At 72.1% G+C, this 56,139-nt stretch carries 54 protein-coding genes (2 of these 54 only partly in view); 22 read left to right on the top strand and 32 right to left on the bottom strand.

Features of this window, described 5'->3' with window-relative positions; genetic code table 11:
* Nucleotides 1-680 carry the 3' portion of an N-methyl-L-tryptophan oxidase gene (gene solA / locus miv_RS27150; protein ID WP_207179978.1) on the top strand. 505 nt of this gene lie to the left of the window's left edge, so 680 of the gene's 1,185 nt are visible here — the last part of the coding sequence; its start codon lies off the left edge, out of view; the stop codon is at nucleotides 678-680.
* 22 nt (nucleotides 681-702) lie between these two features.
* Here solA and miv_RS27145 read toward each other — a convergent pair whose 3' ends face one another.
* Complete coding sequence (locus tag miv_RS27145; RefSeq protein WP_048429464.1) at nucleotides 703-966, bottom strand: YARHG domain-containing protein; 264 nt, start codon at nucleotides 964-966, stop codon at nucleotides 703-705.
* Between miv_RS27145 and miv_RS27140 the strand changes: the two genes are divergently transcribed.
* Complete coding sequence (locus tag miv_RS27140) at nucleotides 904-1,752, top strand: GGDEF domain-containing protein (RefSeq protein WP_207179977.1); 849 nt, start codon at nucleotides 904-906, stop codon at nucleotides 1,750-1,752. The two genes, miv_RS27145 and miv_RS27140, sit on opposite strands and share 63 nt — an antisense overlap.
* Before the next feature lie 20 nt (nucleotides 1,753-1,772).
* Here the strand turns inward: miv_RS27140 and miv_RS27135 are convergent, their stop codons facing one another.
* Nucleotides 1,773-2,270 (bottom strand): RidA family protein, encoded by a 498-nt coding sequence (locus tag miv_RS27135; RefSeq protein ID WP_058616848.1) that lies wholly within the window; start codon nucleotides 2,268-2,270, stop codon nucleotides 1,773-1,775.
* Nucleotides 2,271-2,280: 10 nt separating this feature from the next.
* Nucleotides 2,281-3,417 carry an amidohydrolase/deacetylase family metallohydrolase gene (locus miv_RS27130; protein ID WP_207179976.1) on the bottom strand — a complete coding sequence of 379 codons (1,137 nt, stop codon included), beginning with the start codon at nucleotides 3,415-3,417 and terminating at the stop codon, nucleotides 2,281-2,283.
* A gap of 157 nt (nucleotides 3,418-3,574) precedes the next feature.
* Between miv_RS27130 and miv_RS27125 the strand changes: the two genes are divergently transcribed.
* From miv_RS27125 to miv_RS27100, 6 genes are all read left to right on the top strand, one after another.
* A complete protein-coding gene (locus miv_RS27125) occupies nucleotides 3,575-5,158 on the top strand; it encodes an ABC transporter substrate-binding protein (protein ID WP_244748730.1) in 1,584 nt (527 codons plus the stop codon).
* Nucleotides 5,159-5,434: 276 nt separating this feature from the next.
* Complete coding sequence (locus tag miv_RS27120) at nucleotides 5,435-6,376, top strand: ABC transporter permease (protein WP_207179975.1); 942 nt, start codon at nucleotides 5,435-5,437, stop codon at nucleotides 6,374-6,376.
* Nucleotides 6,373-7,242 (top strand): ABC transporter permease, encoded by an 870-nt coding sequence (locus miv_RS27115; RefSeq protein WP_425312945.1) that lies wholly within the window; start codon nucleotides 6,373-6,375, stop codon nucleotides 7,240-7,242. The genes miv_RS27120 and miv_RS27115 overlap by 4 nt, the downstream gene beginning before the upstream one ends.
* Nucleotide 7,243: 1 nt before the next feature.
* Complete coding sequence (locus miv_RS27110; protein ID WP_207179971.1) at nucleotides 7,244-8,245, top strand: ABC transporter ATP-binding protein; 1,002 nt, start codon at nucleotides 7,244-7,246, stop codon at nucleotides 8,243-8,245.
* Complete coding sequence (locus tag miv_RS27105) at nucleotides 8,242-9,234, top strand: ABC transporter ATP-binding protein (RefSeq protein WP_244748729.1); 993 nt, start codon at nucleotides 8,242-8,244, stop codon at nucleotides 9,232-9,234. Before miv_RS27110 ends, miv_RS27105 begins: the two co-directional genes overlap by 4 nt.
* Nucleotides 9,234-10,136 (top strand): MurR/RpiR family transcriptional regulator, encoded by a 903-nt coding sequence (locus miv_RS27100; protein WP_048429472.1) that lies wholly within the window; start codon nucleotides 9,234-9,236, stop codon nucleotides 10,134-10,136. Before miv_RS27105 ends, miv_RS27100 begins: the two co-directional genes overlap by 1 nt.
* Before the next feature lie 23 nt (nucleotides 10,137-10,159).
* Here the strand turns inward: miv_RS27100 and miv_RS27095 are convergent, their stop codons facing one another.
* The 13 genes from miv_RS27095 to miv_RS27035 all read right to left on the bottom strand — a co-directional run bounded on the left by miv_RS27095 (nucleotide 10,160) and on the right by miv_RS27035 (nucleotide 23,684).
* Nucleotides 10,160-10,453: a hypothetical protein gene (locus miv_RS27095; protein WP_207179967.1), complete on the bottom strand. Its 294-nt coding sequence runs from the start codon at nucleotides 10,451-10,453 to the stop codon at nucleotides 10,160-10,162.
* Entirely contained in the window at nucleotides 10,450-10,707 is a 258-nt protein-coding gene (locus miv_RS27090; RefSeq protein WP_048429474.1) for a hypothetical protein, read from the bottom strand. Before miv_RS27090 ends, miv_RS27095 begins: the two co-directional genes overlap by 4 nt.
* The gene (locus miv_RS27085; protein WP_244748728.1) at nucleotides 10,704-12,677 is read right to left on the bottom strand and encodes a DUF4139 domain-containing protein; all 1,974 of its coding nucleotides are present in this window, start codon (nucleotides 12,675-12,677) and stop codon (nucleotides 10,704-10,706) included. The genes miv_RS27090 and miv_RS27085 overlap by 4 nt, the downstream gene beginning before the upstream one ends.
* A gap of 87 nt (nucleotides 12,678-12,764) precedes the next feature.
* Nucleotides 12,765-13,463, bottom strand: a complete 699-nt coding sequence (locus tag miv_RS27080; RefSeq protein WP_207179966.1) for a lysozyme inhibitor LprI family protein — start codon at nucleotides 13,461-13,463, stop codon at nucleotides 12,765-12,767.
* A gap of 48 nt (nucleotides 13,464-13,511) precedes the next feature.
* Entirely contained in the window at nucleotides 13,512-13,718 is a 207-nt protein-coding gene (locus miv_RS27075) for a hypothetical protein (RefSeq protein WP_048429476.1), read from the bottom strand.
* 21 nt (nucleotides 13,719-13,739) lie between these two features.
* Nucleotides 13,740-14,498: a hypothetical protein gene (locus tag miv_RS27070; protein ID WP_207179965.1), complete on the bottom strand. Its 759-nt coding sequence runs from the start codon at nucleotides 14,496-14,498 to the stop codon at nucleotides 13,740-13,742.
* A 47-nt stretch (nucleotides 14,499-14,545) separates the two neighbouring features.
* Complete coding sequence (locus miv_RS27065; protein ID WP_207179964.1) at nucleotides 14,546-15,847, bottom strand: hypothetical protein; 1,302 nt, start codon at nucleotides 15,845-15,847, stop codon at nucleotides 14,546-14,548.
* Nucleotides 15,848-15,856: 9 nt separating this feature from the next.
* Nucleotides 15,857-17,284: a peptidoglycan-binding protein gene (locus miv_RS27060; RefSeq protein ID WP_207179963.1), complete on the bottom strand. Its 1,428-nt coding sequence runs from the start codon at nucleotides 17,282-17,284 to the stop codon at nucleotides 15,857-15,859.
* Complete coding sequence (locus tag miv_RS27055) at nucleotides 17,281-18,654, bottom strand: hypothetical protein (RefSeq protein WP_244748727.1); 1,374 nt, start codon at nucleotides 18,652-18,654, stop codon at nucleotides 17,281-17,283. Before miv_RS27055 ends, miv_RS27060 begins: the two co-directional genes overlap by 4 nt.
* Nucleotides 18,647-20,062, bottom strand: a complete 1,416-nt coding sequence (locus tag miv_RS27050; RefSeq protein ID WP_207179962.1) for an SEL1-like repeat protein — start codon at nucleotides 20,060-20,062, stop codon at nucleotides 18,647-18,649. Before miv_RS27050 ends, miv_RS27055 begins: the two co-directional genes overlap by 8 nt.
* A gap of 26 nt (nucleotides 20,063-20,088) precedes the next feature.
* Nucleotides 20,089-22,011, bottom strand: coding sequence for an AAA family ATPase (locus miv_RS27045; protein ID WP_058619377.1), 1,923 nt, complete (start codon nucleotides 22,009-22,011; stop codon nucleotides 20,089-20,091).
* Between the two features lie 89 nt (nucleotides 22,012-22,100).
* Entirely contained in the window at nucleotides 22,101-23,198 is a 1,098-nt protein-coding gene (locus tag miv_RS27040; protein WP_207179961.1) for an AAA family ATPase, read from the bottom strand.
* Between the two features lie 3 nt (nucleotides 23,199-23,201).
* Entirely contained in the window at nucleotides 23,202-23,684 is a 483-nt protein-coding gene (locus miv_RS27035; RefSeq protein ID WP_244748726.1) for a hypothetical protein, read from the bottom strand.
* Here miv_RS27035 and miv_RS27030 point away from each other — a divergent pair.
* From miv_RS27030 to miv_RS27010, 5 genes are all read left to right on the top strand, one after another.
* Entirely contained in the window at nucleotides 23,671-23,886 is a 216-nt protein-coding gene (locus tag miv_RS27030) for a hypothetical protein (protein ID WP_162234106.1), read from the top strand. The two genes, miv_RS27035 and miv_RS27030, sit on opposite strands and share 14 nt — an antisense overlap.
* A gap of 201 nt (nucleotides 23,887-24,087) precedes the next feature.
* Nucleotides 24,088-24,729, top strand: coding sequence for a response regulator (locus tag miv_RS27025; RefSeq protein ID WP_048429357.1), 642 nt, complete (start codon nucleotides 24,088-24,090; stop codon nucleotides 24,727-24,729).
* Nucleotides 24,730-24,878: 149 nt separating this feature from the next.
* Nucleotides 24,879-25,730, top strand: a complete 852-nt coding sequence (locus tag miv_RS27020) for a hypothetical protein (protein WP_244749092.1) — start codon at nucleotides 24,879-24,881, stop codon at nucleotides 25,728-25,730.
* Nucleotides 25,731-25,776: 46 nt separating this feature from the next.
* On the top strand, nucleotides 25,777-27,453 hold the full coding sequence (locus tag miv_RS27015) for a hybrid sensor histidine kinase/response regulator (protein WP_207179959.1): 1,677 nt from the start codon (nucleotides 25,777-25,779) through the stop codon (nucleotides 27,451-27,453).
* Between the two features lie 100 nt (nucleotides 27,454-27,553).
* Nucleotides 27,554-28,546 (top strand): OmpA family protein, encoded by a 993-nt coding sequence (locus miv_RS27010; protein ID WP_207179957.1) that lies wholly within the window; start codon nucleotides 27,554-27,556, stop codon nucleotides 28,544-28,546.
* Nucleotides 28,547-28,562: 16 nt separating this feature from the next.
* On the opposite strand, the gene miv_RS27005 is transcribed toward miv_RS27010, so the two are convergent.
* Nucleotides 28,563-29,540: a LysR family transcriptional regulator gene (locus miv_RS27005; RefSeq protein ID WP_082171823.1), complete on the bottom strand. Its 978-nt coding sequence runs from the start codon at nucleotides 29,538-29,540 to the stop codon at nucleotides 28,563-28,565.
* 125 nt (nucleotides 29,541-29,665) lie between these two features.
* Here miv_RS27005 and miv_RS27000 point away from each other — a divergent pair, with 125 nt between their 5' ends.
* The 8 genes from miv_RS27000 to miv_RS26965 all read left to right on the top strand — a co-directional run bounded on the left by miv_RS27000 (nucleotide 29,666) and on the right by miv_RS26965 (nucleotide 36,460).
* On the top strand, nucleotides 29,666-30,511 hold the full coding sequence (locus miv_RS27000; RefSeq protein WP_207179956.1) for a transporter substrate-binding domain-containing protein: 846 nt from the start codon (nucleotides 29,666-29,668) through the stop codon (nucleotides 30,509-30,511).
* 29 nt (nucleotides 30,512-30,540) lie between these two features.
* On the top strand, nucleotides 30,541-31,206 hold the full coding sequence (locus miv_RS26995; RefSeq protein ID WP_244748725.1) for an amino acid ABC transporter permease: 666 nt from the start codon (nucleotides 30,541-30,543) through the stop codon (nucleotides 31,204-31,206).
* Entirely contained in the window at nucleotides 31,203-31,856 is a 654-nt protein-coding gene (locus miv_RS26990; RefSeq protein ID WP_244748724.1) for an amino acid ABC transporter permease, read from the top strand. The genes miv_RS26995 and miv_RS26990 overlap by 4 nt, the downstream gene beginning before the upstream one ends.
* A complete protein-coding gene (locus miv_RS26985) occupies nucleotides 31,853-32,653 on the top strand; it encodes an amino acid ABC transporter ATP-binding protein (protein ID WP_207179953.1) in 801 nt (266 codons plus the stop codon). Before miv_RS26990 ends, miv_RS26985 begins: the two co-directional genes overlap by 4 nt.
* Nucleotides 32,654-32,836: 183 nt before the next feature.
* Nucleotides 32,837-33,784 (top strand): agmatinase, encoded by a 948-nt coding sequence (gene speB, locus miv_RS26980; protein WP_048429362.1) that lies wholly within the window; start codon nucleotides 32,837-32,839, stop codon nucleotides 33,782-33,784.
* 191 nt (nucleotides 33,785-33,975) lie between these two features.
* Entirely contained in the window at nucleotides 33,976-35,586 is a 1,611-nt protein-coding gene (gene garD / locus miv_RS26975) for a galactarate dehydratase (RefSeq protein WP_207179952.1), read from the top strand.
* 223 nt (nucleotides 35,587-35,809) lie between these two features.
* On the top strand, nucleotides 35,810-36,019 hold the full coding sequence (locus miv_RS26970; RefSeq protein WP_207179951.1) for a type II toxin-antitoxin system HicA family toxin: 210 nt from the start codon (nucleotides 35,810-35,812) through the stop codon (nucleotides 36,017-36,019).
* A gap of 36 nt (nucleotides 36,020-36,055) precedes the next feature.
* Nucleotides 36,056-36,460: a type II toxin-antitoxin system HicB family antitoxin gene (locus miv_RS26965; protein WP_207179950.1), complete on the top strand. Its 405-nt coding sequence runs from the start codon at nucleotides 36,056-36,058 to the stop codon at nucleotides 36,458-36,460.
* A gap of 33 nt (nucleotides 36,461-36,493) precedes the next feature.
* Here miv_RS26965 and miv_RS26960 read toward each other — a convergent pair whose 3' ends face one another.
* From miv_RS26960 to miv_RS26950, 3 genes are all read right to left on the bottom strand, one after another.
* Nucleotides 36,494-37,387 carry a hydroxymethylglutaryl-CoA lyase gene (locus miv_RS26960; protein ID WP_207179949.1) on the bottom strand — a complete coding sequence of 298 codons (894 nt, stop codon included), beginning with the start codon at nucleotides 37,385-37,387 and terminating at the stop codon, nucleotides 36,494-36,496.
* Nucleotides 37,384-38,604, bottom strand: coding sequence for an ABC transporter substrate-binding protein (locus tag miv_RS26955; RefSeq protein WP_207179948.1), 1,221 nt, complete (start codon nucleotides 38,602-38,604; stop codon nucleotides 37,384-37,386). Before miv_RS26955 ends, miv_RS26960 begins: the two co-directional genes overlap by 4 nt.
* A 262-nt stretch (nucleotides 38,605-38,866) precedes the next feature.
* Complete coding sequence (locus miv_RS26950) at nucleotides 38,867-40,150, bottom strand: hydroxymethylglutaryl-CoA reductase, degradative (RefSeq protein ID WP_207179947.1); 1,284 nt, start codon at nucleotides 40,148-40,150, stop codon at nucleotides 38,867-38,869.
* A 195-nt stretch (nucleotides 40,151-40,345) separates the two neighbouring features.
* On the opposite strand from miv_RS26950, the gene miv_RS26945 reads away from it, so the two are divergent.
* Entirely contained in the window at nucleotides 40,346-41,734 is a 1,389-nt protein-coding gene (locus miv_RS26945) for an aminotransferase-like domain-containing protein (RefSeq protein ID WP_207179945.1), read from the top strand.
* A gap of 23 nt (nucleotides 41,735-41,757) precedes the next feature.
* Here miv_RS26945 and xylB read toward each other — a convergent pair whose 3' ends face one another.
* The 12 genes from xylB to miv_RS26885 form a co-directional block, all read right to left on the bottom strand.
* Entirely contained in the window at nucleotides 41,758-43,212 is a 1,455-nt protein-coding gene (gene xylB, locus miv_RS26940) for a xylulokinase (RefSeq protein WP_207179944.1), read from the bottom strand.
* A gap of 13 nt (nucleotides 43,213-43,225) precedes the next feature.
* Nucleotides 43,226-44,182 carry a carbohydrate kinase family protein gene (locus tag miv_RS26935; protein WP_207179943.1) on the bottom strand — a complete coding sequence of 319 codons (957 nt, stop codon included), beginning with the start codon at nucleotides 44,180-44,182 and terminating at the stop codon, nucleotides 43,226-43,228.
* Nucleotides 44,183-44,192: 10 nt separating this feature from the next.
* Nucleotides 44,193-45,296 (bottom strand): ABC transporter ATP-binding protein, encoded by a 1,104-nt coding sequence (locus miv_RS26930; protein ID WP_207179941.1) that lies wholly within the window; start codon nucleotides 45,294-45,296, stop codon nucleotides 44,193-44,195.
* An 11-nt stretch (nucleotides 45,297-45,307) separates the two neighbouring features.
* Complete coding sequence (locus miv_RS26925; RefSeq protein ID WP_207179939.1) at nucleotides 45,308-46,126, bottom strand: carbohydrate ABC transporter permease; 819 nt, start codon at nucleotides 46,124-46,126, stop codon at nucleotides 45,308-45,310.
* Between the two features lies 1 nt (nucleotide 46,127).
* Nucleotides 46,128-47,027 carry a carbohydrate ABC transporter permease gene (locus tag miv_RS26920; protein ID WP_207179936.1) on the bottom strand — a complete coding sequence of 300 codons (900 nt, stop codon included), beginning with the start codon at nucleotides 47,025-47,027 and terminating at the stop codon, nucleotides 46,128-46,130.
* A gap of 400 nt (nucleotides 47,028-47,427) precedes the next feature.
* Nucleotides 47,428-48,729 carry an ABC transporter substrate-binding protein gene (locus tag miv_RS26915; RefSeq protein ID WP_207179934.1) on the bottom strand — a complete coding sequence of 434 codons (1,302 nt, stop codon included), beginning with the start codon at nucleotides 48,727-48,729 and terminating at the stop codon, nucleotides 47,428-47,430.
* A gap of 275 nt (nucleotides 48,730-49,004) precedes the next feature.
* Nucleotides 49,005-50,501 (bottom strand): mannitol dehydrogenase family protein, encoded by a 1,497-nt coding sequence (locus tag miv_RS26910; RefSeq protein ID WP_207179932.1) that lies wholly within the window; start codon nucleotides 50,499-50,501, stop codon nucleotides 49,005-49,007.
* 269 nt (nucleotides 50,502-50,770) lie between these two features.
* Nucleotides 50,771-51,664 carry an amidohydrolase family protein gene (locus miv_RS26905; protein WP_207179931.1) on the bottom strand — a complete coding sequence of 298 codons (894 nt, stop codon included), beginning with the start codon at nucleotides 51,662-51,664 and terminating at the stop codon, nucleotides 50,771-50,773.
* Nucleotides 51,665-51,789: 125 nt separating this feature from the next.
* Entirely contained in the window at nucleotides 51,790-52,797 is a 1,008-nt protein-coding gene (locus tag miv_RS26900; RefSeq protein ID WP_207179929.1) for a substrate-binding domain-containing protein, read from the bottom strand.
* Between the two features lie 42 nt (nucleotides 52,798-52,839).
* Nucleotides 52,840-53,847, bottom strand: a complete 1,008-nt coding sequence (locus miv_RS26895) for an ABC transporter permease (protein ID WP_207179927.1) — start codon at nucleotides 53,845-53,847, stop codon at nucleotides 52,840-52,842.
* Nucleotides 53,848-53,902: 55 nt separating this feature from the next.
* The gene (locus miv_RS26890) at nucleotides 53,903-55,357 is read right to left on the bottom strand and encodes a sugar ABC transporter ATP-binding protein (RefSeq protein WP_207179925.1); all 1,455 of its coding nucleotides are present in this window, start codon (nucleotides 55,355-55,357) and stop codon (nucleotides 53,903-53,905) included.
* A gap of 259 nt (nucleotides 55,358-55,616) precedes the next feature.
* A protein-coding gene (locus miv_RS26885) for a globin-coupled sensor protein (RefSeq protein WP_207179923.1) crosses the window boundary here: on the bottom strand, nucleotides 55,617-56,139 show its final stretch. The gene runs 818 nt beyond the window's last position; the window shows 523 of its 1,341 coding nt (coding positions 819-1,341); its start codon lies beyond the right edge, outside the window; its stop codon occupies nucleotides 55,617-55,619.

The raw sequence follows: 56,139 nt of genomic DNA, 5'->3' as shown, positions 1-56,139 counted from the left end.
CCGCGGCGCTCGGGGCCGGGATCCGCACCGGCGTCGAGGTGCTGTCGATGGCCCAGGAGGGCGACGGCGTGCGCGTCGAGACCTCGGCCGGCACTTTCGCGGCCGGCCAGGCGATGGTGTCGGCCGGGGCCTGGACGGCGCCGCTCCTCGGCGCGCCCTTCACCGATCTCCTGAGCGTCAAGCGCCAGCTCCTGCACTGGTACGCCCTCGACGACGCCCGCGCCTACCGGGCCGATTCGCCGGTCTACATCTGGATGTACGGCTCGTCCGACACCGAATACTTCTACGGCTTCCCGCCGCAGCCCGGCGAGGGCAGCGTCAAGGTCGCGACCGAGCAATACGCCGCCGCCACGACCGCGGATTCGGCCGACCGGACGGTCGCCCCGGCGGAATCGGCCGAGATGTACCGGCGCCACATCGCCGGGCGCCTGGCCGGCGCGACCCCGCGCGTCGTCGCGGCCGCGGCCTGCCTCTATACCGTCACCCCCGACCGCGGCTTCATCATCGACCGGCACCCGGAGCAGGACCGCATCCTCGTGGTGTCGGCCTGCTCGGGGCATGGATTCAAGCACTCGGCCGGGATCGGCCTCGTCGCGGCCGAACTCCTGACCGAGGGGCGGAGCCGGATCGACGTCGCGCCCTTCGGGCTCGGCCGGTTCGGGACGGCCGAGCCCGCCTGACGCGACCGCCCGGAGCGGACCGTTACGGGGCGCACCGCATGGAGCGCTCCATCGACCGGATGCTGTCGACCTCGGCACGGTCGCGGGCGGAGAGCGGCACGTCGGCCTGGTTGTCGAACCGGCAGCCGGCATTGCCGAAGCTGCGGATGGCGTTCGCCGTCTTGAAGCAGTAGCCGGCTTCCTTGTAGATCAGGTTCCGCTGATACCACAGTTCGTCGCACGATTGTGCCAGGGCCGGAAGCGTTCCGGCCAGGACGATCGACGCGGCGGCAGCCATTCTCTTCATCACGACACCCATCGTTGCGCGAGACGATGCGACCCGAGCCGGCATGGCGCATCGGGCACGCGGCGCAGGTCTCGCATCCCGCCCGCGCGATGGCAAACCGCCGCGCCGGCCCGGCCTGCCGGGGGCGTCGGTCACCCTCCCGGCGCCGACGAAAGGGAGGCGCCGGGTGATGGCGCGTATCACCGTGCTCTGTCGTCACAAAGGCGTGGTCCTCCTCCCGCCTGGACCCGCCGCCTCGTCCAGGTCGCGCTCACCGATATCGGCGACAACAAGCGGGAGGAGGTCCGCCTCGAGGCCCTGTGCCTCACCGATCCCCTCACCGGCCTCCTCAACCGCACCGGCTACGAGGCCGAGCTCGACCGGCTCGAGACCGACCGGGCCGTGCCGGTCTCGGTGATCGTGGCCGACCTCAACGGGCTGAAGACCACCAACGACCGCTGGGGCCACGAGGCCGGCGACGCCCTGATCCGGCGGTTCGGCGATCTCCTGGCCGAATGCGCTCCGGGCGGCGCCATCGCGCGGATCGGCGGCGACGAGTTCGTCGTCCTCCTGCCGCTGACCGGCCCGGAGGCGGCGGACGCCCTGATGCGCCGGATCCTGGCGGCGCTCGACGCCGCGGCGGGTTCCGGCTCCACCGCCCCCAGCGCGTCCCTGGGTTTCGCCACCTGGACCGGCGACGGCCCGCCCCGCGCGGTCTTCGCCCGGGCGGACGCGCAGATGTACGCGGCCAAGCGCCGGCACTGCGCGGCCTGCGCCCACGTCCCGGAGCCGCCGCGCCCGCATTGAGGCGGCGACGGAACGGGCGGTCAGGGCGCGATCGGGGGGATCGGCGCGATCTGGAGGATCGGCGCGATCTGGAGGATCGCCTCGACCTCGACCGTCATGGCGTTGGGCAGCGAGCCCATGCCGACCGCCGAACGGGCGTGGCGGCCGGCCTCGCCGAGCACGTCGACCAGGAGGTCCGAGCAGCCGTTGATCACCTTCGGGTGGTCGGCGAAATCGGGCTCGGCGTTGACCATGCCCAGAAGCTTCACCACCGCCGTGATGCGCGACAAATCGCCGAGCGCCGCCTTGGCGACGGCGAGGAGCTGGAGACCGGCGAGCTGCGCGTCGGCGTAGCCCTCCTCGATCGTGGCGTCGCGGCCGAGCCGCCCGGGGCGGTAGGTGCCATCGGGACGCTTCGGCCCCTGGCCCGAGAGGTAGAGGAGGTCGCCCACGATGCGGAACGGCACGTAGTTGGCGACCGGCACCGGTACCTGCGGCAGGGTCAGGCCGAGCTCGGCGAGCTTCTGTTCGGGGGTCATCGTCGATCCTTCAGTGGGCGTGGAAGACGGCACCGTCGATGATCGTCGCGGCGGCCGACAGGCGCTGCTCGCCCATCAGATGCGCGCCCGTCGAATCGACGTAGTCGAAGCGGCCCTCGTCGAGGGAGAGGACCGAGGCGTCGCCGGCCGCACCCGTCCGGAAGGTGCCGAGATCGGAGCGCGAGAGGGCGCGGGCCGGGTTGTCGGTCGCGGCGCGGATCACCTCGTCGAGCGGCATGCCGAGGCAGAGGAACTTCGACATCGTGGTGAGGAGGTCGAAGGCCGGGCCCTCGATGCAGAGGGCGTGCACGTCCGACGAGATGCAGTCCGGCGGGAAGCCGTTGTCCAGCATGGCCCGGCCGACCGAGAAGGCGAAGGACCCCATGCCGTGGCCGATATCGAAGATCACGCCGCGGGCGCGGGCCTCCAGCACCTCGGGGCGGACGCGGCCGTCGGCCGTGACCGGGGTGTTGGGGAACGGCCGGAAGGCGTGGGTGAGGATGTCGCCGGGGCGCAGCCGCTCCAGCACCTCGGCCAGCGTCGGCGGCGGCTCGTCGATATGGACCATCAGCATCATGCCGGCCGCGTCCGCGACCTGCCGGGCGATGTCGAGGGGCACGATGCCCGACGTGCCGCCGGCATTGCGCCCGACCCGGACCTTGAGGCCGCCGAGCACGTCGCGATGGGCCAGCGCGACCTCGAGGGCGGCGGGCGCCGAGAGGAGCCGCTGGTCGCCGCTCTCGCCGACATTCACCCGCTTCGAGAAGGCGTAGATGCCGGCGAAGGACACGCTCATCAGCGGGATGATGCGCACCGGCGAGGGCTCGATGACGTGGCGGCGAAAGCCCGGAAAGTTGCCGGGGCCGGCGCTGCCGGTATCCACGAAGGTCGTGACCGCGCCCGAGCGGGCGAGCGCCGGCGCGTCGACCCCGAGCGAGGTGCCGCCCCAGTAGACGTGGGTGTGCAGGTCGATGAGGCCCGGGGTGACGAGGCGCCCGGCGCAGTCGTGCACCGTCCGGGCCGAGGCGGAGAGGCCCTCCCCGAGGGCCGCCACCTTGCCGTCCGCGAAGGCGACGTCGGCGACGCGGTCGATGGACTGGGACGGGTCGACGACGCGGCCGCCCGCGAGCACGAGATCGAAGGTCATGAGTTCCGCTGGCTGGCGAGGTTGCGAAAAAAATTTACACAGCGATCGTGAAGGGTGCAACGCGAAAACGACGGTGTACGCGAAATCCAGCCATTGACGCTTGACGATGCGTTCGAACGTGAAATAATTTTACAAAAGCGCAGTCCAGGAGACGTCCATGGCCCCCACCGACCGCCCGCGCCCCGGCCTGACCCGCCGCGCCCTCGCGACCGGCCTCGCGCTCGGCCCCCTGGTGCCGGTGCGGTCCTTCGCGCAAGGAGGCGGCACCGCGGCCGGCGGCATGACCGGCGGCATGGGCAGCGTCAACCTGGCGATGGTGGGCGAGCCGCAATCGCTCGACCCGATGGCCTCGACCGCCGACCTCGTCGCGACGATCATGCAGCACGTCTTCGAGCCGCTCTACACGTTCGACGCGAGCTGGGCGGTGCAGCCGATGCTGGCCGCCGCCCTTCCGACGATCAGCCCGGACGGGAAGACCTACACCATCGCCTTGCGCGAGGGCGTACCGCTCCATAACGGCCGGGCACTCGATTCCGAGGACGTCGTCGCCTCGCTCAAGCGCTGGATGGAGATGACGCCGCGCGGCAAGGGCATCGCGGCCGGGCTGACGAGCCTCTCCGCGAAGGGCCCGCACGCGGTCGAGATCGTCCTCAAGGCGGTCAATCCGGCCTTGCTCGCCCATCTCGCCCTGCCCTCGGGCTTCGCCGCCATCATGGCCCGCGAGGCGATCGCCAACCCGCTCACCGAGTTCGTCGGCACCGGTCCCTACCGGTTCAAGGAGCGCCGGCCCGACCAGTTCGTGGTCCTGACCCGCCACGATTCTTATGCGGCCCGCAGCGAGGCCCCGAGCGGCTATGCCGGGCGCCGCACCGCCGCGATCCCCGAGCTGCGCTTCATCCCGGTGCCGAACGCCAACACCCGGGTCGAGGGCGTCGTCGCCGGCCAGTACCACTTCGCCGACCAGCTTCCCGTCGAGAGCAACGGGCGCATCGCCAAGGCGTCGGGCGCAAAGCCGGTGCTGACGATGCCGTTCGGCTTTCCCTACCTCGTGCTCAACACCAGGCAGGGCCCCTGCGCCGACCTCAAGGTGCGCCAGGCGCTCCAGATGGCGCTCAGCGACACCGAGCTCCTGATGGCGGCCTTCGGCGAGGAGAAGTTCTTCGAGGCGACGGGCAGCCACTTCCCGAAGGGCTCGCCCTTCCACTCGACGGCCGGCACCCAGGCCTACGACCGGGGCGACGACAAGGGCGCCAAGGCGCTGCTGGCGGAGGCCCGCTACGACGGCACGCCGATCCGCATCCTCAACTCGAAGCAGTACGACTTCCACAACCGCATCGCGCTCGTCATGGCCGAGGAGCTGCGCGCCGCCGGCTTCAAGGTGACCCTCGACGTGGTCGACTGGGCGACGCTCGTCTCCCGCCGCGGCGACCCGGGGCTCTGGGACGTCTACGTCACCCACTCGGCCTTCCTGCCGGAACCCATGCTGACGCCGCCGCAACTCGGCGACGGCGCCCCGGGCTGGTGGGACACGCCGGCGAAGAAGGCGGCCTTGTCGGCCTTCAACGCCGAGACCGATCCGGGGAAGCGCGGCGCCCTGTGGGGACCGGTGCAGGAGGTGATCTATCGGGAGGTGCCCTACATCCGCGTCGGGAACTTCGCGGCCCTGTCCGGCCTCTCCGGCAAGCTGAAGGGTTTCGCGCCGATGCCGTGGCCGGCCTTCTGGAACGTCGAGGCGGCGTGAGGCGGAACGGGGCAGCGCGACGGACCGGCCTATGCGTCGTCGTGAGCCCCACCCTATCCCGGGCGACTGAAGCGACAGCGGAAGGAGATCCGGGATCCAGCAGAGGAAGTGCCGCGAAGCGGCTCCGCTGATTGCATCGTTGCGGACGAACGGACGCTTCGCGACGTCTTGCGCTGGTTCCCGGATCTCCTTCCACTTCGTTTCAGTCGTCCGGGACAGGGGAGCGTTTTGGCGGACGGCTGCGATCCGCAGAAATATGTTTTGGAAGGCAGCCCGATGTGGATCTCTCTCGCCCGCCGGCTCGGCGGCCTCCTGGTGGTGCTGTTCCTGGTCGCCACGATGGTGTTCTTCCTCACCCGGCTCGCCCCCGGCGATCCGGCGGCGATCATGCTGGGCGACCAGGCGACGCCCGAGGACGTCGCGCGGCTGCGCGCCACCTTCGGGCTCGACCGGCCGCTCCTCGTGCAGTTCGCCCTGTGGCTGAAGGAGATCGCCACCGGCAATTTCGGCCGCTCGATCTTCCTGCAGCAGCCGGTCACCACCGTGCTGTGGGACCGGGCCGAGCCGACCTTCTTCCTCGCCCTGTTCTCGGTCACCATCGCGGCCCTCGTCGGCGTCCCGGCCGGCATCGTCTCGGCGGTCTGGCGGGGGCGGATCGTCGATCAGGTGGTGAGCGGGCTGGCGCTGCTCGCCGCCAACGTGCCGAGCTTCTGGCTCGGCCTGATCCTGATCCAGCTCTTCGCCGTGCGCCTCGGCTGGTTCCCGGTCGCGGGCTACGGCGCGCCCGGCGCGGGCCTGCCCGAGCGCCTCGAGCACCTGGTGCTGCCCTCCCTCGTCCTCGGCATCGTCAACTCGGCGCTGATCACCCGCTTCACCCGCGCCTCGATGCTCGACGTGCTGTCGAACGACTACGTGCGCACCGCCCGCTCCAAGGGCCTGCCGGAGAGCCGGGTGGTCCTGCGCCACGCCTTCGGGACGGCGCTGGTGCCGATCGTCACCGTGCTCGGCCTCACCGTCGCGCTGCTCATCGGCGGGGCCATCGTCACCGAGACGGTGTTCGGGCTGCCGGGCATCGGCAACCTCGTGGTCTCGGCGGTGCTGCGGCGCGACTACCCCGTCATCCAGGGCGCACTCGTGACGGTGGCGGGCCTCTACGTCCTCATCAACCTCGCGGTCGACCTCCTCTACCGCCTCGTCGATCCGAGGGTGACCGCGTGACCGGCGCCGCGACCAGCCCCATGAACGCCCCCGCCCTCCTGTTCCTGCGCCGCCTCTTCCGGCGCAAGCTCGTCCTCGTCGCGGCCCTGGTGCTGCTCGCGATCGTCGTGGTGGCGCTCGCCGCCCCGTGGGTCTCCCCCTTCGATCCCGGCGCGATGCGGGTGGTGCGCCGCCTGCGCCCGCCCTCGCCCGAGCACTGGTTCGGCACCGACGAGCTCGGCCGCGACGTGTTCTCGCGGGTCGTCTACGGCGCCCGGGCCTCGCTCGGCATCGGGTTCTCCGTGGTGCTCGCCTCCTGCCTCGTCGGGACCGTGTTCGGGATCCTGGCCGGCTACGAGCGGCGGCTCGACGGGCCGATCATGCGGGTGGTCGACGCCCTGATGGCGCTCCCCGACATCCTGCTCGCCATCTTCCTCGTCGCGGTGCTCGGCGCCTCCGCCGGCAACGTCGTGCTGGCGCTCGCCATCGTCTACACGCCCCGGGTGGTGCGGGTGGTGCGCGCCTCGACGCTGGTGGTGCGCGAACTGCCCTTCGTCGAGGCCGCCCGGGCGCTCGGGGTCGGCACGCCGCGGATCCTCGCCGTGCACATCCTCCTGAACGTCGCCTCGCCGATCCTCATCCAGGCGACCTTCATCTTCGCCTACGCGGTCCTGGCCGAGGCCGGTCTGTCGTTCCTCGGTGCCGGCGTCCCGCCGGAGATCCCGACCTGGGGCACGATGATCGCGTCGGGCCAGCAATATGCCGACCGGGCCTTCTGGACCGTGCTCTATCCGGGGCTGGCCATCGTGCTCTCGGCCCTCTCGCTCCAGATCCTCGGCGACGGCCTGCGCGACATGCTCGACCCGAAGCTGCGCAAGGCGGTGTGAGATGACGCAGGCTCTTCTCGCGATCGAGGACCTGGAGGTCCGCTTCGGTACGGAGGACGGCGAGGTCGCCCCCGTCACCGGCGTCGACCTCTGCGTCGCCCCCGGCGAGACCGTCGCGCTCGTCGGCGAATCCGGTTCCGGCAAGTCGGTGTCGAGCCTCGCCGTGATGGGGCTGCTGCCGCGCCCGGCCGGCCGCGTCGCGAAGGGCCGCATCCTCTACCGGACCAAGGCCGGCGAGACGATCGACCTCGCCGCGGCCCCGCCCGACCGGGTGCGGCGGTTGCGCGGCGCCGAGATCGCGATGATCTTCCAGGAGCCGATGACGAGCCTCAACCCGGTGCTGACCGCCGGCGAGCAGATCGCCGAATCGGTGCGGCTCCACCTGCGGCTCGACCGGCGGGCGGCGTTGCGCCGGGCGCAGGAGATGCTGGACCTCGTCGAGATCCCGGCCGCGGCCAAGCGCCTGCACGACTATCCGCACCAGATGTCGGGCGGCATGCGCCAGCGGGTGATGATCGCGCTCGCCATGGCGTGCCACCCGCGCCTCCTCATCGCCGACGAGCCGACGACCGCCCTCGACGTGACGATCCAGGCCCAGATCCTGGCGCTGATCGACCGGCTGCGGCGCGAGACCGGGATGGGCGTGCTGTTCATCACCCACAATCTCGGCGTGGTGGCGGAGGTCGCCGACCGGGTGGCGGTGATGTATGCCGGCCGCATCGTCGAGACCGGGCCGGTCGGCGACCTGTTCCGCCATCCGCGCCACCCCTACACGGCGGGCCTGCTCGATTCGCTGCCGGCGCGGGCGACCCGCGGCCCGGACGGGCGCCGGCACGTCCGCGCGATTCCCGGCTCCCTCGGGCGGGCCGCCGCGATCCGCGACGCTTGCGCCTTCTCGCCCCGCTGCGAGCGGGTGCGGGAGGAATGCCGCACCACCCCGCCGCCGCTCGAGGCGATTACCCCCGGGCGCGCCGCCCGCTGCCTGTTCTGGAGGGAGATGTGAGCGCGGAACGTCTCGGGCCCGCCTCGGGCGATCCCATCCTGGCCGTCGAGGGCCTGACCAAGCGCTTCGGCCGCCCACCGGCCGAGGTACGGGCGGTGGAGCAGGTGAGCTTCACGGTCGCCCCCGGCGAGGTGGTCGGGCTGGTGGGCGAATCGGGCTCCGGCAAGTCGACGATCGGGCGGCTTTGCCTGCGCCTCGTCGACCCGACCGGCGGCACGATCCGCTTCGAGGGCGAGGACGTCTCGGGCCTGCCGGAGCGCCGCCTGAAGCCCCTGCGGCGGCGGGCGCAGATGATCTTCCAGGACCCCTATGCCAGCCTCAACCCGCGGCTGCGGGTCTCCGGCATCCTGGGCGAGGCGCTCGACGCCCACGGCCTCGCCCGGGGCCGGCGCCGGGAGCGCATGGCCGAGCTCCTCGACCTCGTCGGCCTGCCCCCCGAGCATCTCGACCGCTTCCCGCACGAATTCTCCGGCGGCCAGCGCCAGCGCATCGGCATCGCCCGGGCGCTCGCCGTCGAGCCGAGGCTGATCGTCGCCGACGAGCCGGTCTCGGCCCTCGACGTCTCGGTGCAGGCCCAAGTGCTCAACCTGCTCCAGGACCTGCGGGCGCGGCTGAACCTCGCGATGCTGTTCATCTCGCACGACCTCGACGTGGTCGAGCTGCTCTGCGACCGGGTGGTGGTGCTCTATCTCGGCCGCGTCATGGAGATCGGGCCGACCGCCGAGGTGGTCGCGCGCCCGCGCCACCCCTATACCCGGGCGCTGCTCGCGGCCTCGCCGAAGGCCGATCCCGATGCGCCGCGCATCGCGCGGCTCCTCAAGGGCGACATCCCGAGCCCGATCGCGCCGCCGTCGGGCTGCGTCTTCCGCACCCGCTGCCCGCTCGCCGTCGAGGCCTGCGCGCACGCCGTGCCGCCGATGCGCGAGGCCGGGGACGGTCACCGGTTCGCCTGCCTGCGCGACGCCTCCGAGATGCGGGAGGCGGCCTGATGGCGGACGGCACGGAGGCCGGCTCCTCCTCCGACCTGCTGCGCAACCTGCGCGAGACGCTGGAGAGCCTGCCCGAGACGCAGGCCCGGATCGCCCGGATGATCGTCGCCGATCCCGAATGGGTGGTCCAGACCGGGGTCGAGCTCCTGGCCGAGCGGGCCGGGGTGAGCGCGCCGACCATCGTGCGCTTCGCCCGCGCGGTCGGCTGCGAGGGCGTGCGCGACATGAAGCTCAAGCTCGCCGGCTCGCTGGCGCTGGGCACCCCCTACGTCCACCGCAGCGTCCGGCCGACCGACGCCCCCGGCGAGGTGGTGCGCAACGTCGTCGGCAGCGTGACCTCGATGCTGGCCGAGTGGCAGTCGAGCATCGATCCCGAGCGGATCGAGGCGGCGGTGGCGGCGATCCGCGCGGCCGGGCGCGTCGACACCGCCGGCACCGGCGCGACCTCGCATTTCCTCGCCCACGACCTCCACGCCCGGCTCTTCCGGCTCGGCATCCCGTCGAACTCGTTCTCCGACGCCCATCTCCAGCTCACCGCGGCGTCCTGCCTCGGCGAAGGCGACGTCCTGGTGGCGATCTCCTTCGTCGGGCGGATGCCGGCGCTCCTGCGCACCGTCGCGGTGGCCCGCCGGGCCGGGGCCACGGTGGTGGCCATCACCCGCACCGGCACGCCGCTCGCCCGTGCCGCCGACATCCTGCTCGCGGTCGACGTGCCGGGGGACGCGACGATGCGGGTCGGGACCGACGCGACCATCGCGCAGACCATCGTGATCGAGATCCTGAGCGTGCGGCTCGGCCTCGTCCTCGGCGACGGCGCGGCGCGCCGCCTCGCTGCCGTCCACGACCTCCTCCAGAGCGCGCAGCTCGACAGCGACGATGCGCCGGAGCCCGGCTGGGAGTGAGGCGCCGGCGCCCCGGCGCGCCCTCACGGATGGCGGCGCCAGCCCGGATCCTCGCGCTTCCTGCGCGCGATCGTCATCAGCTCGCCGCGCACCCGCTCCGTCGCCGTGAACGGGATGTCGAAGTTCGTGCCGACCTCGATCAGGCCGTGCACGTACGGGTAGTCCGGGTCGTCGACGCCGCTGTCGATGAAATCGAGCACCCAGGCGTAGATCGCGTCATGGTCGGCGGGATCGGGATCGTCCTGGACGACGAACCTGCCGAGGTCCCTCCACTCGCGGCGCAGGAAGGCCCTGTCCTGGTCGGTGATCGGCGTCATCGACGGGGCGCTCCGGCGGTCGAACGCGCGTCTTCCTCCAGCATCGCCCGCAGCAGGTCCCCCCGGGCGAGGCCGCGCTCGACCGCGATCCGGTCGACGAGGCGCAGGGCCCGCAGGGCCGGGGACCGGTCCGCCGGCAGGAAGACGTCGAGGTCCCGGCCCAGGCGATAACCGACGGCGCCGCTGCCGAGGGCGACGGCGACCAGGATCCCGAGCTTGAGGCCGATCGAGCCCATCGCGAGAAGCGCCGTCATGGCCGGGCCTCGCGTCCCGACAGCTCCGCGATCAGCGCGCGGACACGGGCCTCCCGGGTCCTCAGGCGCTCCCGCGCCTCGCCTTGCGTCGTGCCGAGCCTCGCAAGCTCGTCCTCCTGGGCGCCCATCTGGGCGAGGTAGCGCCGGGCGAGTTCGCTGTCCTTCGGGACGACGCCGAGATTGCCGCGGATACGCTCCTGCTCGGCCGCGATCGTCGCGATGCGCTCGGCGATCTCGGCGATCTCGCGGGTCGCCGCCTGGCTGTCGGCGCGGGCCTGGGACAGGGCCTTGAGGCCGCCCGCCAGGGCCGGGTCGTCGGCGAGCGCGCTCCAGCTCACCAGCATCCCGGAATCGGCCTCGGCGAGGGCGTAGGTGTCGGTCTGGACGCGCTCCAGCACCGCCCGCGCCTCGGCCGTGCCTGCGGCGGCCACATCGAGCGTCAGCCGGTAGGCGGTCGGGGTCTCGCCGTCGCGGGCCGGGGACGAGAAGGTCCAGCCGTCGCGGCGCGGATGCTCGATGACGACGGTGCGCGGCGCGTCGGGCGCGCCCTTCACGGTGTAGACCGTCTCCTCGCGCGAGCGCGCGGTCGCCCGGACCGCGCCGTCGACGACCGTGATCCGGGTCAGCACCTCGGCGGGCTTCGTCTCGGCCCGCACGCCGACCTTCCGGTCGGCCGCGAAGGCGGCGAAGCGCTGCTCGCCGGCCGGGGTCGCGGGCAGCCGCGCGTCGCCGACATAGCCGAGCGCGCGATCGTAGACGGTGAGGATGCCCGGCGGCAGCGTCGTGCCGGTCCCGTTGCGGAGCATCAGGGCGGCGATCGGGTGGAGGCCCTGCCCGGGTTTCCACAGCGCGATCCGGGACGCCTCGATCTCGGTGTCGAGGATCGGCACCGAGAGCGTGCGGCCGACCCCGAGATCGACCGGGTGGGGCAGCCGGAAGGTCGCCGCCACGTCGCCCTCCGCCGGCTGCGCCGCCACCGCGGCCGGCGCGGCCTCGTAGCGCGCGTCGACGGCGCGCCGGCTGCGGTCCATGCGCTCCATCGGGGCCGGCAGCGGCGGCGCGGCCGCCCGCGCGGCGAGGGGGCCGGCATCGAGGTCGGGCAGGCCGAGATTCTCGACCGGCAGCGGCGCCTCGGGGCGGCGGTGCCAGTACCGCCGGTGCAGGCGCTGCTGCAGCGTCACCGGCGCGCCGGACGACAGGGTGACGTCCACCCCCTTCCAGTCCTCGCCGAGGGCGTTCTCGATGATCGCCCAGGCCTGCAGGTTCGCCCGGCCGTCGCCGTGATCGACGACCCGGTAGCTCGTCTTCCAGACCGGGGCGGCGACCACGTAGGTCAGGCGCACCTCGCGCGCGCCGGTGCCCGACAGGGCGATCTCCACCCGGCGCGCCCCGCTCGCCTTGGCCCGGCCGGCCACGTCGACGACCTCGGCGATCCGCGCGACCATCGCGGGGTCGCGGATCGTCACCGTCAGGCCGTCGTCGACCCGCACCGAGTCGAGGGCGCCGGACGCGGTCATCACGGAGAGAACCCGCACCGTCCCGGTCTCGGAGCCGGCCTCGCGCTCGGACAGGCCGAGCACCCGGCCCTCGAGCACTCGCCCGCCGCTCTCGATCCGGACCTCGACGCCCTGGAGCTTGCCGGCGAGCTGGGCGGAGGACGACAGGTCGTCCGCCGTGAAGGGAAGGGTGCGCAGGATCTCCTCGACCTGGTCCTCGCCGTCGAGCCGCATGGCGCCGACCGCGCCCTTGGGATCGCGCACCACCAGGCTCTTGAGGATGTCGTCGATCTGGTCGGCCCTGACGTCGATGGCGATCGTCGCGTCGCCCTCGACCGAGCCGGCGAGCGTGACCTCGGCGAGGCCCCCGCTCGAGAGCGTGACCTCGCGGATGACGCCCGTGGCCGCCATCAGGGGCGGCGCCGCGGCGATCATGAGCAGGAGCGTGCCGGCGAGCAGCAGCTGATGTGTCACGAGGAATCCTCCTGGTCGGGGCGGGCCGCCTCTCCCCCGCGAGGATGGCGGCGCGATCGGGGCATCCATCGGGCGGACAGGCGATCCTCAGCGGGCCGCCGCCGCGGGCGTGACGAAGAAGTAGGTGCCGTCGACCGAGCCGTTGAGCCCGCAGTAATCCGCGGTCCCCTCCGCCTCGCCCTTCCCCGGAACGGCGCCGAGCGTCAGCGTCTCGCCCTCCCGGGCGAGCGTGAGGGTGGACCCGTCCTCGCCGAGGGACACGGTGAGGAGGTCGCCGGCGAGCCGTCCCTTGCCCTCCGCGCCGCAGGTCCAGCGGGCGGTGATCGGCTCGTTGGCGTCGACCTTGACGGCGAGGCCGCCATCGGTCCCCGGCGTCACCGTCACGGTGCCGAAGAGGTTGCTCCAGGTCCCGGCGAGGCGTCCCGGCGGCGGGACGCGCAGGCTGCGCAGGAAGGCGATGCGGTCCTCGATCTCGCCGAGCAGCAGGGCCGCCGGATCCTTGTCGCCGGTGGAAAAGACGCGCTCGCGCGCGGCGAGGAAGCGCTTCTCGTCCACGAGGAGGAGCGCCCCCGCCTCGGGGGCGAGGGTCCGGCGGGCCTCCTGATAGGCGGCCGACAGCGCGGCGTCGGCCTTGGCCAGCGGGGCGCTGGCGCAGATCGTCCGCTCGATCCGCGAGGCGGCCTTCGCGCAGTCGAAGGACGGCTGGGCCGCCAGGGCCGGGGATGCGCCGAGGATCGTCCCGGCGAGAAGGAGCCTCGGGATGATCGTCCTGTCCAGCGCCTGCATGGTCGTCCGGTCTCCGTCAGGGTGAGGGGGATGAGGCGGTCGGACCCGTCACAGCCAGCGGGCGGCCGCCCAGACGCACACGGCCAGGATCAGGCCGTACTTCGCCGTCTCGAGCGCGATCGCGATCAGCAGCGCCCCGGCGGGCATGTGCGACCGGTCGGTGAGGACGAGATGCGCCATGAAGCCGATCCAGGTGGCGACCAGGACGACGCAGATGGCGGTGAGCACGATCGTCTTGGTGTCCCAGGCATTCATCGGACGAGGCTCCGGCACGGATCAGAGCTGGCGCTGGGCCGGGGGACGCGGGGGACGGGCGGGCGCCACCTCCTGCGGAACCTCGGGGCGGGTCGCAGGCGCGGGTTCGGGCGTGGAGGAGGCCGCCTTCGGGAGCGGGGCGGCGGGTACCGGCCGGCTCGCGGGTGCCGCGGTGCGGGCCGCCTCGCGCAGGAAGTCCTCGGCGGTCGCGGCCCGTCCCTGCGGAATGGGGGCCGCCCGCGTCGTCGCGGCGTCCTGCCCGGCCTCGCGCCGCGCCGGGGCCTGCGACACCGCCGGGACCTCGCGCGGGACCTCGCGCGGGACCTCGCGGCGCGCGGGTGCGGGCACCGTGATCCGGAACAGGTAGGGGACCGTCGTCCCGTCGCCGAAGGTCACGTCGACCGACAGGGTGTCGAGGCCGGAGAAATCCGGGCGCGGCGTGTAGTAGAGGCTCATCGCGTCCTTCCTCACGGCCTCGCAGCCGTCGGCGCTGCGTGCCGAGCGGCCGTCGTCGCCGACGATCGAGCCGAGGATCCGGGTTTCCCGCCGCTGCTCCAGGCGACCGCCGCGCGGGGGGGTGACGAGCTCGACCAGGGCGGCCTGCGAGCGGCAGCCCTGCGTCGCGAAGTAGTGGCTGAAGGCATCGAGGAAGGTCCGCTCGCCCGGGCGCGCGGTCTTGTTCTGTGTCTCGGCGAGCGCCGGGAGCCCGGCCCCCCAGAGGCCGAGGGCGGCGAGCGCCGCGAGCGCGCGAGAGCGATGCGTCCGGGTGCGATGTTGCATGATGACCTCCGCCGATCGGAACGGGACGAGATTGCGCGAGCGGGTCCTCAGCCGGGGCTCGATCGCGTCAGGGCCGGACGGCTGCCGTCGGTGCGAAAGCGCGCCGCGTAGGGCGTGTTGGCGCTCTGGGCGGTGCAGGTGATGACGACGGGACCGCCCATCGGGTTCGGCATCTCGCAGACGCCCTTCGCCTTCACGAGGTGGCTGCGGCCGGCCTCCTCGTAGCGCAGCTGGTCGATCGGCTGGTGCAGGGTGCCGTTCTCGACCCAGCCCTTGGCCGAGGCCAGGAACATGAGGGTGCGGGCATCCCCCGTGCCGAAGCTGAACACGGCCTGGGCCGAGCCGGCGGTGGATTCGTTGCTCGCCGTCGGCGCGCAGGCCGCGCCCATATCCTCGCCGTCGATCACCAGCGCCTCGCACCGGCCCCGGAAGGTCAGCGTCAGCACCGTGCCGGGCGGGGGCGCCTCCGTCCCGGCGGCATCGCGGGCGGCGGGCGGCGAGGCGGGCGGCGCCGCGACCCCGGCGCTCCGCTTCCAGTCGCCGCGCGACTGCCCCGCCTGCCAGACGCAGAACCGCGTCTGGGCATTCTCCCAGCACGGGCCGTTCCGGGTGGCCTGGCCGAGGGCGAAGATCGGCTCCATGTCGGCGTATTGCTCGTTCCAGAACACCCAGGCCCGACCCGGCTCCTGCCCCTTGCGGTCGAGCCGCGCGAGGATGTCGGGCTTGCCGCTCGCCCGCGCCCGCACCACGAACCCGCCCTGGCCGCCATCCGGGACGAACATGCAGAACCCGTCGAGGCGGACCTTGCCCTCGACCTCGAGGTAGCAATCGGCCGGGCGCAGGCCGGCGGGCTGTGCGCCGGCCGGCTGCGGCGCGGCGGGCTGCGGCGCAGCCGCCGGGCCGGTGAAGCCGGGGCGGCCCTCGCCGATCTTCCAGGCGCAGGCCCGGATCCGCTCGCCGCGCCAGCAGGCGCCCTGGGAGGTGACGACGTCGGAGGGCCCGTTCTCCGGGTCGCCGCCCGGAGACTGGTTCCAGGTCGCCATGCCGCCGCCGGGCCCCGACACCGTGACGACGGCCCCGTAGCGCGCGGATGCGACGCTGGGGCTGCCGAGGCGAAAGCCCCCTGCCCCGTAGCGAATCGGGTCGGTGATGAACTCGCAGAGGCCGTCGGCCAGAACCTTGCCGTCGGCCTCGACGTAGCAGTCGACCTTGCGGCTCTTCGTCGGCGTCTGCGCCTGCGCGGCCGGCGGCGCCAGGAATCCGGAGAGGAAGACGGCGAGCAGGGCGCCCGCGAGAAGGCCGAGGCGGCGCCGGGTCCGCACCCGGCCGGATCGAGGATCGAGAACCACTCCGGTCTCCTATGGGTTGCCGAGGAGGTCGCCGGCCGCCTGGAGGGTGCGGTCGTTGCGCTGGTCGACGATGCGGCCGCGATAGAGCTTGCGGGCGGCCAGGCGCTGCTGCAGGGCGGCCCAGTAGCCGGCGCCCCACTTGTCGTTCTCCAGGTTCGGCAGGATGTCCTTGGCCTTGAGCTCGAGGGCGCGGACGGTCATGTCCGCCGCCTTATCGGGGTCGCGGGGGAGGTCGGCGCCGCCGATGTCGTACAGGAAGGCCGCCGAGACCGCGGCCGGTCCGAACTCCTTGTCCCGGGCCAGGCGCTCCAGGTACCGGCTGGCCAGGCGCCCGTCGGGGGCGACCTGTCCCCGCTCCTTGTTCGTCGGCGAGACGAGCATCGCGTAGAGGTACTGGGCGACTGCGAACCCCTTCTCGGCGAAGTCGCGCAGCTTCGCGGCGTCGGCGGCGTTCGCGGGCGCGCTCTTGTACAGGGCCGTCAGCGCATCGACGCTCGGGGCGGGCTCCGAGGCGGGCGGCGCCGGGTTCTTGCCCTCGCCCCCGGTGGCTCCGCCCGGGGGAGCCGCGCCGCCCGCCGGGGCGCTGCCGCCCGCCGGGGCGGCCTTGCCGGAGAGGGCCCGCACCGCCGCGATCGTCTGCGGCGAGGCCGTGCCGTCGATCGGCCCGGCATAGAAGCCGCGGCGCGTCAGGTTGCGCTGGATCGCCGAGACGAGATCGGGCGGCCGGCGGCCGAGCCCGTCGGTGAGGTCGGTCGCGGCCGTCCGCACCCCGGCCGCCACCGTCTCCATGTAGATGTCGGCGGCCTTCTGGGGATCGCGCGGGACGCCGCTCTCGGGCGTGACGTAGCAGCCGGCGAGCCGGTAGAAGGCCGGCCAGAACCCGGCGTAGCCGGCCCGGGCCACGGCCGGGTTGGCCTGGAGCGCGAGCCCGTAGCGGCAGCCGCGCTTCGCGTCGTAATGCCCGTGGGCCGGGTCGAGCAGCAATTCGGTCATGCCGCGCTGGGCGCCCGGATAGCCGAGATCCGCCGTCCGCTGGTAGTAGCCCAGCGCCTTGTCGACGTCGGGCTTGACCGGGCTCTTGGGGTAGACCGGCGCCATGTCGGGATCGTGGAGCACGCCCATGAAGGAGCGGGCGGAGATCTGTCCCGCCTCGGCCGCCGTCTTCAGCTTGTCGAACGCCGCCTTGTCGCCGTCCTTCCCGGCCTTCTCGAGGAGATCGGCGTAGAGCTTCTCGCTCTCCTTGCTGTCGGCCGGCTTGCCCCATTCGGCACCGGTCCCCACCAGGGCGAGCGCGAGGCCGGCCATCAGCGCCACCGCGGCCTGCGGCAGGACGAGCCAGGCGAGGCGATAACGCGCCTGCCCGTACCACAGCGCCGCGTGGGCGCCGAGCCGGTCGACGCCGCTCACGGCGACGGCTCTGGCTGAGGCTTGGGTCATGACTTGGCTTTCATGTAGGCGAGCAGGGCCGTGACGACGCTGGAATTGCGCTTGTTCTCGACCGGCAGGGTGTAGAAGCCGCGGGCCGTCAGCTCGGCCTGGATCGCCCCCCAGAACGGGCCGCTGAAATTGCCCGCCTCGGGATAGAGCAGCCAGAACGTGGTCTGGCTGTCCTTGAGGTCGATCGCCCGCATGGCGAGCGCGGCGGCCTTCTTGGGATCCTTGGCGACGTTGCCCCAGCCCGCATCGTAGATCGCCGCGGCCTCGCCCGCCGCCCTGCCATGTCCGGCCGCCGCCGCCCGCTCGTAGTAGGAGACGGCGAGCCGCGCATCCGGCGCGAAGGTCTGTCCCTTGTTCAGGACCGGGTTGAAGAGCTGCCCGTAGGCCGCGAGCGCGTCGACGTCGCCGGCATCGGCCCGGCCCTTGAGGCGCGACCGCGCCGCGGCGTCGGACCAGGCCGCCCGGATCAGCGCGGTCATCTCCGGGGTGGGCTCGTTCGCCTCGGCCTTGCGCGGCTCGGGCCGCGGGGTCGCCACCGTGTTGGCGATCCCCGCCGAGACCTGGAGGGCGGTCACGAGGGCGGGGTTCGCCTTGCCGTCCACCGGGCCGATGTAGCGCCCGGTCTTGGCGTAGTGCCGCTGCAGGCCGGTGATCAGGGCCGGGTCCTGCAGGCCGAGATTGCTGATGAAGGCGGTCATCGTCGGGGCGTGCTTGCGCCACAGCACGCCGGTGACGAGCTCGCCGGCCCGGACCGGATCCTGCTTCAGGCCGCTCTCGGGCCGGACGTAGCAATGGGCGAGCTTGACCGCGAGCGCCTCCTCGCCGGTGATCGTCTTGTCCAGGGTCTCGGGGGCGTCGATCCAGGCCTGGGCGAGGCGGCAGCCGCGCCGGAGGTCGCCGTTCGGGTTGCCCGGGTCGAGGAGCACGTCGGCGAGCCGGGTCATCGCCAGGAGGTCGCCCGCGGCGGCCCCGGGCCCGTAGAGCGCGGCGGCGCGGGAAAAATCGTTGGGCGTGGTCTTCTTCGGGAGAAGCCCGGCGACCAGGGGATCGTAGAGCGTGCCGAGCCGGGTCGAAGCGTCGATCTGGCCGCTCGTCGCGAGCGCGGTCAACGCGTCGAGGGCCTTGCGGTCGCCCTGCTCGCCGGCCCGGTCGCGCAGGGCCGAGAACTCGGCGATCCGCGCCTTCGAGGCGGTGGCCGGCTGCCCCCATTCGCCGCCCGCGGCGATGGCCAGGCACAGGCCCGCCACCGCCACAGTCGCGGTCTGCGGCAGGGCGAACCAGGCCGCCCGGTAGCCGGGCTCGCCGTACCAGAGCCGGCCATGCGCCCGCAGGAGCGCGTGGCCCCGCCCCGTCATTCCCCGCTCAATCATGGCGCTGCCCTCCCGGGCGGGCGCCCGCCGCTGCGCCTTGTTGAGCGCGGAGGAACTGCCGGATCGCCAGGACGAGGGCGTCGTTGCGCCGGTCCTCGATCGGGTTGGCGTAGAAGCCGCGCTCCTTGAGTTCGCGCTGGACGCTGCCCCAGAAGGCCGGGCTCCAGCCGGCGCTCATGTCGGGATCGGTGAGCAGGTTCCCGAGCCAGGGATCGGCGGCGATCGCGCGGATCGCCAGGGCGGCGGCCTTGGCCGGGTCCCTGGCGAGGTTGCCGGGGCCCTTGTCGTAGAGGCTGGCGACCTCGATCCCGGTCCCGGGCGATCCGGACGCGGCGGCCCGCTCCATGAGCTGCGCCGCCCGGCGGGCATCGGGGGCGAAGAACTCGCCCCTGTTGTAGACCGGGCTGTAGAGGCCGCCGAGATCGGCCATCGCCTTGGCGTCGCCCCGGTCCGCCATGGCCTGGAGCCGCGCCCGGGCGCCGGCATCGCGCCGCGCCGCCTCGACGAGGCTCCGGAACGCCTGCTCCGCGTCCGTCTGCGTCGCCGGAATCGATCGCGGCTGCGGCGGGAACGGGCGCAGCTCCGCCTCCCGCTCCAGGGCCAGCACCGTCTCGCCGGAAGCCCGCCCGTCGATCGGGCCCGTATAGCCGTTGGGCCTGCGCGCCGCGAGTTCCCGCTGCATCCCGCGGATCAGCTCGGGCTTCTGCAGGCCGAGGCCGTAGATGTACTGGCGGATCGACCGGTCGTACTTGAGCCGCAGCGTGTCGACCACGAGGGCGCCGGCCCGGTCGGGATCCTGCGCGACGCCGCTCTGCGGATCGACGAGGCAGCGGGCGATTTTCTCGGCCAGGCGCTCCTCGCCGCGCAGCATGTCGCGGTTCACCCGCGGGTGGTCGAGCCAGGTCAGGCCGAGGCGGCAGCCCTGCCGGCGCTCGCGCTCGCCCGCCGCGTCCTCCATCAGGAGGTCGGCGAGGCGCGCGATCGCCACGATGTCGCCGGAGGCGGCGCCGGGGCGGTAGAGCGCGGCCGCCCGCCCGCCATCCCGCGGCGCCGGGCTGCGCGGCGTGGCCTTGGCGGCGAGGGGGTCGACCAGGCTCGCCAGCCGGGTCGCGGCGTCGATCTCCCCCGCCTTGGCGGCGGCCGTCAGCTCCTTCAAGGCGGCGACGTCGCCCTCCCGCCCGGCGCGCTGGCGCAGCGCCTCCAGGGCGGCGACGCGCTGCGGCGAGCCGGTGGCCGGCCGGCCCCACTCGCCCCGGCTGGCGACGGCCAGGAGCAGGCCGGCCGCCACCACGGCGCCGGCCTGCGGCAGGGCGAGCCAGGCCAGCCGGTAGCCGGCCTCGCCGTACCAGAGCCGGCCATGCGCGGCGGCGAGCGACCGCCTGCGTCCCGACCCCGTCCGGTCCGACATTCGATCCGAGATTCCACCCATGTGTGTCAGGCCGCGGCACCGAGGGCGCGCTCGACGTCGGCGAGCTCGAACTGGCCGTGATCGCCGAGCGGATCGGCGGCGAGCCGCAGGGCCTGGGCCTCGCGCAGCCGTTCGAGCAGGGTCCGCATCTCGCGGGCATTGGCCCAGTCGCGGCGGCGGGCGCGGGCCTCGATCCACGGCATCAGCAGCGTCTCGAAGCGCGGCGGCAGCCGGAAGGACTGGCGCGACGCCATCAGGCGCAGGATCTCGACGAGGTCGTAGGGGTCGTAGGGAGGGAATTCGACGGTCCGGGTGAAGCGGCCGGCGAGCCCCGGATTGGTGTCGATGAACCGGGCCATGTCGTCGGTATAGCCGGCGACGATCACGACGATCCGGTCGCGGTTGTCCTCCATGAACTTCAGCAGCGTGTCGATCGCCTCCTTGCCGAAGTCGTTGGCCCCGCCGCCGGCGAGCGTGTAGGCCTCGTCGATGAACAGGATGCCGTCGAGCGCCTCCTTGCAGCGCTCGAGCGTCCGCGCCGCGGTCTGGCCGACATAGCCCGCCACCAGCCCGGCCCGGTCGACCTCGACGACGTGGCCCTTGCGCAGCACCCCGAGGGTCCGGAAGATGTCGCCCATGATCCGGGCGACCTCGGTCTTGCCGACGCCGGGCGGCCCGGTGAACACCATGTGCTGGCTCACCGCGCCGACCTCGACGCCCTCGGCGCGCCGCTTGGCGTCGACCATCACCCGCGCCACCACGGTCTTCACCTGCTGCTTGACCGGGGCGAGGCCGATCATCGCGTCGAGGCGGGCGATGACCGCGCGGGCCTCGTCGAGGTCGATGGCGCCGCCGGTCGGCCGGCCGAGCGCCGCGGCGATGTCGGAGGGCTCGAGCCGTCCGAGATCGCCGCCCGGCTGCGCGGCGAGCCGCAGGGCTTGCGCCTGGCGGGCCTTCTCCAGGACGGTGCGCATCTCGCGGGCATTGGCCCAGTCCTCGGCGCGGGAGCGGGCGGCGACGTAAGAGGCCAGATCGCGCTCGAACCCGTCGGGCAGGACGAAACCCTGGGCCTTCGCCATCCGGCGGAGGATCTCGGCGAGGTCCGGGGCGCCGTAGCTCGGGAACTCGATCGTCTTGGTGAAGCGGCTGGCAAGCCCCGGATTGGTGTCGACGAACCGCCGCATGTCGTTGGTGTAGCCGGCGACGATCACGATGATCCGGTCGCGGTTGTCCTCCATGAACTTCAGCAGCGTGTCGATCGCCTCCTTGCCGAAGTCGCTGCCCCCGCCCGAGGCCAGCGTGTAGGCCTCGTCGATGAACAGGATGCCGTCGAGGGCTTCCCGGCAGCGCTCCAGGGTCTTGATCGCGGTCTGCCCGGCATAGCCCGCGACCAGCCCGGCCCGGTCGACCTCGACGACATGGCCCTTGCGCAGCACCCGCAACGCCTTGAACACGCTGCCGAGGATGCGGGCGACCTCAGTCTTGCCGACGCCGGGCGGTCCGGTGAACACCATGTGCTGGCTCATCGCGGCGACCGGCAGGTTCTGGGCGCGGCGCTGCTGCTCGACCTGCATCCGGGCGATGACGCCCTTCACCTCGAGCTTGACGGGTTCGAGGCCGACCATGCCCTCCAGTGTCGCCAGCGCGGTGGCGAGCGTGTCGCGCTTCTCCGCGGTGGCGCCGTCGTCCTCGAAGCGGATCGGCCGGATCCGGCGGGCGGCGCGGGCCTCGGCCATGGCGCGCCGCATCCCCTCGATCCGCGCCGGGATGTAGCTCGCCGCCAGCAGGCCCAGGACCAGGCCGCCGAGGATCAGGCCGTGGCGCAGGCTCGCCCCGGGCGAGGCGGTCAGCCCGCCGAGGAGGTCCGGCCGCAGGGCGAGGAGCCCGCCCGTCGCGCCCAGCACGATGACGAGGAAGATGGCCGCAGGATGCTTGTCGAGGCGTTCCATGGGATCACGGACCTTCGAAGGGGGCGGGCCGGATGCCCGCACGGCTCCGCCCTCACGGGGCGGCGCGCGGATGCCGGCCGGTCGGGGTGTCAGGCGTCCTCGCCGGTCGCCCGGAGCAGGTCGACGATCTCGATGCGGCGGTGGTCGCCGCCCTCACGGGCGACCCGGGCGGCCTGCGCCTCGCGCGCCTTCTCCAGAAGGGTGCGCATCTCGCGGGCGTTCGACCAGTCCTCGGCCCGGGCGCGCTGGGCGAGCCAGGGCGTGAGGCGCGCCTCGAACCCATCCGGCAGGGTGAATTGCTGGCGCGCCGCCATCCGGCGCAGGATCTCGCAGAGATCCTTCGGGCTGTAGGGCGGGAACTCGATCGTCTTGGTGAAGCGGCCCGCGAGCCCCGGATTGGTGTCGATGAACCGGCGCATGTCGTTGGTGTAGCCGGCGACGATCACGATGATCCGGTCGCGGTTGTCCTCCATGAACTTCAGCAGCGTGTCGATCGCCTCCTTGCCGAAGTCGTTGCCCCCGCTGCCGCCGGCGAGCGTGTAGGCCTCGTCGATGAACAGGATGCCGTCGAGCGCCTCGCGGCAACGCTCCAGGGTCTTGGCGGCGGTCTGGCCGACATAGCCCGCGACCAGCCCCGCCCGGTCGACCTCGACGAGGTGTCCCCGGCGCAGGACCTCGAGCGAACGGAAGATCTCGCCGATCGCCCTCGCGACCTCGGTCTTGCCGACGCCGGGGGGGCCGGTGAAGATCATGTGCTGGCTGATCGCAGAGACCGGCAGCCCTTCGGCGCGCCGCCGCTGCTCCAGTTCGAGCCGGGCGATCAGCGCGTTCACCTCGCGCTTGACCGGCACGAGCCCGACCATGTCCTCCAGCGTGGCGATCACGGCGTCGGGGGAGCGGGCCTCGACGACCCGTCGCGGGGCGAGGATCAGGCGCGGCAGGCCGAGGAGGCCGGCCCGTGGCTGGCCGAGCGCGGCCTCGGCGCGGCGCGCCGCCAGCGCGGTGACGAAGAGCCCGAGGGCGGCCATGACGGCGACCGCGACGCCGATGGCGGCGCGCCAGCGCATCTCGGTCGAGGCCGCGTTCCACCACGCGGCGGGGCCGTACTCGGTGCTGAGCAGGAGCGGCGTCAGGACCGCAACGACGAGCCCGGAGACGACGAACGGAACGATGGCCGATTTCGACACCGGTCAGGCTCCGCAGGGCTTGCTGGTGTCCCAGATCACCGGGATGCGCTTGACCCCCTCGGTGGTGTCGACGGTGAGGCCCGGATTGAGCTGGACGAACACGTCCTTGGCCGCGCCCTCGATCACGATCTCGCCCTTGCCGGCCTCGTAGGGACCGGGGAACGGCACCGCGACGACGATCGGCCCGTCCGCGACGGTGAAGGCCGGCGACAGGTAGTTGCCGGCCCGGATGCGCACCACGCCGCCGCCCTTCGCCGTCGTCTTCGACAGACGCATGCTGGCGAGCGGCGCCCGGCAGGCCTTCGCCTCCTCGACGACCTTGTCCTTCTCCTCCGGCGCGACCGTCCCGCTCGCCTTGTCGATGTCGCCCGCCTTCACGAGGGACAGGGCCGGCCGCTCGACGGTGCCGGTCTTCTCGGACCCGCCGAGGAGCAGCGTCCCGGCGACGACGCCCGCCGCCACCACGCCGCCGATGGCCGCGATCACGCCGGGCGAGACGGCCGATCTGGGCGGAGCGGCGGCCGGCGGCGGCATCGTCGCGCCGGGATTTCCGGCGCGCGCCTCTGTTTGGCGCTCAAGAATTGCGCGCTCGTTATCCGACATTCGCCGCACTCCCGAAAACCGTCATCGTAATTGCGACGTTGCGTCGGCGTTCGTGGCCGATCGGGCAACGACGATCAGATTGTAATTGTTCGAAAGGCGGGTCCGATGTCCTATCGTGACCCTGTGTGAGGTTTCTAGACAGGCCCCAAAAACCGGTCTACTAGTGCACATGTCCTATAAGGCGTCGGCCGTCTCCTGCGGTACGGCGCTGGCCGCGCGCATGAGGGCTCGTACCGCGGAGGGCGGGCCTCACGAGGGTTTCGGGCATGAGGGTTTCGGGGCTGGAATGACCGTCCGCACGATCGAGACCGTCATCGTCGCCGACGACCACCCGCTGTTCCGTCAGGGGATGCGGCACATCGCGGAACGGCTCTACCCGCAGACGCGGGTGCGGGAGGCCGACACGATGGAGGAGGTCCTGGACCTCGCCCGGGCCGCCCCGCCGCAGGCCGTCTTCCTCGACCTCCTGTTTCCCGGCCTCGACCCGCAGCGGTCGATCCGCGCCCTGCGCGAGGAATTCCAGAAGACCTCGATCATCGTCGTGTCGATGATCGAGGACGACGCCCTGATCCGCACCGTCATGGCCGAGGGGGCCGACGGATTCATCGCCAAGTCGCTGCCCGCCGCGGAGATCGCCCGGGCGATCACGGCGGTGCGCGAGGGCGAGTTCGTCATCCGGCGCAACCCGCGCACGGAGCTCGCGGTGAGCCAGGCCGGCCTGCCGCCGCTGACGCAGCGCCAGCGGGACGTCCTGCGCCTCGTCGCGCAGGGGCGGACCAACAAGGAGATCGCCCGCGCCCTCGACATCTCGCCCTTCACCGTCCGCATCCACGTCTCGGCGCTCCTGCGCGCCCTCGACGTCACCTCGCGCGCCGCCGCCGCCGCCAAGGCAGCCCATGCCGGGCTCGGGGGGATGATCGGTGCCTGACCCCGGCGGGCCGGAAACCCGCCGGCCGCCCGGGCGTCGGATCGTACAGGTGTCCTAATGTCGGCCCGGCGGAGCCTGTGGCAGAGATCTCGCCCGGGATACGACACCGACACGACATTCAGAGACGACGCGACGATCTGGTGAGAACCATGATGGAATCGGGCGAGACCTGCCGGCCTTCTCTTCTTTCGCGGATCACGACGCTGCTGACCCTGTCGGCGGCGCTCACGCTGCAGGGAGGGGATGCGAAGGCCGATCCCGACGTGGTCCTGCCGTCGGTCGCCACGGTGATGGGGGCGATCTGCGGGCGTCCGGTCGGCCCCGACGCCCGGACCTGCCGGATGAAGGACGGGCGCACCGCCGAGTACTGGTACGGGGCGATGTTCGCCACCGACCAGGGCTGGGCCGTCGGGTTCGCGACCCTGCCGGCCCCGGGCCAGGATCCGCAGGCGCCCGACGCCCGCGCGCTCGTCGCAGCGACCTTCGCCCAGACGCAGACGGCGAGCCGCACGGGCTGGGTCCTCCGGGACGTCCAGGCGCTGCCCGGACGGATCGGGACCGGCAACCGCAACGGCGACGCTCCCGAGGTGGACGACAGCCTCGGGCCGGTCTTCAAGCCGCTGCCCGGAGGGCGGCTGGTGATGGGGCTGCGCACCACCGCCTTCGGGATGGAGGGCGCGCAGACCTTCTCGTTCCTCGTCCTGCGATTCACCCCCGCGCCCCTGCGCTGGCGCCTGTCGGGCGATTTGCCGGCGGGCTCCGACGAGACCGCCGGCTGCGGCGCACCGGAGGACGGACCGTGCAATCTCGGCGCGAGCGAGGGCCGCCTCGAGATCCTGGCCGAAGCGGCGGACCGGGCGTCCGGCACGCCGCCCGCCTGGCCGCCGCTGCGGGTGACGCTGACCGGGACGGTGCCGGGCCCCGCCGGCAAGGTGCGGCCCGCGGACGCCCGGGACGCCCGCACCTTCCGCTTCGACGAGGCGGCGGGCCTCTATCGATGAGGGCGCGGCCCAGGGGTGCCCACGCCCGGCGCCGCGCGAGCGGGCGATGACGGGGCTCGGACGCGAGCCGGGCGAGAAGGCCGGCAACGAGAAGGCGCAGACCCTCACGCGCCTCGTCATCATCGGCTGCATGTGCCTCTACGTGCTGCCGCAGGCGCTCGCCGGGATCGGACCGCCGGACCTGCGGATCGTCGCCGCCCTGGTCTCGGCGCACTGGCTCGTGACGCTCGTGCTCTATGTCTGGATCTCGCGGCATCCGAGCGACAGCGTCGCGCGGCGCAGCCTGGCTTTCGCCCTCGACATCGCCGGGATCACCTACACGATGGCGATCGGCGGGGCGCCGTTCCTGCCGCTCTACGCCATCGTGCTCAGGATGATCGTCGGCAACGGGCTGCGCTACGGCGCGACCTCGCTCAAGGTCTCGACGCTCGCCGCCCTCGCCTCCATCGCCGTCACGACCGCCTTCAGCGACTACTGGCGCGACAACCCCTTCCTGGTCCTGACGCTCGTCCTGACCACGCTGCTCGTGCCGACCTACATCTACGGCCTGCTCGAGCGCCTGCGCGAGGCCTATGCCCGCGAGCAGGAGGCGAGCCTGTCGAAGTCGCGCTTCCTCGCCCAGGCGAGCCACGACCTGCGCCAGCCGATCCACGCCATCAGCCTGTTCACCGCCTGCCTGCGCGACGGGCGGCTCGGGCCCGACGAGGTGCGGATGGTCGACAACATCGACCGCTCGCTCCAGAGCGTGTCGCGGCTGTTCAAGTCGCTCCTCGACATCTCGACCCTCGACAGCGGCAAGGTCCGGCCCCGGTTCGAGCCGGTGGCGATCGCCGAGATCATCGAGGACGTGCGCCGGCAGAACTCGGAGGCCGCCCAGCTCGCCGGCACCGCGCTCCGCAGCCGGCCCTGCCGGGTCGTCGTGCATACCGACCGGGCCCTGTTCACGACGATGCTGCAGAACATCGTCAACAATGCCATCAAGTACGCGCCGGGCCGGCCGATCCTGATCGCCTGCCGGCGGCGGCGCGGCGGCCGCCTCGACGTCCAGGTCCTCGACCGCGGCCCCGGCATCCCGGACGAGCACCAGGCCCGGATCTTCGACGAGTTCTACCAGGTCCGCCAGCGCGGCGACCGCGACCTCGAAGGGGTCGGCCTCGGCCTGCCGATCGTGCGCCGCCTCGGCGAGATCCTCGACGTCGAGGTCGCGCTCCGCTCGGTCCCGGGGCGCGGCACCGGCGTCACCCTCGGCAACCTTCCGATCGTGCGCGCGCCGGTCCTCGACGGCGAGTGGCGCGGGCTCGACCCGCCGGCGGCGATCCGCGGCCTCCGGGTGCTGCTGATCGAGGACGACGAGGCGGTGCTGAGCGCCACCGCGAGCCTGCTGCGGAAGTGGGGATGCGAGGTCCAGGCCGAATCCGGGATCCCGGACGCGATCGCCGCCCCGGACCTCCTCGTCACCGATTTCGATCTCGGCAACGGCGTGACCGGGGCCGAATGCATCGCGGCGGTGCGCCGGCTCGCCGGGCGCGACGTGCCGACCGTCGTGATCAGCGGCCACGACGAGGCGCGGGTGCGCGAGGAGCTCGGCACCGCCGACATGCCGATCCTGGCAAAGCCGGTCCGGCCGGCGGAGCTGCGCTCCGTCGTCGTCGCCAAGAGCATGGTCGCCCGGAGCATGGTCGCCCGGCGGTCCGCGCCCCGGACGGACCCCCGGCCGGCCTGACGCTCGCGGACGCGCTCGTCATCCGGTCTGCGACCCATCGCGATGCGGCAACCCGGCTTCACCCCCTCCCCTCTCGCCCTCACCCTGAAGGAGTGCGGCCTTGCCTCTGCGCCGAACCGGATGTGCGATTCTCCTCCTCGCCGCCCTCGCGGGACCGGCCCGCGCCGCCGAGGCGCCGACGAAGGACGTCAAGGGCGCCAGGGACAGCCCGATCGTCTCGCGCTTTTCCGGTGCGGTGATCATCGGCTACCGGCAGCAGGACTACGCGGCGCTGACCCTGCCGCTCGGGCCCTACGATGGCGCCCAAAAGAGCCGGTTCTCCCGCAGCCTGACGGCGGAGGGCCGCGTGACGAGCATCGCCTACGCCATTCCGCAGGGAAAATCCGCGCTCGAGGTCTACCGCACCTACGAGCGCACCCTGACCGCCGCGGGCTTCCGGATCACCTATGCCTGCGGCGTCGACACCTGCGGCGGCTACAACTTCGCCGCCGCGCTCGCCGATCCGGTCAACAACGCGATGGGAGGGGATCTGTTCGGCCTGCGGATCGATCTCCTCGACGCGACCAACGGCGACGTGCGGTCCCTGACGGCCCGCCTCGACCGGCCCGAGGGCAGCGTCGACGTCTCCGTGCTGGTGAGCCAGGACGGCAGCCACCAGCCCGGCGTGCTGCTGCAGGTCGTCGAGGGCCGGCCGATGCAGACCGGCCAGGTCGTCGTCGACGCCAAGGCGATGGGCGAGGGGCTGGCGAGCGCCGGCCACGTCGCCCTCGACGGCATCCAGTTCGAGACCGACAGCGCCACCCTGAAGCCGGAATCCGACGCGACGCTGGCCCAGATGGCCGCCTTCCTGACGCGGGACCCCAAGCGCCAGGTCTTCATCGTCGGCCATACCGACAATGCGGGCACGCTCGATCGCAACCTCGCGCTGTCGCAGGCCCGCGCCGCCGCCGTGGCGACGGCCCTGACGACCCGGTTCGGCATCGCCGCCGCCCGGCTCCAGGCCAGGGGCCTCGGCCCCTACGCGCCGGTCGCCGGCAATGCCACCGAGGCCGGACGGGCGAGGAACCGCCGGGTCGAGCTGGTCGAGCGGTAGGCGCGGGGCGCGGCCGTCATCGCCGCGCGGGGCCGGCCGAGACGCGCCCCTCGCGATCCGGATCGGCGTGGGCCGCCTCGTCGGCCAGGCTGCGCAGATGGGCGCGTTCGCTGGCAAGGCCGATCAGCTCGGTCATGAAGAGGTCTCGCAGCGCGGTCGGCCGGTCGGCGGCGCGGGCCGCGATGAAGAACGGTGACGCGATCGATGCCGTGTCGGCCATGATCGGGCGCATCTCGCCGCGGCCGACCCACAGCTTGGCGTAATGATCGGGCAGATAGCCGATATAGCGGCCGCTCATGATGAACAGAGCCTGCGCTTCCATGTTCGACACCTTGATGCCGGCGACGGCATTCGGGAAATGGTGAAGCTCGCGGCTGTTGGCATAGGGTCGAACGACGAAGGCGTGCTTCTCGATGTCCTCGGTCGTTGCCTCCGGTCGATGGTAGAGCGGATGGCTGGCCGCGCAGTAGAGCGAGTGTCGTTCGTCACGCAGCGGCGAAAATTTCAGTCCGCGGTAGTTCTGCGTTTCCGGCAGGATCGCGATATCGATGCCGCCATTGCCGAGAGCGGCCAGCAGCGCCTCCGGGGCATCGATGGAGAGAGTCAGGACGGCGTCCGGCGCCTTGCGCCCGAACACCGCGATGAGCCGGTGGATGGGAAGATCCGGGTCGGTGATCGTGTTGTCGACCAGGCCGAGACGGAGGGTGCCGGTGATGCGCCGCTTCAACCCCCCGACCCGGCTCTCGAAGGTATCGAGGGCGAGGAAGAGCAGGTTGGACTGCTCGTAGACGATCGCGCCGCGGTCGGTCAGCTCGAAGCCGCCACGCCCCCGGCGGCACAGCGCGAGCCCGAGCCGCTCCTCGAGGGCCTTGATGTGGAAGCTGACGGCGGACTGGCTCAACCCCAGCGCCACCTGCGCGCCCAGGAAGCCACGATGCTCGACGACGGCCCGGAACACGGCGAGCGAGCGGAGATCGGTGCTGGCGACCTGCATGACGGCCCGCTTACATCAGTTTCATGAATTTGAATATCGAAAGGATCCTATTTTTTCGATGTGAGCGGTGTGGTCCTCTGCGGTACCGCGCGGCTCGGCGGCCCGCAGACCGGAAGGATGACACGATGCCGACACGCCCCTTCGCGGCCTCCGCTCTCGCGGTACTCCTCCTGGCGTCGTCGGGATCCCGGACGCGGGCCGAGGATCTGCTGTCCCGGGTCGAGGCCAAGAAGGTGCTGACCGTCGGCACCGAGGCGCGCTTCCCGCCCTTCGAGTTCGTGCAGGACGGCAAGATCGTCGGCTACTCGGCCGACATCATGGCCGAGATCATGAAGGCGCTGCCCGGCGTCGCCCTGGACCGGCTCGATCTTCCGTTCCAGGGCATCCTGCCGGGCTTGGCGGCCAAGCGCTTCGACTACGTCGTCACCTCCGTGACGGTGACCAGGGAGCGGTACGACGCCTATCGCCTCTCCCTGCCGATCGCCGATGCCACGATGGCGGTCCTGAAGCGCAAGGGCGACGCCACGCTGGCCAAGCCCGAGGACATCGCCGGCAAGGTCGTGGGGTCCCAGACCGGTTCGGCGCAGTACGCGGCGCTCGAGCGCTTGGCGGGCACGCTCGCCGCCGAGAAGAAGCCCGTGCGCGGCCTCAAGTCCTACGTCGATTTCGGCGACGCCTATGCCGACCTCGCCGCCGGCCGGATCCAGGCGGTCGTCAATTCCCTGCCCAACCTGCTCGAAGCCGCGCGCCAGCGCCCGGACGTCTTCGAGGTCGTCCTGCCGACCTTCGGCCCGAAGACCTATTTCGCCTGGGCCGGCCGCAAGGACCCGGACAGCGAGCGGTTCGAGGCCCTCGTCGATGCCGAGCTCGCCAAGCTGAATCGCTCCGGCAAGCTCGCCGAACTCCAGCGCAAATGGTTCGGCGCCGCCATGGATCTCCCCGCCGACGCGCTGCCCGTTCCCGAGAAGTAGGGCGCGACGGTCCAAGCGGAGGGTCGCCGGTGGCGGACGGGTTCCTTTCCATCCTGACGGCGCTTCTCGACGGCGCCCGGACGACGCTGCTGCTGACCGCAGCGGCCTTCCTCATCGGCGCTCCGCTCGGCCTCCTGGTCGCGTTCGGCCTGGTCTCGACCGCGCGGATCCCGCGCTGGAGCGCCGCCCTCTACCGCAGCGTCTGGCGCGGCACCCCGATCCTCGTCCAGCTCCTCCTGATCTTCTACCTGCTGCCGACCGTCGGGGTGGTGATCCCGTCGAGCGTGGCGGCGGTCCTGGCGCTCGGCCTCAACACCGCGGCGTTCCAGGCCGAGATCTACCGGGCCGGGCTCCTGGCCGTCCCGGCAGGCCAGATCGAGGCCGCCACGATGCTGGGCTTCTCGCGCGCCGCGGTTCGCCGTCACATCGTCGTGCCCCACGCCGTGCGGGCCGTGCTGCCGCCGCTCACGAGCGAGGCCATCCTGCTCCTGAAGAATTCCTCGCTCGTCTCGATCGTCGCGGTCACGGACCTCACGCGCCGGGCCCAGCAGGTCGCCGCGTCGAACTTCCGTCCGCTGGAGACCTATGCCGCGGCGCTGACGATCTACGTCGCCCTGAGCATCGGCCTGGCCTGCCTCGGCCTCTGGCTCGAACGGCGGCTCCGCCCGGCGAGCCGCACGGGGAGGCAGCCATGATCGACATCCTGATCCGGTACGGCGCCGTTCTCGCCGACGCCGCGATGGTCAGCATCGGGGTCACCGCGAGCGCGACCGCGATCGGCACCGGTCTCGGCCTGGCGCTGGCGCTGATGCTCCGCTGTCGGTTCGCAGTACTCGCCCTGGCGGCCCGCGCCTATGTCGAGCTGATGCGCGGCTCTCCCGTGTTGATCCTGCTCTTCCTCATCTACTACGGCGGCCCGTCCTTCGGCGTCGTGCTCGATGCGATTCCGGCCGGGATCCTGGGTCTCGGGCTCTACGCCGCGGCCTATTTCGCGGAGATCTTCCGCGCCGGCCTCGCCAGCGTGGAGCCCGGACAAATCGAGGCCGCCCGCCTGCTCGGGCTGCCCTCCCTGTCGATCCTCCGCCGCATCGAGCTGCCGCAGATCGCCGCCTTCATCCTGCCTCCGTCGATCAACCAGGCGATCATCGTGCTCAAGGACTCGGCCGTGCTCTCGATCATCACGGTGCCCGAACTCACCAAGGCGGTCACGTTGATCAGCAACGAGACCTTCGCGGTCGTCGCGCCCTACCTGTGCGTCGGCCTGATCTACTGGACGCTCGTCGAGATCGTCGCGCAGGGCGGGCGCATCGCCGAGCGACGGCTCGCCGCGAGGATCTCACGATGACCGGGCCGTCTCCCTCCCCGTCGGGCATCGCCGCGGTATCGCTGCGCGGCGTGGTCAAGCGCTTCGGCGACCGGACCGTCCTGAACGGCATCAGCCTCGACATCGCGCCGTCCGAGGTCGTCTGCATCATCGGGCCCTCGGGCTCGGGCAAGAGCTCCCTGTTGCGCGCGATGGCCTTCCTCGACCCCCACGACGAGGGCGACATCGCGATCCTCGGCCGGCCCCTCGGCTACCGGGACACCCCCTTGCGCCGCGAACGCGCGAGCGAGGCGGAGCTCGCCGCGGTGCGGGCGCCCCTGGGGATGGTCTTCCAGCATTTCCATCTCTGGCCGCACATGACGGCGCTCGCCAACGTCACCGAGGCGCTCCGGGTCGTGAAGCGGATGCGGCGGCCCGACGCCGACGCCCTCGGGCGCGAGATGCTCGCCAAGGTCGGCCTGGCGACCCATGCCGATCATCGGCCCGACCAGCTCTCCGGCGGCCAGAAGCAGCGCGTCGCCATCGCCCGCGCGCTCGCCCTATCGCCCAAGATCATGCTGTTCGACGAACCCACCTCCGCACTCGATCCGGAGCTCGTCGGCGAGGTTCTGTCCGTCATGCGCGCGCTGGCCGCCGAGGGCATGACGATGGTGATCGTGACGCACGAGATGGGGTTCGCGGCCCATGTCGCGCACCGGGTCGTCTTCATGGACCATGGCGACATCGTCGAGCAGGGCGATCCGCACACTCTGTTTCAGATGCCCAGGAGCCCGAGGCTCGCCCAGTTCCTCGATACCTGGCGCGAGCGCGCGATCTAAACAGATTTCGCAAAAACGGTCATCGGTTTTGCGACAACAATCTGCGACGCAACTAAGCAGGCTTTCGTCAGCTTGCCAACGCAAGTCTGCTTCGGACAGCAGCCGGTCCCGCCGCCATCGGACACCGATCTCGATCTTCGATTTCCCCGAATCGTCGAAACTTGCTCTTTGGAGAGTCCGTTCATGACCCATGCTTACGAGACCGGCCGCCTGGACCTTCCGTTCGTCGGCATCGCCACCTTCGGCAAGAACCCGTACCAGCCCGACTGGACCCGGATCGAGGCGGACGTGGCCTTCCTGGGCGCGCCGTTCGATTTCGGCACGCAGTGGCGGGCCGGCGCCCGGTTCGGGCCCAGGTCCGTCCGGGAGGCCTCCACCCTGTTCTCGTTCGGGCATGCGGGCGCCTACGACCACGAGGACGACGTCACCTACCTCGACGGCGTGCGGATCGTGGATCTCGGCGACGCGGACATCGTGCACACCGATACCGAGCGCAGCCACGCCAACATCGAGGCCGGCGTCCGGGCGATCCTGGCGGCGGGTGCCCTGCCGGTCGTCGTCGGCGGCGATCACTCGATCAACATTCCCTGCATCCGCGCCTTCTCGGACCAGGCGCCCGTGCATCTGGTGCAGATCGACGCCCACCTCGATTTCGTCGACGAGCGCCACGGCGTGCGCCACGGCCACGGCTCGCCGATGCGCCGCGCCGCCGAGCAGCCCCATGTCACCGGCCTGACCCAGCTCGGAATCCGCAACGTGTCGTCGACGGCGCGGGACGGCTACGAGGCCGCCCGGGCGATGGGGTCGGACATCCTGTCGGTCCGTCAGGTGCGCCGACTCGGCACCGAGGCCGTGCTCGCCCGCATCCCGGCCGGGGCGCGCTACTATCTCTCGATCGACATCGACGGGTTCGACCCGTCGATCGCGCCCGGCACCGGCACGCCGAGCCACGGCGGATTCCAGTATTACGAGGTCCTGGAACTGATCGACGGGCTCGCCCGGCGGGGATCCATCGTCGGTATCGACCTCGTCGAGGTCGCCCCGGATTACGACCATACCGGCACGACGGCGATCCTCGCGGCGCAGATCCTGCTGAACGCGATCGGGCGGATCATGCACCACCGGGATTGAGCGGGACGGGACCGTCCCGGTCCGATGGCCATGCGCGGCATACTCGCCGCCCACGCCCCGGCAGGACGCCCCGCGCTCCTGTCGGAGGCGCGAGATTCCGCCCCCAAACGGTGTTTTCGCCGTATGCTCCGACGAACCGGTATGCTGGTCGTCGAACGAGGCTCCAGCGGATTCACCCTGGGGGGACGGCCATGCGCGCGGGTTCCGATTCGACACAGGTGCACGCGTCGGCGTCGCCCATCCCCGCGGGCCCCGAGGCCGCCGCGGCGATACGGGGCGACGCGCCCCGCACCATCCGCCTGCACGAGACCGACAACGTCGCGATCGTCGTCAACGCCTTCGGGCTGCCGGCCGGAACCGTGTTTCCCGACGGGCTGACGCTGACCGAGTTCGTGCCCCAGGGTCACAAGGTGGCGCTCACCGACATCCCGGCCGGCGGGCTCGTGCGGCGCTACGGCGAGGTCGTCGGCATCGCGCTGCGCGACATCGCCCGGGGTTCCTGGGTCGAGGAATCCTGCGTCGAGACTCCGACCGCCCCGGCGCTGGACGCCCTCGAGAAGGCGACGCGGGTCCCCGCGCCGCTGCCGCCGCTCGACGGCTACACCTTCGAGGGCTTCCGCAATCCGGACGGTAGCGTCGGCACCAAGAACATCCTGGCGATCTCGACCAGCGTCCAATGCGTCGCCGGCACCCTCGAGGTCGCGATCCGGCGCATCCGCAGCGAGCTGCTGCCGCGGTTTCCCAACGTCGACGACGTGATCGGCCTCACCCACGCCTATGGCTGCGGCGTGGCGATCAACGCCCCCGAGGCGGTGATTCCGATCCGCACCCTGCAGAGCCTCGCCCAGAACCCGAATTTCGGCGGCGAGGTGATGGTGGTCGGCCTCGGCTGCGAGAAGCTCGTCTCCGAGCGCCTGGTGCCGGCGGGGGCTGCGGCCGAGGGCAGCGTGGTGCGGCTCCAGGACGAGCGGCACGAGGGCTTCGGCAGCATGATCGACAGCATCCTGGCGATGGCGGAGGACCGCCTCGCGGTGCTGAACGCGCGCCGCCGCGAGACCTGCCCGGCCTCGGACCTGGTGGTGGGCCTGCAATGCGGGGGCAGCGACGCCTTCTCGGGGGTGACCGCCAACCCGGCGCTGGGATTTGCCGCCGACCTCCTGGTCCGCTGCGGCGCGACCGTGCTGTTCTCCGAGGTGACGGAGGTCCGCGACGCGATCCACCTCCTCACCCCGCGGGCGGCGACCCCGGAGGTCGCCGATGCGCTGATCCGCGAGATGGCCTGGTACGACGACTACCTCGCGAAGGGCGGTGCCGACCGCCGCGCCAACCCCTCCCCCGGCAACAAGAAGGGCGGGCTCAACAACATCGTCGAGAAGGCCCTCGGCTCGGTGGCGAAGTCCGGCACCAGCGCCATCGCGGGGGTGCTCGCCCCCGGCGAGCGGGTGCGCGAGACGGGCCTGATCTTCGCCGCGACGCCGGCGAGCGACTTCGTCTGCGGCACCCTGCAGCTCGCCTCCGGCATCACCCTGCAGGTCTTCTCGACCGGCCGCGGCACGCCCTACGGCCTCGTCCAGGCCCCGGTGATCAAGGTGGCGACCCGCACGGAGCTGAGCCGGCGCTGGTCGGACCTGATCGACCTCGATGCCGGCCGCATCGCCACCGGCGAGTCGACCATCGCCGAGATGGGCTGGGAGCTCTTCCACCTCATCCTCGACGTGGCGAGCGGGCGCACGCAGCCCTGGTCGGACCGCTGGGGCCTCTACAACGACCTGACGCTGTTCAACCCGGCGCCGATCACCTGAGCGGCGGACGCGGATCGCGTCGCTTCGGGTCCGGGCGGCGTGCAAACCCTTACCCGCCCGGTCGTAGGACGGACCAGGGCACAGCGGCGCAGGAAAAACCGCTCGCGATCCCGCATTACACACACTTGCGCAAGTTCGTTTGGTGTGTATCAATGCGCAACATCTTGAGAGGGCCGCGTGAGACACCGCCGGGTACGCGGATCGAAGGCGGAACGGTTGCGCGATGGCTCCTAAACAGAGAAGCCGCAAAACCCGTGACGTGCTCGCGATGCTCGTGAAGGACGGATGGTTCGTCGCCCGCAAGGGTCCCGGTGATCACGTCCAGTACAAGCACCCGACCAAGCCCGGAAAGGTTACGGTCGATGGCGGGGCGTCCGAGATCCCGACCGGGACGCTTCATAACATCTACCGGCAAGCGGGATGGGAGTGGTGACGCTCTTCCCCTCTCGCGCAGGACAAGGAGGTCCCGATGGTCCGCATCGTCATGCTGGTTCACGAAGAAGAGGGAGTCTTCGGCGCCTCATTCCCGGATTTTCCAGGTGCAACGACCGTCGCCGACGATCTCGACACGCTCTATCGCAAGGCGGCCGAGATGCTCGCCTTCCACGTCAACGGCATGGCCGAGGACGGAGACGCCATTCCGGCCCTGCGCACCCTGAGCGAGTTGCAGCAGGATCCGGTGTTCCGGGACGACAGCGAGGGCGCCATGATCGGTCTCGTCGACGTCGATCTGCCCGGCAAGGCGGTGCGGGTGAACGTCTCCATCGAGGAGAGCCTCCTCAAGCGGATCGACCACGCCGCCGCCGCCGCCGGCGAGAGCCGGTCGAGCTTCCTCGCCCGGGCGGCCCGGGCTCGCCTATCGACAGCCGCCTGAGGGGCATACCTCATTTTGACGGGGCAGCGCGAACTAACCCGGGAACGCGCTCACGTCCGCCCCGCCCCGCACCCAGGCGAGCGCCCCGGTGATGAACGCGCCGGCCTCCGCGAGGCGCGCCGGATCGACCCCGGTCGCGAGGCCCGCCGCCTCGAGCATCGCCGCCACCGCCTCGGTGGCGACGTTGCCGGGGGCGCCGGGGGCGTAGGGGCAGCCGCCGAGCCCCGCCACCGCGGCGTCGATGACCCCGACCCCGAGATCGAGGCAGGCCCGGATGTTGTCGAGCGCCCGGCCTCGCGTGTCGTGGCAATGCAGGGCGATCCGCTCCACCGGGACCACCGCCGCCACCGCGGCGATGCAGGCCCGGGCCTGATCGGGCGTGCCGACGCCGATCGTGTCGCCGAGGGAGACCTCGTGGCAGCCGAGCGCGACGAGGCGGCGGGCCACCTCCGCCACGGCCTGCGGCGTCACCGTGCCCTCGTAGGGGCAGCCGAGCACGCAGGAGACGTAGCCCCGCAGCGGGATCGCGGCGGCGCGGGCGGCCCCGGCCACGGGCGCGAACCGATCGAGGCTCTCGGCGATCGAGCAGTTGATGTTGGCCCGCGAGAACGCCTCGGAGGCGGACGCGAAGATCGCGACCTCGCCGGCCCCGGCCGCCCGCGCGGCCTCGAAGCCGCGGAGGTTGGGCACCAGCACGCTGTAGCGCCCGCCCGGGTTCGGCGGCAGCCGGGCCATGACGGCGGGCGTGTCGGCCATCTGCGGCACCCAGGCCGGCGAGACGAAGCTGCCGACCTCGATCGAGGTGAGCCCGGCGGCGAGCAGCCGCTCGATCAGCCCGACCTTCACGTCGGTCGGGACGGCGACGGGCTCGTTCTGGAGCCCGTCCCGGGGGCCGACCTCGACGATCCGGACGCGCCGGGCCGTCACGGGGCCTTCACCAGCGGGCAGCGGCCGTCGGCGAGCGGCCGGAACGCCTCGGCGGCGGGAATGGTCTGGACGAGCTTGTAATAGTCGAACGGCCCCTTCGACTCGGCCGGGGTCTTGACCTGGAAGAGGTACATCGGGTGGACGTGGCGGCCGTCCGGGCGCACCGTCCCCTCGCCGAACAGCGGGTCGTTGGTCGGCTCCGCCTTCATCCGGGCGACGACGCTGCGCCCGTCGGTGCTGCCGGCCTTGGCGGCCGCGCGCAGGTAGGCGAGCGTCCCGGCATAGACGCCGGCCTGGTTGGCGGTGGGCCGGCGGCCCTTCATCTGGGCGGCGAAGCGGTCGGCGAAGGCGCGGGTGCCGGGATTGGCGTCCCAGTAGAACCCTTCCGTCAGGTAGAGGCCCTGGGCGTCCTTGAGCCCGATCGCGTGGACGTCGGAGAGCTGCATCAGCAGCGCCGCCAGGTCCTGCCCGCCGCCGGTGATGCCGAACTCCGCCGCCTGCTTGACCGAGTTGACCGTGTCGCCGACCGCGTTGGCGAGGGCGATCACCTGGGCGCGGCTTCCCTGCGCCTGGAGCAGGAACGAGGAGAAGTCCGCCGCCGCCGTCGGGTGGCGCACGGTGCCGACCACCGTGCCGCCCTCCTGCTTCACCACGCGTGCGGCATCGGCCTCGAGCGCGTGGCCGAAGGCGTAGTCGGCGGTGAGGAAGAACCACTTCGTCTTGCCGGCGCGAACGAGCGCGAGCGCCGTGCCGTGGGCGAGCGCCCAGGTGTCGTAGGTCCAGTGCACGGTGTTGGCCGAGCATTTCGGGCCGGTGAGGTCCGAGGTGCCGGGGCCGGAGGCGATGAAGGCGGCCTTCGAATCCCGCACCACCTCCTGCACGGCGAGCGCGACCGAGGAGAACGGCACGTCGAGGATCGCGTCGACCTGCCCCTCGGCGATCCAGCGCCGGGCGGTGGCCGAGCCGATATCGGGCTTGTTCTGGTGGTCGGACTGGATCACCTCGACCTTGATCGCCGGCTGCTCCTTGCGAAAGTCCTCGACCGCCAGGCGGGCCGCGACGACCGAGCCCTCGCCGGTCGAATCGGCGGCGAATCCGCTGAGGTCCGTGAGCACGCCGAGCTTCACGGTCGACACCTCGGCGCGCGCGGTGCCGGCGGCGAGGAGCAGGGCGGCGCCGGCGAGCAGGCGGGTGGCGAGGTGGGTGAGTTTCGGCATGGTGGTCCTCCCGTTTCGGTATTGATCAGCCGTTGGATCGGCGGCGTTTCTGCATATTTTCGCAGCGTTGACGGGTGCAGCTTGATCCAACTCGAGCCCTCATCCTGAGGTGCTGCCGCGCGCGGCAGCCTCGAAGGAGGGCTCCAGTGATCTCGGAGACTTCTGGAGCCATCCTTCGAGGTCAGTCGATCTTCAATCGACTGACACCTCAGGATGAGGTCGCGGGTGGGATGAGATTGCAGGAGACGGATTCGGAGGGCTCCTACCCCCGGCGCATCTCGCCCAGCACCTCCTGCGCCACGTCGAGGCGCACCAGGCGCCGCTCGACCAGCACGCGGGCCACCGCCTCGATCTCCTCGCCGAGCGCGCCTGCCATCATGGCGATGTTCTGGGCGTGGAGCGCCATGTGGCCCTTCTGGATGCCCGTGGTGGCGAGCGCCTTGAGGGCGGAGAAGTTCTGCGCCAGGCCCACCGCGGCGATGATCCGGGCCAGGCGCTCGGCGGTCGTCGCCCCGAGGATCTTCAGGCAGGCCTGCGCGGTCGGGTGGAGCTTCGTCGCCCCGCCGACGAGGCCCACCGCCAGCGGCAGCTCGATCGAGGCGCTGAGGTCGCCCGACGCCGTGATCTCGTAGCGGGTCAGGCTGGTGTAGCGGCCCGAGCGGGCGGCGTAGGCGTGCGCCCCGGCCTCGATCGCCCGGGTGTCGTTGCCGGTGGCGAGCACCACGGCGTCGATGCCGTTCATGATGCCCTTGTTGTGGGTCGCGGCGCGGTAGGGGTCGGCCTCGGCGAGGTGGTAGGCGCTGACGATGCCGTCGCGCACCTCCGGCCCGCCGATCGCGTCGGTACGCCAGACCGCGTGCGCCCGGGCGAGGCGCCGGTCGGCGAGGTTCGAGAGGATGCGCAGGTAGACCCGGCCGCCGCTCCAGCCGGCGATGTGGGGGGCCACCGCCTCCGCCATGGTGTTGACGGCGTTCGCCCCCATGGCGTCGCGGGTGTCGACGATGAGGTGGGTCACCACCATCGGGCCGCCCAACGTGTCGAGCACCCGCACCTCGACGTCGCGCAGCCCCCCGCCGAGGCGCACCAGCACGGGATCGCAGGCGTCGCACAGGGCGCGCAGGGCCTCGCGCTGCTCCAGGATGCGCAGGCGGGCCGCGTACGGGTCGCTCACCCCGACGACCTGCACCTGCGCGATCATCAGGTTGCCGGAGACCGAGGTGGTGAAGCCGTCCTCGTAGACCTGGCGCGCGGCGTTGCAGACCGCGGCCACCACCGAGGATTCCTCGGTCGCCATCGGGATCAGCACGTCCTCGCCGTCGATCTTCATGTTGGTGGCGATGCCGACGGGGACGTTCATCGTGCCGACGACGTTCTCGATCAGCCGGTCGGCGAGGTCGGGGGCGAGGTTGCCGAACTCGGCGAGATGGGCGACCTCCGGCTCGGAGAGGTCGGCGAAGGCGGCCACGAGGTCGAGGCGCTCGCGGGGGCTCTTGGTGTGGAAGCCGGCGATGCGCGAGGTGCGGTTCGCCCGGGACGTGGTCTGCATGGAAGCCTGCTGCCGATGATCGCCGAGGGCGGTCCGCGCGGGCCGGAGCGGGGGCGGCCGCCGTCGCGGCCCGTTCAGCGCGTTCTTCCCCGTCCGGGCCGTTAGATCCTGCCCGTTGCCCGCACCGTACCCAGCCGTGCCCAGCCGGCAAGGAACGCTTTGCGCCTTATCCGGAGTGACCGTACCCTCGGCGCCATGGATACGGTCGCAAAGTCCGAACCCCGCACCCGCGTCGAGCAGGTGGTCGCCGATCTGGCGGATGGCATCGACCGTGGGCTCCTGCGGCAGGGCGAGCGCCTGCCCTCGATCCGGGCGGCGGCGGCGCGCTTCGCGGTCTCGAAGAACACCGCCGTCAACGCCTACGAGCGCCTCGTCGCCTCGGGCCGGGTCGAGAGCCGCCCGGGCTCGGGTTTCTACGTCTCGGGCCGCCGGCCGGCGCCGGCGGCACCCCCGGGCCCCGTCCCGGTCGCGGCGGTGGACAGCGTCTGGCTGCTGCGCGAGCAGCTCGACCGGCACTACGACGTGCGGGTCGGCGACGGGCGCCCGCCGCCCTCCTGGATGGAGAGCCTGGAGCTCGGTCGCCGCCTGCGGCCCTCGGCGGTGGCGGCGCACGAGAGCTACGGCAGCCCGGACGGTCACCCGCCGTTGCGCCGCAGCCTCGCCCTGATGCTTGCCGAGCGGTCGATCCAGGCCGGGCCGGAGGCGGTGCTGCTGACCTCGGGCGCCAACCACGCCCTCGACCTGATCATCCGCCAGTTCGTGGCCCCGGGCGAGCCGGTGCTGGTCGATTCCCCCGGCTACTACCCGCTGTTCGGCAAGCTGCGGCTCGCCAAGGCCCGGATCGTCGGGGTGCGGCGCGGCCCGAACGGGCCGGACGTCGCCCATCTCGACGAGGTGGCGCGGGCAAGCGGCGCGCGGCTCTTCTTCACCCACTCGCTCGCCCAGAACCCGACCGGCTGCTCGCTGACCCTGCCGGTCGCCCACCGGCTGCTCCAGCGCGCCGCCGCCCTCGACCTGCGGATCGTCGAGAGCGACCCCTTCGCGGACGTCCTGCCGGCCGGCCAGCCGCGACTGGCGGCCCTCGACCAGCTCGAGCGGGTGATCTACGTCGGCACCTTCGCCAAGACCCTCTCGGCGAGCCTGCGCTGCGGCTACGTCGCGGCGCGCCCGGACATCGTCGCCGCCCTGCGCGACCTCAAGATGGTGACGAGCGTCAACAGCTCGGGCTTCGTCGAACGCATCGTCCACGACCTGATCGAGAGCGGGCGCTACCGCCGCCACCTGCGCCGCCTCGCGAGCCGGATCGAGGCGGCGGCGCTCCACGGACGAACGGTGCTGCAGGAGCTGGGCCTGCCGGTCTTCGGCGAGCCGCGGGGCGGCTACTACCTCTGGTGCGGGCTGCCGGCGGCCTGCGACCTCGACGCCCTGTCCCGCCGCGCCGCCGCCCGCGGCATCCTGATCGCGCCGGGCGGCCTCTTCCTGCCCGAGGGACCGAGCGGGCCGCCGATGATGCGGGTCAACGTGGCCTATCTCGGCGACCCGCGCTTCGCGCGCTTCCTGCGCGAGGAGACCGCGGGCGGGTGAGCGGTCGTCTCGCGCCGCGAGCCTCAGCCCGCGAGCGCCCGCAGGGCCGGGTAGAGGCCGCGGTAGCGCGCGAGCCGCTCGGCATAGGCCGGCACGAGCGCGGGATCGGGCATCACGGTCGCCCCGCGGGCGGGCGGGGTGCAGAGCGCCTCGGGCGCCTCCCCGGTGACCGCCAGGCGGGCGAGGCGCGCCGCCCCGAAGGCGCCGCCGTGCTCGCCCTCGGCGAGCGGGCTCAGGGGCAGGTCGAGGACGCTCGCCAGGATGCGGATCCAGGCCGGCGACCGCGAGCCGCCGCCGATGACGTCGGCGGCCTCGATCCGCGTGCCCGAGGCCCGCAGGGCGTCGAGGCCGTCGCGCAGCGAGAAGGCCACGCCCTCCATCACGGCCTGGGTCAGGGCCGGCCGCTCGGTGCCGGCCGAGAGGCCCGCGAAGGCGCCCCGCACCGCGCCGTCGTTGTGCGGCGTGCGCTCGCCGGCGAGGTAGGGCAGGAACAGGGCCTCGCTCGGGCGCGCGACGGCCCCCACCTCCGCCACCAGGCTCGCCTCGTCCCGGCCTACGACGCCGGCCCACCAGGCCAGCGAGGCGGCGGCCGAGAGGGTCACGCCCATCTGGTGCCACAGGCCCGGGAGCGCGTGGCAGAAGGCGTGGACCGCGCCCTCCGGGTAGGGCCGCGCGCCATCGGTGACGGCAAACAGCACCCCGGAGGTGCCGAGCGACACGAAGGCGTCGCCCGGGCGGATCGCCCCGAGCCCGACCGCGCCGGCGGCGTTGTCGCCCGCCCCGCCGGCGACGAGCGGCGGCGTCGCCATGCCCCAGGCCCGCGCGAGGTCCGCGCGCAGGCGTCCCGCCGGGGCGGAGCCCTCGACGAGGCGCGGCATCGCCGACGGCGCGAGCCCGGTGGCGGCGAGCGCCTCGGGCGACCAGGCCCGGGCGGCGACGTCGAGCCAGAGCGTGCCGGAGGCGTCCGACATCTCCTCGACCGCCTCGCCGGACAGCGCGAGGCGCAGCCACGCCTTCGGCAGGAGGACGCGGGCCACCTTCGAGAAGATCTCGGGCTCGTGCGCGCGCACCCAGAGCAGCTTCGGGGCGGTGAAGCCCGGCATGGCGATGTTGCCGGCGACCCGGCGCAGGTCCGGGAAGGCCGCCTCGAGCGCCGCGCATTCGGCGGTGGCGCGGGTGTCGTTCCACAGGATGCAGGGGCGCAGCACGCGGTCGTCCGCGTCGAGAAGCACCGCCCCGTGCTGCTGGCCCGACAAGCCGACACCCCTGACCGCCGCGAGTTCGGCCGGGTGGCGGTCCTTGAGGGTGTCGAGCGCCTGCTCCAGGGCCGCCCACCACTGCGCCGGATCCTGCTCGCTCCAGCCCGGCTGCGGGCGGCTGACGGTGAGCGGAGCGGTGGCGCTGCCGACGACGCGTTGCGCCTCGTCGACGAGCACGGCCTTCAGGCCGGAGGTGCCGAGATCGAGACCGAGATACATCGTGGCACCGTGTTCAGGAGAGAGCCGACACGAGGTCGGCGCGGGTCGGCAGGTCGGCGCCGAGACGGGTGCAGGTGATGCTCGCGGCCGCGACCGCCTCGGACAGGATCTCCCGCAGGGTCTCGGCGTCGAGGCAGAGCAGCGCCTCGCGCGAGAGCCGGCCGTCGCGGTCGAGGCGGGCCAGCAGGGCCGCGTGGAAGGTGTCGCCGGCCCCCACCGTGTCGATCACCGGGACCGGACGGCCCGGCACGGTGGCGGGTCCACCCGCGTGGTAGGCCCGCGCCCCGTCGGGACCGGCGGTGACGACGACGAGGGCGACGCCCGCCTGGAGCCAGCCCCGCGCGATTTTTCCCTCGTCGGCCCCCGCCCCGTAGGCCGCGCGCAGGTCCTCGTCCGAGAGCTTGATGATGTCGGCGTGGCTCACGAGGTCGTCAAATCTCGCGTGCCAGCGGCCGAGATCGGGGATCAGGCCGAGACGCAGGTTGGGATCGAGGCTGATCACCCGCCGCCGCGCCTCGCGGGCGGCGAGCGCCGCGTAGGCCGTGCCGACCGGCTCGGCGACCAGCGAGAACGACCCCATGGCGATCGCCCGCACCGCATCGGGCAGGGAAGCCGGCAGGTCGGCGACGGCGAGGTCGGCATGGGCGCAGGATTGAGCGTGGAAGCTGTAGGCCGGGTGGCCGTCCGCCCCGGTCGACACGATGGCGAGCGGCGTCGGCCGGGGGCTCTCCTTGGCGAAAGCGAGATCGACGCCCTCCGCCGCCAGCCGGTCGGCCAGCATCCGCCCGAAGGCGTCCGACGAGAGGCCGGCGAGGAAGGCGCTCTCCGCCCCGAGCCGGCGGATGCCGATCGCCAGATTGAACGGCGAGCCGCCCGCCACCGCGAGCGCGGGCAGGCCGCCGCGGTCGGGCGCCGGCCGGCCGGTCTCGACGAACAGGTCGATCAGGGCTTCGCCGCAGACCAGGATCATGGGGGTGTCCTCACGCCGCCAGCGGGTGCCGCGAGCGGTGCGGCAGGGCCCGGCCGTCACCGTCGAAGAGGTGCGTCGCGCCGGGATCGATCGTCAGGCGGATCGTCTCGCCGGTGCGCACGGGGGCGCTGCCCTCGATCTGCGCCACCACCGTGGCCCCGCCCGCGACCGCGACATGGGCGAGCGTCAGGCCGCCGAGGCGCTCGACATGGCTCACCTCGCCGGCGAGCGCCCCGTCGGTTCCGGGCTTGAGCGCCTCCGGGCGGATGCCGAGCGTCACGGTGGCGCCGGGTGCCGCGCGGGCGCCGTCGACCGGCACCACCACCTCCCCGCCGCCGGGCAGCGCCACCCGCACGCCGGCCGGGTCGGGCCCCGTCGCGCGCACCGGCAGGAGGTTCATCCGCGGGCTGCCGATGAAGCCGGCGACGAACAGGTTCGCCGGGTGATGGTAGAGTTCGAGCGGCGAGCCGACCTGCTCGATGCGCCCGGCATTGAGCACCACGATCTTGTCGGCCATCGTCATCGCCTCGACCTGATCGTGGGTGACGTAGATCATCGTGGCGTTAAGGTCGCGGTGGAGCCGCGCCAGCTCGATCCGCATCTGGCCGCGGAGCGCCGCGTCGAGGTTCGAGAGCGGCTCGTCGAACAGGAAGATTTTTGGGTGCCGCACGATCGCCCGGCCGATCGCGACGCGCTGGCGCTGGCCGCCGGACAGGTCCTTCGGCTTGCGGTCGAGATAGGCGTCGAGCTGGAGGATGCGCGAGGCCTCCGCCACCTTGGCGGCGCGCTCGGCCTTGGACGCACCGGCGAGCTTGAGGGCGAAGGCCATGTTGTCGCGCACGCTCATGTGCGGATAGAGCGCGTAGGACTGGAACACCATGGCGAGCCCGCGGTCGGCCGGGCCGACCTCGTTGATGCGCTGGCCGTCGATGAAGAGATCCCCGTCGGTGATCTCTTCCAGCCCGGCGATCATCCGCAGCAGCGTCGATTTCCCGCAGCCGGACGGGCCGACGAAGACCGCGAATTCGCGGTCGGCGATGTCGAGGTCGACGCCCTTGATGATCTCGGCGTCGCCGTAGCTCTTGCGCAGTCCGCGGAGGCGAAGGGTGGCCATGGCGAGGGCTCCTACTTGACGGCGCCGAAGGTGAGGCCGCGCACCAGCTGGCGCTGCGACAGCCAGCCGAAGACCAGGATCGGCGCCACCGCCACCGTCGAGGCGGCGGACAGCTTGGCGAAGAACAGGCCCTGGGGGCTCGAGAACGAGGCGATGAAGGCGGTGAGCGGGGCCGCCGCCGACGAGGTCAGGTTGAGGCTCCAGAACGCCTCGTTCCAGCACAGGATCAGCGAGAGCAGCCCCGTCGAGGCGACGCCCGGCAGGGTGAGCGGCAGCAAGAGGTGCCAGACCTCGGCGCCGGTGCGCGCGCCGTCCATCCGCCCGGCCTCCAGGATGTCGTGCGGCACCTCCTTGAAGAAGGTGAACAGCATCCAGACCACGATCGGCAGGTTCATCAGCGTGTAGACGACGATGAGGCCGATCCGGGTATCGAGGAGCCCGAGGGTGCGGAACACCAGGTAGATCGGCACCAGCACGCCGACCGAGGGCAGCATCTTGGTCGAGAGCATCCACAGGAGCGTCGAGCGGGTGCGCTTCGTCGGGTGGAAGGCCATGACGTAGGCGGCGGGAATCGCCAGCGCCAGCGCCAGCACCGTGCCGCCGACCGAGATCACCACCGAGTTGAGCGCGAAGGACAGGTAATCGGCCCGGGCCAGCACCTCGCCGTAGCTCTGTAGCGTCGGCGTGAAGGTGAGCGAGGGGTTCACCGCCTCCGGCTCGCTCTTGAGACTCGTGAGCAGCATCCACAGCAGGGGGAAGAACAGCACGAAGGCCGCCCCCCAGCCGAGCACCGCGATGCCGACGCGCTTCGGGAGACTCTGCTTCACCATCCTACACCTCCAGCCGGCGCGCGATGGTGCGCACGAGGAAGAACGCCACGACGTTGGCGAGCACGATCGCCACCACGCCGCCGGCCGAGGCGCCGCCGACGTCGTATTGCAGGAGCGCGCGGGCGTAGATCAGGAAGGCGAGGTTGGTGGTGGCGTTGCCGGGCCCGCCCGCGGTCGTGACGTAGATCTCGGCGAAGACGGTGAGCAAAAAAATCGTCTCGATCATCACCACCACGCTGATCGCCCGCGAGAGGTGCGGCAGCACGATGTAGACGAACTGCGCCATCGCGCCGGCCCCGTCCATGCGGGCGGCCTCGAGCTGCTCGCGGTCCAGCGACTGCACGGCGGTGAGGAGGATCAGGAGCGCGAAGGGCAGCCACTCCCACGACACGATCAGGATGACCGAGAGCAGGGGATAATCGGCGAACCAGTCGATGGCGGGGAGGCCGAGAGCGCGAGCCACGGCGCCGAAGACGCCGTAGATCGGATGCATCATCAGGTTCTTCCAGATCAGCGCCGCGACCGTGGGCATGACGAAGAACGGCGCGATCGCGAAGAGGCGGGCGAGGTTGCGGCCCGGGAAGGGCTGGTCGAACAACACCGCCAGCAGCGTGCCGCCGACCACCGTGATCACCAGCACCGAGCCGACGAGGACGAGGGTGTTGGTCAGCGAGGCCCAGAAATCCGGATCGGTGACCAGGAACTCGTAATTGTCGGTACCTGCGAAGCCCGTCACCGTCGGGTCGAGCAGGTTGTAGCGCTGGAGCGAGAACCACACGGTCATCACCAGCGGCACGATCATCCAGATCAGCAGCACGGTGACCGAGGGGCCGATGAACGGCAGGCCGTTGAAGTGGCGGCCCTTGGCGGGGGCGGATGCCGAGGTGGTGAGGGTGGACATGGCCGTCGTCGCCTCGCGTGGGGCATGAGGTCGGGGCTGCCGACGGCGGCCCCACATCGTCGCAGTCTTTTCAGGCCGGACTGACTTACCAGGACGAAGAAGTTGCCGACCCCCGGCTCGCACAAGCTCGCGCATTCACCCATTGCCGGATGAAGGGCGGGTCTCTCCTCTCCCCGCGGGCGGGGAGAGGGCCGAGCCCTCGTTCAGAGGGCGCGGCAAGCGGCGAACCGCAGGTTCAAAGCGAGGGTGAGGGGGTATCTCCGTGTGAGACTCCTCCGGAAAAACCCCCTCACCCTCGGCTACCGCCTCGCTTTGGTGACGACAAGGTCACCAAAGCCCTCTCCCCGCACGCGGGGAGAGGAGGGAGAGCGCGTTCTCATTCCCCGAGTTGCCCTTCAGCCTACTTCGGATATCCGGCCTGGCGCATCGTCCGCTCGGTCGCCGATTGCGCGGCCTTCAGCGCCGCGTCGACCGTCTGCTGGCCCGTCAGCGTCGCCGCCACGGTCTGGCCGACCTGGGTGCCGATGCCCTGGAACTCGGGGATCGCCACGAACTGCGCGCCCGTATAGGGCCGCGGGTTCCGGGTCTGGCCGTTCGGGTTGGCGCTGTCGATCGCCTTCAGGACGAAGCCCGCGAAGGGCGCGGCCTTCTGGTAGTCGGGGCTCTTGTAGGTCGATTCCCGGGTGCCCGGCGGCACCGCGACCCAGCCGTTTTCCTTGGCCACCCTCTCGACATAGGCCTTGCTGGTCGCCCAGGCGACGAAGGTCTTGGCGGCATCCTTCTGCTTGGAAGAGGCCGGGATGCCGAGATTCCAGCTCCACAGCCAGGTCGGCCCGCCCTTGAAGGTGCCGGTCGGCATCGGCGCGAAGGCGACCTTGTCGGCGACCTGCGACTGCTTCGGATCGTAGAGCAGGCCGGCCGCGACGGTCGAGTCGATCCACATCGCGCAGCGGCCGCTGGCGAACAGCGCCAGGTTCTCGTTGAAGCCGTTCGAGCTCGCGCCGGGCGGGCCGTAATTCTTCAGGACGTCGGTGTAGTAGGTGAGCGCGTTCTTCCACTCCGGCGTGTCGATCGTGGTCTTCCAGCCCTCGCCGAACCACTGGCCGCCGAAGGTGTTCACCAGCGACGTCACGTAGGCCATGTTCTCGCCCCAGCCCGGCTTGCCGCGCAGGCAGATGCCGTAGGTCTGGCTGGCCTTGTCGGTGAGCTTGGCGGCGAAGCCCTTGATCTCGTCGTAGGTCGGCGCCTCCGGCATGGTCAGGCCGGCCTTGTCGAACAGATCCTTGCGGTAATAGGTCATCGCGCTCTCGCCGTAGAACGGCAGCGCGTAGAGCTTGCCGTCCCGGCTCACGCCGTCGCGGACGGTCTTGAGGAGGTCGTCGGCGTCGTAATCGGCCGGCAGGCCGTCCATCGGCTCGAGCCAGTTTTGACGCGCCCAGATCGGCACCTCGTAATTGCCGATGGTGAGCACGTCGAACTGGCCGGCCTTGGTGGCGATGTCGGTGGTGACGCGCTGGCGCAAAACGTTCTCTTCCAGCACCACCCAGCGCAGCTTGATGTCCGGATGCGCCTTCTCGAAGGCCGGGGACAGCTTCTGCATCACCACCATGTCGCCGTTGTTGACGGTGGCGATGGTGAGGGTGGATTCCGCGAGGGCCGGGGTGCCGGCGACGAGGGCCGCGGCGAGAACCAGGGGTTGCATCCGTCTCACGTCGTATCCTCCCGTCGCGCCGTTCTCCCCGAGAGGGACGGCCTTGTGCGCGATTGGTGAGGGTCCGCCGGGTTGGCGTCAAGCCGGGACGAGGCCCGAGCGTGTCGCTGCGGCATCGTCGTCCACGGGGTTTCACCGAAGGATGCCCATGTCGGGTCGACCGCAACACCGCAGAGAAATGCGCCCGTGCGTCGGCAAAGACCCCCTCTCCCGGATGGGAGAGGGTCGCCTGTGCTATCCCTCGACATCGGTGATACTGAGCCGGCTCACCCCGCCCGCCGCGCCGCCTCGTCGAGCGTCGCCTGGATGCCCTGTCCGTCGAGCATCCCGAGCCATTCCGCGACGGGCTCCACGAGGCGCGGGTCGTCGCCGAGCTCGCCGAAGAGCGGGCGGATGGCCAGCAGCGGGCGCGGGTCGGCGCCGCCCGCGATTGCCGTCTCGCGCAGGAGCGCCGCCATCGGGTGGCGCACCTCGATCGCTTCGCCGCGCTCGTCCTCGCCCCGCACCCGGCGCAGCCAGGCGGCGAGCGCCAGCGCCAGGAACTCGACGCTGCCGCCCTGCTGCAGGCGGCCTCGGATCGGATCGACCAGGACGTTGAGCGGCGCGTCGGTGTTGACCCGCTCCACCGTGTCGCGGATCGCCGGGTTGGCGAAGCGCGCGACGAGGGTGCGCTTGTACTCGGCGAGATCGATCCCCGGGACCGGCGGCACGGTCGGGCCGGTCTCCCGGTCCATGAGCGCCGTCATGATTGCGGCGATGCGCGGGTCCGCCATCGACTCGTCGATCGTCACGTAGCCGGCCAGCCGCCCCAGTCCCGAGACCGCGAGGTGGCTGCCGTTGAGGAGCCTGAGCTTCATGAACTCGTAAGGCGCCACGTCCTCCACGAATTGCGCGCCGACCTTTTCCCAGGCCGGCCGGCCGGCGGGGAAGCGGTCCTCGATCACCCACTGGGTGAAGGTCTCGCTGAAGACCGGCCAGGCATCGGCGAGGCCGTGGCGCTCGGCCAGGCCCGCGATATCTCCCGCCGCCGTCACCGGCGTGATGCGGTCGACCATGGTCGACGGGAAGACGACCTCGGCGGCGATCCACGCGGCGAGCGCGGGATCGCGCAGCCGGGCGAGCGCCACCACGGCGTCGCGCAGGACGTCGCCGTTGTGCTGGATGTTGTCGCAGGTGAGCGGGGTGAAGGGCGCCCGGCCGGCCTCGCGCCGACGCCGCAGCGCCTCGACGATCACCCCGACCGCGCTCCTCGGCCGCGCCGGCTCGGCGAGGTCGGCCCGGATCAGCGGGTGGTCGGGATTGAGCCGCTTCGTCGCCGGATCGAGGCAGTAGCCGTTCTCGGTCACCGTCAGGCTGACGATGCGGATCGCCGGGTCGTCGATCGCGTCGAGCACCGCCGCGCTCGTCTCGCCCGCGAAGGCGACGCCCGCGAGCGCGCCGATCACCGTCACGGTCTCGTCCGCGCCCTCGCGCTCGACGAGGGTGTAGAGCGCGTCCTGGGGCGCCAGCGCGTCGATCATCCGCCGGTCGCCCGGCATCAGCCCGACGCCGAGGATGCCCCAGGTGAGGGCTTCGGGCTCGCGCTCCATCAGGTCGTGGGTGTAGCGGGCCATGTGCGCCCGGTGGAAACCGCCGAGCCCGAGATGGACGATGCCCGCGCGCACCTGCGCCACGTCGTAGGCGGGCACCCGCACGCGCGGCGACAGCGAGGCCAGCGCGGCGCGGCTGAGTGGCACGGGATCGCGGTCGGCGCGCATGCTCATGGTCTTGGCTCGGGTTCTCGGCTCGGGTTCTTGGCTCGGGGTCTCGGCTCGGGCAGGCGGCAGGCGCCCGGCGGGGCCCCTGATTAATCCGTCGCCGTGCCGGCGTCGATGGCCGGCGCGTGTCGGCCCCGCCCCGGCCGTTCCGGCTCGCCCCGCGACCGGCCTGTTCGACCCGAATCGACCTCGTCGTCCCGCCCCTCGGCCCACCGGCGGTCGAGGGGCGAGGCAGGACCTCTGCGCCAAGCCTCCGCTCCAAGCCGCGTCTGCCCTCACAGCCGGTAGAAGCGTTCCGCGTTGTCGTGAAACAGCTTGCGGCGGTCCTGGGTCGGGAAGCTGGCGGTGATCGCCTTGAAGGCGTCGAAGATCCGGTCGTAGCTCGAGAACAGCTTGTCGACCGGGAAGTTGCTGGCGAACATGCAGCGGTCGACCCCGAAGGCGGCGATCGCCTCCAGCACGTAGGGCCGGATGCTGTCCGTCGTCCAGGTCCAGTCGCCCATGCCGAGGCCGGAGATCTTGCAGGCGACGTTCGGCGCCGCGGCGAGACAGTGCATGCCGGCCTTCCAGGCGTCGAAATGATCCATCCCGTCGACCTGCATCCCGGTATGGTTGAGGATGATCTGCGTGTCCGGGAAGGCGCGGGCGAGGTCGTAGGCTTCCTCCATCTGCGAGTAGTAGAGCTGCAGGTCGAAGGACATGTCGAGGTCGCGCAGGAGCCCGAACCCGCGCCGCCAATCCGGCTCCCGGCTCAGGCCGGGGCGCTCGAGATAGGTCTTGACCGGATCGGGGTGGTAGTTGAGCGACTGGCGGATGCCGCGGAAGTTGGGGAACGCCCGGTGGCCTTCCAGCACGTCGCGCACGCCGGGCGACGCCAGGTCGGCATAGCCGACGATGCCGTGGGGAAAGCCGTGCGCGTCGGCGACCCCCTGCAGCCAGCGCGTCTCGCCGACGGGATCGCGCGGGTCGAAGCCGACGTCGAGATGGACCGACTTCACGACGTTCTGGTTGCGCGCGTCCTCGAGGAAGTCCTCGATCCGGTAGTTCTTGATGATCGGGCTGTAATCCCCGAAGACGATCGGCTTCGGCCCGTCGGTCAGCCAGGGATAGTAGTGCTTGTCGAGATCCCACAGGTGGTGGTGGGGATCGATGATCGGAAAGTCGTCCATGGGCTCATCCAATCCGGGCGGGTATCCCGTCGAAGGACCCGCCCGGACGGGTCGCGGCCGGGCGGAAGGGGGGCGGGGACGGGCGGCGCCCGACCCAGGTGGTGCGCTCGGTGAAGGCGTCGCGCTCAGTACTGGCCGGCGGACGGCGGGTAGACGCGCTTGAGCTTGGCCTGCGCCGCCGGGCTGTCGATGTCCTTGGCGGTCACCAGCGGCTCGGGGAGCGGCAGCTCCTTGGTCACCGGCGCGCCCGTCAGGGCGTTGTAGACCTGCTGCACCGCCTCGATGCCCTGGCCGCCGGCCTCCTGCAGAAAGAGGCCCTGGATCACGCCGTCGCGCAGCAGGCGCACCGTGGTCGGGCTGCCGTCGGCGGTGGCGACGCCGACCTTGCCGACGAGCCCCTTGGTCTGGAGCACCTTGGCGGCGCCGGTCGCCGCCTCGTCGTACATGCCGTAGATCGCCTTGATGTCGGGATGGGCGGTCAGGAGGTCGTTGGCCTGGTCCACCGCCTCGCGCACGGTGAGGCCCTTGGTCTGGAGCACCTGCACCAGGTCGCAGCCCTCGGCCGCGAAGGCCTCCTTGGCGCCCTTGAGGTATTTCTGGGCGTTCTCGCGGTCCTGCGGCAGCGACAGCATGCCGACCTTGGTGCCGCCGCGCTCCTTGGCGAGCCCGCAGACGAACTTGCCCTCCTCGCGGCCGGCCTCGTAGTTGTTGGCCGTCACCGTCGCGGTGTAGTCGGTCGCGCCCGGCTGCGGGCCGATGCCGGTGAACGCCACCGGGACCGACTTCTCCTTGAGCAGGCGCAGCACCGGCGGGGTGCTGGCCGAGCTCACCGGCCCCATGACGATGGCGTCGACGCCGCGGGTGAGCGCCGTGCGCACGTTGGTCATCTGGTCGACCGGCGAGTTGTGCGAATCGAGCTCGATGTATTCGATCCCGAGTTCCTTCGCCTTGGTCTTCGCGCCGTAGGCGACCCATTGCCAGTACGAGATGTCGAGGGAGGGCGCGATATAGGCGACGGTGAACGTCTTGGCCGGCTTGGTCTCGGCGAGAGCGGGGGCGGCCGCCGCGCAGGCGAAGGCCGCGGCGAGGGCGAGGCCGCGCAAGGATGAGGGCGTCACGAGAGCGCGCGTCATGGGATGTCCTCCTTCGGGATGGGGGCGTCTTGTTCGCGCCGGTCAGGCGCGCGCCTTGGTGAAGCGGTCGATGAGCACCGCGACGAGAATGACGAGGCCGGTGACCGAGCCCTGCCAGAAGCTGTTGATGCCGATCAGGTTCACGCCGTTCTGGATGACCGTAATCATGACGGCGCCCAGCATCGCGCCGATCGCCGAGCCGGTGCCGCCGAATAGGCTCGCCCCGCCGATCACGCAGGCGGCGATGGCCTGGAGCATCAGGTTGGCACCGGAGGTCGCCTCCGAGTTGCTGATGTAGGAGAGGCTCAGCAGGCTCGCGAAGGAGGCGCACAGGCCCGACGCGACGTAGACGCCGCACCGCACCGCGTCGACCGGGATGCCCAGGAGCCGCGCCGCCTTGGCGTTGCTGCCGATGGCGTAGACCCAGCGGCCGAGGACGAGCTTGCGCAGGGCGAATTCGAGCAGCGCGACCCCGACGAGGCAGAACAGCACGTAATTGGCGATCCCCGGGACCAGCGTGCCGGCGTTGAGCCACCAGAAGTCCGGGTCGAGGATGGCGATCGAGTGGCCGTCGGTCACCACGAAGGCGAGGCTGCCCCCGACCGCGAAGGTGACGAGCGTCACGACGAAGGGGGCGAGCCCGACGAAGGTCACGAGCGCGCCGTTGATCGCCCCGATCCCGGCGCCGACCCCGAGGCTCGCCAGGCAGGCGACGGGCCAGGACAGGCCGGCCGACAGCCCGAGCCCGGCGACCATCCCGGTGAGCGAGAAGGTCGAGCCGACCGAGAGGTCGATGCCGCTCGTCGCGATGACGAGGAAGACCCCGAGGGAGACGAGGATCAGCGGCGCGGAGGCCTGGGCGATGTTGGCGATGTTGCCGAGCGAGAGCACCTGCGGCGACCACAGGCTCACCGCGAGCTCGATCAGCACGATCGCCGCCGCGATGGCGATCTCGGTGCGGTAGGTGCGCAAGAGGCGTGCGCCCGACCCGGCGCGCCGGGGCCGGGCGGGGCCGGCATGCGGCGGCGCGCCCGCGAGGATGTCGGTCATGGGGTCGTCCTTCTTCGAAAGGGTCGCGCCGGGATGGGATCGCGCCTGGCGGGCCTCAGGCCGCCATGCCGGTCGCCTGCGCCAGGGCGACCTCGTCGATGGCGGTACCGGCGATCACTCCGCTGACCTCGCCCCGCAGGTCGAAGGCGACGATCCGGTCGCAGATCTCGATGAGTTCCGGGAATTCCGTCGACCACCACACGACGACGGTGCCGCGCGCCGCCATCTCGCGGATGAGGGCGTAGATCTCGCGCTTCGTGCCGATGTCGACGCCGCGGGTCGGCTCCTCCAGGACGAGCATCCGCGGCGGGTGCTCGAGCCAGCGGGCGAGGAGAAGCTTCTGCTGCGTGCCGCCGCTCAGGGTGAGGGGCGAGTCGTCGACCGACCCGGCCTTGATGGAAAGGCGTGCCAGGGCGTCGCCCGCCACGTCGGCCTCGCGCCGGCGGGCGAGCCAGCGCCGGGCGGCGACCCGCGTCGCCGCCACGACGTTGTCGAGGATCGGCAAGGTCGTGAGGAGCCCCTTCTCGGCGCGGTCGCCCGAGACGTAGCCGATGCCCTGCCGCACGGCCCGGGCCGGGTCGCGCAGGTCCGCTTGCGCCCCGTCCAGGCTGATGCGCCACGCGCTGCCCGGGGCGGCGCCGACGAGCGCGTCGATCAGCTGCCCGGGGCCGGCGGGTGCCCCGGCAAGGCCCAGGACCGTTCCGGGTGGCAGCGTCACCGTCAGGCCCGGGCCCGCGATCGCCACGGTGGTACCGTCCGGTCGGGTCGCCGTCGCCGTCGCCGGCTTGCCCCGGACGGCCGCCTTCTGGCCCATCGCCTCGACGATGCCGGCATCGTCGAGATCCGCGAGGGGACGGCGATCGACGACGGTCAGGCCGTCGCGCAGGATCGTGCAGACCTCGGCCACCGCGCGAATCTCCTTCATGCGGTGCGAGACGAGGAGGGTGCTGATTCCCTGGCCGGCGAGGCGGCGCAGCAGGGCGAACAGCCGCTCGCTCTCGGCGAAGGTCAGGTTGGCGGTCGGCTCGTCGAGGAGCAGCAGCCTGGCCCCCGAGCCGAGCGCCCGGGCGATCTCGATCAGCTGGCGCTCGTGCAGGTCGATCTCGGCGACCGGACGGTCCAGCGCCTCGCGGGCGAGGCGCTCGTCGATCTGGGCGAGGGCGGCCCGGGCCTCGTCCCGTCGCCGGGCCGCGCGCACCGGCGCGATGGCCCGGCGCAGATGCGGGAGGTAGATGTTCTCCGCGACCGAGAGGTGCGGCAGCAGCGCCAGTTCCTGGAACACCACCGCGATCGGATTCGGTCCGTCCCCGCGGATGGTCAGGTCGCCGGCGTCGCGCCGCAGGGAACCGGAGACGATGCGGATCAGCGTCGACTTGCCGGCGCCGTTGCCGCCGAGCAGGGCGTGGATCTCGCCCGGGGCGATCCTGAGGTCGACCCCGCGCAGCACGGAGGTCGCCCCGAAGCTCTTGCGGATCCCGGTGGCCTCGACCAGGAGGTCGTGCGGCGTCATCGCGCGGCCCCGGCCCGGAGGCGGGCAGGTCCAGCCCCTCCCTGCAGGTCTGCCAGGGCCATGGCGCGTCTCCCGATACGTCGGAGCGGGTTGTCCCGCTTCCCTACCGGTATGGATCGCTGCGGCGGAGCGGCGGCGCAAACGGATTCGGCGCAACGATCGATGAACTGGATTCATCTGCCGCGAGAGGCCGCGGCGGTCGTCGGGCACGCGTATCGGGTCCGCCCTCGCGGCGGACGGGCCTCGCACCCCGCCGGTGTCACGCCGCTCGGATCTCTTTTAGGAAGGCGCCGACCGCCATGCCCATCGCGTCCGCCTGGTCCCCGAGTTCGCGGGTCGAGCCGGTGACGCGCGTCGCGACCGCGGCGGTGTCGCTCGCATCCTCGCGCACCCGGTCGATCAGGCGGGCGACCTCGTCGGTGCCGGCGCTGACGTTGCGGGTGCTGCGGGCGATCTCGGCGGTGGCCGCGCTCTGCTCCTCGACCGCCGCACTGATCGTCGCGCTGCTGGCGCTCAGGTGCCCGATCGTTTCGCGGATGCGGGTGATGGCCTCGACCGAGCCGCCGGCGGCCGCCCGCATCCCCTCGATCTGCCCGGCGATCTGGCCGGTGGCGCGGGCGGTCTGCTGGGCCAGGGCCTTCACCTCGGCGGCCACCACCGCGAAGCCGCGGCCGGCCGCCCCCGCCCGGGCCGCCTCGATGGTGGCATTGAGCGCGAGCAGGTTGGTCTGGTCGGCGATGGTGGTGATGAGCGTCACGACGTGACCGACCTGGTCGACCGCC

The organism is Methylobacterium indicum (assembly GCF_017347565.1).
Taxonomy (GTDB): Bacteria; Pseudomonadota; Alphaproteobacteria; order Rhizobiales; family Beijerinckiaceae; genus Methylobacterium; species Methylobacterium indicum.
This window is presented reverse-complemented; position numbering and strand designations above follow the sequence as displayed.

Coding starts and splice junctions, on each gene's coding strand:
- miv_RS27145 (WP_048429464.1), bottom strand. CDS start 966: ATGAAGAGAATGGCTGCCGCCGCGTCGATCGTCCTGGCCGGAACGCTT.
- miv_RS27135 (WP_058616848.1), bottom strand. CDS start 2,270: ATGACCCCCGAACAGAAGCTCGCCGAGCTCGGCCTGACCCTGCCGCAG.
- miv_RS27130 (WP_207179976.1), bottom strand. CDS start 3,417: ATGACCTTCGATCTCGTGCTCGCGGGCGGCCGCGTCGTCGACCCGTCC.
- miv_RS27125 (WP_244748730.1), top strand. CDS start 3,575: ATGGCCCCCACCGACCGCCCGCGCCCCGGCCTGACCCGCCGCGCCCTC.
- miv_RS27120 (WP_207179975.1), top strand. CDS start 5,435: ATGTGGATCTCTCTCGCCCGCCGGCTCGGCGGCCTCCTGGTGGTGCTG.
- miv_RS27110 (WP_207179971.1), top strand. CDS start 7,244: ATGACGCAGGCTCTTCTCGCGATCGAGGACCTGGAGGTCCGCTTCGGT.
- miv_RS27100 (WP_048429472.1), top strand. CDS start 9,234: ATGGCGGACGGCACGGAGGCCGGCTCCTCCTCCGACCTGCTGCGCAAC.
- miv_RS27095 (WP_207179967.1), bottom strand. CDS start 10,453: ATGACGCCGATCACCGACCAGGACAGGGCCTTCCTGCGCCGCGAGTGG.
- miv_RS27090 (WP_048429474.1), bottom strand. CDS start 10,707: ATGACGGCGCTTCTCGCGATGGGCTCGATCGGCCTCAAGCTCGGGATC.
- miv_RS27080 (WP_207179966.1), bottom strand. CDS start 13,463: ATGCAGGCGCTGGACAGGACGATCATCCCGAGGCTCCTTCTCGCCGGG.
- miv_RS27075 (WP_048429476.1), bottom strand. CDS start 13,718: ATGAATGCCTGGGACACCAAGACGATCGTGCTCACCGCCATCTGCGTC.
- miv_RS27070 (WP_207179965.1), bottom strand. CDS start 14,498: ATGCAACATCGCACCCGGACGCATCGCTCTCGCGCGCTCGCGGCGCTC.
- miv_RS27060 (WP_207179963.1), bottom strand. CDS start 17,284: ATGACCCAAGCCTCAGCCAGAGCCGTCGCCGTGAGCGGCGTCGACCGG.
- miv_RS27055 (WP_244748727.1), bottom strand. CDS start 18,654: ATGATTGAGCGGGGAATGACGGGGCGGGGCCACGCGCTCCTGCGGGCG.
- miv_RS27050 (WP_207179962.1), bottom strand. CDS start 20,062: ATGTCGGACCGGACGGGGTCGGGACGCAGGCGGTCGCTCGCCGCCGCG.
- miv_RS27045 (WP_058619377.1), bottom strand. CDS start 22,011: ATGGAACGCCTCGACAAGCATCCTGCGGCCATCTTCCTCGTCATCGTG.
- miv_RS27030 (WP_162234106.1), top strand. CDS start 23,671: ATGGCCGCGATCACGCCGGGCGAGACGGCCGATCTGGGCGGAGCGGCG.
- miv_RS27025 (WP_048429357.1), top strand. CDS start 24,088: ATGACCGTCCGCACGATCGAGACCGTCATCGTCGCCGACGACCACCCG.
- miv_RS27020 (WP_244749092.1), top strand. CDS start 24,879: ATGATGGAATCGGGCGAGACCTGCCGGCCTTCTCTTCTTTCGCGGATC.
- miv_RS27015 (WP_207179959.1), top strand. CDS start 25,777: ATGACGGGGCTCGGACGCGAGCCGGGCGAGAAGGCCGGCAACGAGAAG.
- miv_RS27005 (WP_082171823.1), bottom strand. CDS start 29,540: ATGCAGGTCGCCAGCACCGATCTCCGCTCGCTCGCCGTGTTCCGGGCC.
- miv_RS27000 (WP_207179956.1), top strand. CDS start 29,666: ATGCCGACACGCCCCTTCGCGGCCTCCGCTCTCGCGGTACTCCTCCTG.
- miv_RS26990 (WP_244748724.1), top strand. CDS start 31,203: ATGATCGACATCCTGATCCGGTACGGCGCCGTTCTCGCCGACGCCGCG.
- miv_RS26985 (WP_207179953.1), top strand. CDS start 31,853: ATGACCGGGCCGTCTCCCTCCCCGTCGGGCATCGCCGCGGTATCGCTG.
- speB (WP_048429362.1), top strand. CDS start 32,837: ATGACCCATGCTTACGAGACCGGCCGCCTGGACCTTCCGTTCGTCGGC.
- garD (WP_207179952.1), top strand. CDS start 33,976: ATGCGCGCGGGTTCCGATTCGACACAGGTGCACGCGTCGGCGTCGCCC.
- miv_RS26970 (WP_207179951.1), top strand. CDS start 35,810: ATGGCTCCTAAACAGAGAAGCCGCAAAACCCGTGACGTGCTCGCGATG.
- miv_RS26965 (WP_207179950.1), top strand. CDS start 36,056: ATGGTCCGCATCGTCATGCTGGTTCACGAAGAAGAGGGAGTCTTCGGC.
- miv_RS26955 (WP_207179948.1), bottom strand. CDS start 38,604: ATGCCGAAACTCACCCACCTCGCCACCCGCCTGCTCGCCGGCGCCGCC.
- miv_RS26950 (WP_207179947.1), bottom strand. CDS start 40,150: ATGCAGACCACGTCCCGGGCGAACCGCACCTCGCGCATCGCCGGCTTC.
- miv_RS26945 (WP_207179945.1), top strand. CDS start 40,346: ATGGATACGGTCGCAAAGTCCGAACCCCGCACCCGCGTCGAGCAGGTG.
- xylB (WP_207179944.1), bottom strand. CDS start 43,212: ATGTATCTCGGTCTCGATCTCGGCACCTCCGGCCTGAAGGCCGTGCTC.
- miv_RS26935 (WP_207179943.1), bottom strand. CDS start 44,182: ATGATCCTGGTCTGCGGCGAAGCCCTGATCGACCTGTTCGTCGAGACC.
- miv_RS26930 (WP_207179941.1), bottom strand. CDS start 45,296: ATGGCCACCCTTCGCCTCCGCGGACTGCGCAAGAGCTACGGCGACGCC.
- miv_RS26925 (WP_207179939.1), bottom strand. CDS start 46,126: ATGGTGAAGCAGAGTCTCCCGAAGCGCGTCGGCATCGCGGTGCTCGGC.
- miv_RS26920 (WP_207179936.1), bottom strand. CDS start 47,027: ATGTCCACCCTCACCACCTCGGCATCCGCCCCCGCCAAGGGCCGCCAC.
- miv_RS26915 (WP_207179934.1), bottom strand. CDS start 48,729: ATGCAACCCCTGGTTCTCGCCGCGGCCCTCGTCGCCGGCACCCCGGCC.
- miv_RS26910 (WP_207179932.1), bottom strand. CDS start 50,501: ATGAGCATGCGCGCCGACCGCGATCCCGTGCCACTCAGCCGCGCCGCG.
- miv_RS26905 (WP_207179931.1), bottom strand. CDS start 51,664: ATGGACGACTTTCCGATCATCGATCCCCACCACCACCTGTGGGATCTC.
- miv_RS26900 (WP_207179929.1), bottom strand. CDS start 52,797: ATGACGCGCGCTCTCGTGACGCCCTCATCCTTGCGCGGCCTCGCCCTC.
- miv_RS26895 (WP_207179927.1), bottom strand. CDS start 53,847: ATGACCGACATCCTCGCGGGCGCGCCGCCGCATGCCGGCCCCGCCCGG.
- miv_RS26890 (WP_207179925.1), bottom strand. CDS start 55,357: ATGACGCCGCACGACCTCCTGGTCGAGGCCACCGGGATCCGCAAGAGC.